The sequence below is a fragment of the Bradyrhizobium sp. CCGB20 genome, from assembly GCF_024199855.1.
GTDB lineage: Bacteria > Pseudomonadota > Alphaproteobacteria > Rhizobiales > Xanthobacteraceae > Bradyrhizobium.
Genome location: NZ_JANADN010000001.1, coordinates 6,228,324 through 6,284,662 on the forward strand (window position 1 = coordinate 6,228,324; position 56,339 = coordinate 6,284,662).

The 56,339-nt window shown below is 65.3% G+C and carries 50 protein-coding genes (1 of these 50 only partly in view); 15 read left to right on the forward strand and 35 right to left on the reverse strand.

Annotated elements, in window-relative coordinates; all coding sequences use genetic code 11:
• Positions 1-175: 175 nt before the first annotated feature.
• The 10 genes from NLM15_RS29315 to flgB all read right to left on the reverse strand — a co-directional run bounded on the left by NLM15_RS29315 (position 176) and on the right by flgB (position 9,346).
• A complete protein-coding gene (locus NLM15_RS29315; protein ID WP_254121227.1) occupies positions 176-883 on the reverse strand; it encodes a glutathione S-transferase in 708 nt (235 codons plus the stop codon).
• 192 nt (positions 884-1,075) lie between these two features.
• Entirely contained in the window at positions 1,076-1,771 is a 696-nt protein-coding gene (locus NLM15_RS29320) for a lectin (protein WP_254121229.1), read from the reverse strand.
• Between the two features lie 146 nt (positions 1,772-1,917).
• Positions 1,918-2,937 (reverse strand): Tim44 domain-containing protein, encoded by a 1,020-nt coding sequence (locus NLM15_RS29325; protein ID WP_254121231.1) that lies wholly within the window; start codon positions 2,935-2,937, stop codon positions 1,918-1,920.
• Between the two features lie 243 nt (positions 2,938-3,180).
• The gene (gene cckA / locus NLM15_RS29330; protein WP_254121234.1) at positions 3,181-5,763 is read right to left on the reverse strand and encodes a cell cycle histidine kinase CckA; all 2,583 of its coding nucleotides are present in this window, start codon (positions 5,761-5,763) and stop codon (positions 3,181-3,183) included.
• Between the two features lie 157 nt (positions 5,764-5,920).
• Positions 5,921-6,997, reverse strand: a complete 1,077-nt coding sequence (flhB, locus tag NLM15_RS29335) for a flagellar biosynthesis protein FlhB (RefSeq protein ID WP_254121240.1) — start codon at positions 6,995-6,997, stop codon at positions 5,921-5,923.
• A gap of 7 nt (positions 6,998-7,004) precedes the next feature.
• The gene (fliR, locus tag NLM15_RS29340) at positions 7,005-7,775 is read right to left on the reverse strand and encodes a flagellar biosynthetic protein FliR (protein WP_254121242.1); all 771 of its coding nucleotides are present in this window, start codon (positions 7,773-7,775) and stop codon (positions 7,005-7,007) included.
• Positions 7,776-7,792: 17 nt separating this feature from the next.
• Positions 7,793-8,056 (reverse strand): flagellar biosynthesis protein FliQ, encoded by a 264-nt coding sequence (gene fliQ / locus NLM15_RS29345; protein WP_063697870.1) that lies wholly within the window; start codon positions 8,054-8,056, stop codon positions 7,793-7,795.
• Positions 8,057-8,172: 116 nt separating this feature from the next.
• Positions 8,173-8,481, reverse strand: a complete 309-nt coding sequence (gene fliE / locus NLM15_RS29350; protein WP_254121244.1) for a flagellar hook-basal body complex protein FliE — start codon at positions 8,479-8,481, stop codon at positions 8,173-8,175.
• Positions 8,482-8,497: 16 nt separating this feature from the next.
• Entirely contained in the window at positions 8,498-8,923 is a 426-nt protein-coding gene (gene flgC, locus NLM15_RS29355; RefSeq protein ID WP_007602149.1) for a flagellar basal body rod protein FlgC, read from the reverse strand.
• Positions 8,924-8,941: 18 nt separating this feature from the next.
• Positions 8,942-9,346 carry a flagellar basal body rod protein FlgB gene (flgB, locus tag NLM15_RS29360; RefSeq protein WP_166342601.1) on the reverse strand — a complete coding sequence of 135 codons (405 nt, stop codon included), beginning with the start codon at positions 9,344-9,346 and terminating at the stop codon, positions 8,942-8,944.
• 350 nt (positions 9,347-9,696) lie between these two features.
• Here flgB and NLM15_RS29365 point away from each other — a divergent pair, with 350 nt between their 5' ends.
• Positions 9,697-10,683: a flagellar biosynthetic protein FliO gene (locus NLM15_RS29365; protein WP_254121246.1), complete on the forward strand. Its 987-nt coding sequence runs from the start codon at positions 9,697-9,699 to the stop codon at positions 10,681-10,683.
• A complete protein-coding gene (fliP, locus tag NLM15_RS29370; protein ID WP_254121248.1) occupies positions 10,680-11,441 on the forward strand; it encodes a flagellar type III secretion system pore protein FliP in 762 nt (253 codons plus the stop codon). Before NLM15_RS29365 ends, fliP begins: the two co-directional genes overlap by 4 nt.
• Positions 11,442-11,505: 64 nt before the next feature.
• Here fliP and NLM15_RS29375 read toward each other — a convergent pair whose 3' ends face one another.
• The 6 genes from NLM15_RS29375 to fliL form a co-directional block, all read right to left on the reverse strand.
• Positions 11,506-11,742, reverse strand: a complete 237-nt coding sequence (locus tag NLM15_RS29375) for a hypothetical protein (protein ID WP_254121250.1) — start codon at positions 11,740-11,742, stop codon at positions 11,506-11,508.
• An 82-nt stretch (positions 11,743-11,824) separates the two neighbouring features.
• On the reverse strand, positions 11,825-15,535 hold the full coding sequence (locus NLM15_RS29380; RefSeq protein WP_254121252.1) for a tetratricopeptide repeat protein: 3,711 nt from the start codon (positions 15,533-15,535) through the stop codon (positions 11,825-11,827).
• A gap of 102 nt (positions 15,536-15,637) precedes the next feature.
• Entirely contained in the window at positions 15,638-16,399 is a 762-nt protein-coding gene (locus NLM15_RS29385; protein WP_254121254.1) for a MotE family protein, read from the reverse strand.
• 9 nt (positions 16,400-16,408) lie between these two features.
• The gene (locus tag NLM15_RS29390) at positions 16,409-16,855 is read right to left on the reverse strand and encodes a DUF6468 domain-containing protein (protein ID WP_254121256.1); all 447 of its coding nucleotides are present in this window, start codon (positions 16,853-16,855) and stop codon (positions 16,409-16,411) included.
• Entirely contained in the window at positions 16,852-18,054 is a 1,203-nt protein-coding gene (gene fliM, locus NLM15_RS29395) for a flagellar motor switch protein FliM (protein WP_254121257.1), read from the reverse strand. Before fliM ends, NLM15_RS29390 begins: the two co-directional genes overlap by 4 nt.
• Positions 18,055-18,073: 19 nt before the next feature.
• Positions 18,074-18,574, reverse strand: a complete 501-nt coding sequence (gene fliL / locus NLM15_RS29400) for a flagellar basal body-associated protein FliL (protein WP_254121258.1) — start codon at positions 18,572-18,574, stop codon at positions 18,074-18,076.
• 381 nt (positions 18,575-18,955) lie between these two features.
• Here fliL and flgF point away from each other — a divergent pair, with 381 nt between their 5' ends.
• From flgF to flgH, 4 genes are read left to right on the forward strand one after another with little or no spacing between them, the layout of a single operon-like run.
• Positions 18,956-19,717, forward strand: a complete 762-nt coding sequence (gene flgF, locus NLM15_RS29405) for a flagellar basal-body rod protein FlgF (protein WP_254121259.1) — start codon at positions 18,956-18,958, stop codon at positions 19,715-19,717.
• Positions 19,718-19,733: 16 nt separating this feature from the next.
• Positions 19,734-20,522, forward strand: a complete 789-nt coding sequence (gene flgG, locus NLM15_RS29410) for a flagellar basal-body rod protein FlgG (protein ID WP_018642817.1) — start codon at positions 19,734-19,736, stop codon at positions 20,520-20,522.
• A gap of 10 nt (positions 20,523-20,532) precedes the next feature.
• On the forward strand, positions 20,533-21,702 hold the full coding sequence (gene flgA / locus NLM15_RS29415; RefSeq protein ID WP_254121260.1) for a flagellar basal body P-ring formation chaperone FlgA: 1,170 nt from the start codon (positions 20,533-20,535) through the stop codon (positions 21,700-21,702).
• 3 nt (positions 21,703-21,705) lie between these two features.
• A complete protein-coding gene (flgH, locus tag NLM15_RS29420; protein ID WP_254121267.1) occupies positions 21,706-22,470 on the forward strand; it encodes a flagellar basal body L-ring protein FlgH in 765 nt (254 codons plus the stop codon).
• A gap of 220 nt (positions 22,471-22,690) precedes the next feature.
• On the opposite strand, the gene NLM15_RS29425 is transcribed toward flgH, so the two are convergent.
• On the reverse strand, positions 22,691-23,470 hold the full coding sequence (locus NLM15_RS29425) for a 2-keto-4-pentenoate hydratase (RefSeq protein WP_254121271.1): 780 nt from the start codon (positions 23,468-23,470) through the stop codon (positions 22,691-22,693).
• A 94-nt stretch (positions 23,471-23,564) separates the two neighbouring features.
• Positions 23,565-24,593 (reverse strand): aldehyde reductase, encoded by a 1,029-nt coding sequence (locus NLM15_RS29430; protein WP_254121273.1) that lies wholly within the window; start codon positions 24,591-24,593, stop codon positions 23,565-23,567.
• A 93-nt stretch (positions 24,594-24,686) separates the two neighbouring features.
• Here NLM15_RS29430 and NLM15_RS29435 point away from each other — a divergent pair, with 93 nt between their 5' ends.
• Entirely contained in the window at positions 24,687-25,085 is a 399-nt protein-coding gene (locus NLM15_RS29435; RefSeq protein WP_254121275.1) for a helix-turn-helix domain-containing protein, read from the forward strand.
• Between the two features lie 281 nt (positions 25,086-25,366).
• Here NLM15_RS29435 and dksA read toward each other — a convergent pair whose 3' ends face one another.
• Together dksA and NLM15_RS29445 are read right to left on the reverse strand one after the other, a co-directional pair.
• A complete protein-coding gene (dksA, locus tag NLM15_RS29440) occupies positions 25,367-25,732 on the reverse strand; it encodes an RNA polymerase-binding protein DksA (protein ID WP_008554760.1) in 366 nt (121 codons plus the stop codon).
• Positions 25,733-25,947: 215 nt separating this feature from the next.
• On the reverse strand, positions 25,948-26,559 hold the full coding sequence (locus NLM15_RS29445; RefSeq protein ID WP_254121277.1) for an NAD(P)-dependent oxidoreductase: 612 nt from the start codon (positions 26,557-26,559) through the stop codon (positions 25,948-25,950).
• 163 nt (positions 26,560-26,722) lie between these two features.
• On the opposite strand from NLM15_RS29445, the gene NLM15_RS29450 reads away from it, so the two are divergent.
• Positions 26,723-27,094 carry a helix-turn-helix domain-containing protein gene (locus NLM15_RS29450; RefSeq protein WP_254121279.1) on the forward strand — a complete coding sequence of 124 codons (372 nt, stop codon included), beginning with the start codon at positions 26,723-26,725 and terminating at the stop codon, positions 27,092-27,094.
• Between the two features lie 3 nt (positions 27,095-27,097).
• Here the strand turns inward: NLM15_RS29450 and NLM15_RS29455 are convergent, their stop codons facing one another.
• Positions 27,098-27,511, reverse strand: coding sequence for a flagellar assembly protein FliX (locus NLM15_RS29455; protein ID WP_254124480.1), 414 nt, complete (start codon positions 27,509-27,511; stop codon positions 27,098-27,100).
• 270 nt (positions 27,512-27,781) lie between these two features.
• On the opposite strand from NLM15_RS29455, the gene NLM15_RS29460 reads away from it, so the two are divergent.
• The 4 genes from NLM15_RS29460 to NLM15_RS29475 all read left to right on the forward strand — a co-directional run bounded on the left by NLM15_RS29460 (position 27,782) and on the right by NLM15_RS29475 (position 30,302).
• Positions 27,782-28,906, forward strand: coding sequence for a flagellar basal body P-ring protein FlgI (locus tag NLM15_RS29460; protein ID WP_135214582.1), 1,125 nt, complete (start codon positions 27,782-27,784; stop codon positions 28,904-28,906).
• On the forward strand, positions 28,906-29,274 hold the full coding sequence (gene flgJ / locus NLM15_RS29465) for a flagellar assembly peptidoglycan hydrolase FlgJ (protein ID WP_254121281.1): 369 nt from the start codon (positions 28,906-28,908) through the stop codon (positions 29,272-29,274). Before NLM15_RS29460 ends, flgJ begins: the two co-directional genes overlap by 1 nt.
• Positions 29,275-29,285: 11 nt before the next feature.
• Positions 29,286-29,783, forward strand: a complete 498-nt coding sequence (locus tag NLM15_RS29470; RefSeq protein WP_254121283.1) for a hypothetical protein — start codon at positions 29,286-29,288, stop codon at positions 29,781-29,783.
• 159 nt (positions 29,784-29,942) lie between these two features.
• Positions 29,943-30,302, forward strand: coding sequence for a hypothetical protein (locus tag NLM15_RS29475; RefSeq protein ID WP_254121284.1), 360 nt, complete (start codon positions 29,943-29,945; stop codon positions 30,300-30,302).
• A 133-nt stretch (positions 30,303-30,435) separates the two neighbouring features.
• Here NLM15_RS29475 and flaF read toward each other — a convergent pair whose 3' ends face one another.
• The 5 genes from flaF to NLM15_RS29500 form a co-directional block, all read right to left on the reverse strand.
• The gene (flaF, locus tag NLM15_RS29480; RefSeq protein WP_254121285.1) at positions 30,436-30,804 is read right to left on the reverse strand and encodes a flagellar biosynthesis regulator FlaF; all 369 of its coding nucleotides are present in this window, start codon (positions 30,802-30,804) and stop codon (positions 30,436-30,438) included.
• 289 nt (positions 30,805-31,093) lie between these two features.
• A complete protein-coding gene (locus tag NLM15_RS29485; protein ID WP_254121286.1) occupies positions 31,094-33,376 on the reverse strand; it encodes a DUF1522 domain-containing protein in 2,283 nt (760 codons plus the stop codon).
• A gap of 231 nt (positions 33,377-33,607) precedes the next feature.
• Complete coding sequence (locus NLM15_RS29490) at positions 33,608-35,887, reverse strand: DUF1522 domain-containing protein (RefSeq protein ID WP_254121287.1); 2,280 nt, start codon at positions 35,885-35,887, stop codon at positions 33,608-33,610.
• A 323-nt stretch (positions 35,888-36,210) separates the two neighbouring features.
• Positions 36,211-38,490 (reverse strand): DUF1522 domain-containing protein, encoded by a 2,280-nt coding sequence (locus NLM15_RS29495; protein ID WP_254121288.1) that lies wholly within the window; start codon positions 38,488-38,490, stop codon positions 36,211-36,213.
• Between the two features lie 360 nt (positions 38,491-38,850).
• Complete coding sequence (locus tag NLM15_RS29500) at positions 38,851-41,130, reverse strand: DUF1522 domain-containing protein (protein WP_254121289.1); 2,280 nt, start codon at positions 41,128-41,130, stop codon at positions 38,851-38,853.
• A gap of 316 nt (positions 41,131-41,446) precedes the next feature.
• Between NLM15_RS29500 and flbT the strand changes: the two genes are divergently transcribed.
• Positions 41,447-41,884, forward strand: coding sequence for a flagellar biosynthesis repressor FlbT (gene flbT, locus NLM15_RS29505; RefSeq protein ID WP_254121290.1), 438 nt, complete (start codon positions 41,447-41,449; stop codon positions 41,882-41,884).
• A gap of 70 nt (positions 41,885-41,954) precedes the next feature.
• On the opposite strand, the gene NLM15_RS29510 is transcribed toward flbT, so the two are convergent.
• From NLM15_RS29510 to NLM15_RS29550, 9 genes are all read right to left on the reverse strand, one after another.
• The gene (locus NLM15_RS29510) at positions 41,955-43,454 is read right to left on the reverse strand and encodes an aspartate aminotransferase family protein (RefSeq protein WP_254121291.1); all 1,500 of its coding nucleotides are present in this window, start codon (positions 43,452-43,454) and stop codon (positions 41,955-41,957) included.
• On the reverse strand, positions 43,451-44,686 hold the full coding sequence (locus NLM15_RS29515; protein WP_254121292.1) for a RimK family alpha-L-glutamate ligase: 1,236 nt from the start codon (positions 44,684-44,686) through the stop codon (positions 43,451-43,453). Before NLM15_RS29515 ends, NLM15_RS29510 begins: the two co-directional genes overlap by 4 nt.
• Position 44,687: 1 nt before the next feature.
• The gene (locus tag NLM15_RS29520) at positions 44,688-46,331 is read right to left on the reverse strand and encodes a hypothetical protein (RefSeq protein WP_254121293.1); all 1,644 of its coding nucleotides are present in this window, start codon (positions 46,329-46,331) and stop codon (positions 44,688-44,690) included.
• Positions 46,321-47,103, reverse strand: a complete 783-nt coding sequence (locus NLM15_RS29525) for a hypothetical protein (protein ID WP_254121294.1) — start codon at positions 47,101-47,103, stop codon at positions 46,321-46,323. Before NLM15_RS29525 ends, NLM15_RS29520 begins: the two co-directional genes overlap by 11 nt.
• Before the next feature lie 73 nt (positions 47,104-47,176).
• A complete protein-coding gene (locus NLM15_RS29530) occupies positions 47,177-49,060 on the reverse strand; it encodes a flagellar protein (protein ID WP_254121295.1) in 1,884 nt (627 codons plus the stop codon).
• Positions 49,061-49,080: 20 nt separating this feature from the next.
• Positions 49,081-50,964 (reverse strand): flagellar hook-associated protein FlgK, encoded by a 1,884-nt coding sequence (gene flgK / locus NLM15_RS29535; RefSeq protein WP_254121296.1) that lies wholly within the window; start codon positions 50,962-50,964, stop codon positions 49,081-49,083.
• Between the two features lie 36 nt (positions 50,965-51,000).
• Positions 51,001-53,277 carry a flagellar hook-basal body complex protein gene (locus NLM15_RS29540; RefSeq protein ID WP_254121297.1) on the reverse strand — a complete coding sequence of 759 codons (2,277 nt, stop codon included), beginning with the start codon at positions 53,275-53,277 and terminating at the stop codon, positions 51,001-51,003.
• Between the two features lie 177 nt (positions 53,278-53,454).
• A complete protein-coding gene (msrB, locus tag NLM15_RS29545) occupies positions 53,455-53,967 on the reverse strand; it encodes a peptide-methionine (R)-S-oxide reductase MsrB (protein WP_254121298.1) in 513 nt (170 codons plus the stop codon).
• 87 nt (positions 53,968-54,054) lie between these two features.
• Positions 54,055-55,512, reverse strand: coding sequence for an FAD-binding oxidoreductase (locus NLM15_RS29550; protein ID WP_254121299.1), 1,458 nt, complete (start codon positions 55,510-55,512; stop codon positions 54,055-54,057).
• 195 nt (positions 55,513-55,707) lie between these two features.
• On the opposite strand from NLM15_RS29550, the gene NLM15_RS29555 reads away from it, so the two are divergent.
• Together NLM15_RS29555 and NLM15_RS29560 are read left to right on the forward strand one after the other, a co-directional pair.
• Positions 55,708-56,244 carry a histidine phosphatase family protein gene (locus NLM15_RS29555; protein ID WP_254121300.1) on the forward strand — a complete coding sequence of 179 codons (537 nt, stop codon included), beginning with the start codon at positions 55,708-55,710 and terminating at the stop codon, positions 56,242-56,244.
• Positions 56,245-56,319: 75 nt separating this feature from the next.
• Positions 56,320-56,339: the start of a universal stress protein gene (locus NLM15_RS29560; RefSeq protein ID WP_254121301.1), read on the forward strand. Its footprint extends 406 nt past the window's final position; only the first 20 of its 426 coding nucleotides appear in the window; its start codon is at positions 56,320-56,322; its stop codon lies beyond the right edge, outside the window.

Consider the following 56,339-nt stretch of genomic DNA (forward strand, 5'->3'; position numbering starts at 1 on the left):
CATGATCAGTCTCCCGTTCCCGATGCTTCAAACGAGCGACTGGCCCCAAAGCCTTCAAAAGCGTTCGCAAGCCATGACGACTTCGGGCGATTGATCGCGCCCGAAACGGCCGGTCCGGAACGGAGGCTGCCGCCAGCCTCCCTCCGGACCGGCTAGAGTCCTTCTTGAAAGCGCTTTAGCAATCGAGTTCCTTGTAGCAACGAAAGATGCCTTGCTCGTTGAAGGGAATTCGGCGTTCGCTCGCCAGATAAGCCTTGATATTCGGCCTCGCGGCGACGCGATCGTGCAGGCCGACGAGGCCCGGAATATCTCCCTCGAACGCCTTCATGCGCTTGGGGAAGGAGTAGCGCAGCCCATCGACGATCTGGAACAGCGAGAGATCGACGTAAGTCAGGCGACGACCGGTGACATAGGCCCCGCCATTGCCCGCGAGAAGCCCTTCGAAATAGCCGAGATATTTCGGGACGCGCTCGCTCCAGAAATCGGCGGTGCGCTTCTTCGCCGCCGACTTCTGGTCTTCATAGTACATCGAAGGCCCGAGCGGATGATGGGTGTCGTGGATCTCGACCACGAGGTCGGTGATGGTGAGCTGGAGCTCGTGCACCCAGAGTTTGCCGGCTTCCGTTTTCGGTGCGAGGCCGTGGCGGGCGCCGAGATAGAGCAGGATGTTGGCAGTCTGGCCGATGACGAGCTTGCCGGCTTTCAGGAACGGCGGCGCAAAGGGCGGCGTGCCCTTGTGCGAATCCATCATCGTCATCATCGCACTGGTGCCGCGCGGGCCGCGCGCGACGTCGACATAAGCGGCCCCCGCCTCCTCCAGCGCCAGCCGCACATATTCGCCGCGCCCCTGGATCTCGGGCCAGTAGTAGAGCTCGTACTTCATGGGTGGGTCCGTGAGCGTGGAAGCAACGGAGCCAATGTAACATGCAGCCTAAGGTTCCGTCAGTGCGAGACGGGCCGGCGGTTCTGCATACTCCGTCATTGCGAGCGCAGCGAAGCAATCCAGACTGCCGCCGCGGAGCGACTCTGGATTGCTTCGCTGCGCTCGCAACGACGGAGGCGAGAGCTCAGCGCCTCAATTCGACGCGAAGCAGTACATCAGGCCGTCGCCGCCGGTGCTCTTCAGATCGGCCTGCGAGCAGCCGCCGTCAGGACCGCGCGAGGGGTGAGAGCTGTTCCAGGACTTTGACGGCTCGTCGTCGCGCAGGCCCCGGCGATCGAGATGGCCGACCATCGCGGCGCCCTGCGTGCTCGACGTCCAGTTCTTGCAGGTGCGATCGTCCGGACCGGCAAACGCGGTGCCGTCCGGTTGCGATCCCGTGAGGATGTCATGCCGGTTCGGCTGGTCGCCAACGCCGTTGATCCCCTCGCCCTTCTCGCTGAGCGCGGTCTGCTTGGTGAGGTTGTTGGCCGCGCCGTGCAGGTCGGCCACGTCCTTGGCAATCACCGCCCCCTTGGCGTTCTGCCACGGTCCCTTGCCGATGCGGTCGCGGGCGTTGACGGCCGGCTTGCCGTCGGCGGCCTGCGTCGAGAGGTAAGCGCGCCAGGTCTTGGCGCCGGCACCGCCGGCCTGTGCAAGCTTCTGGCATTGCGCATCAGCACCCTCCAGGCCGCCGAGATCGGCGCCCTTGCCAGGGCCGTTCGAGGTCACGAAAAACGTCATGTCGGCCGACTGCGCTTGCGCCGACGGCGCCGCAAGCAACGCCATCAGAAGTACGGACTTGGCGAGCGCGAGGCTCGAAATCGTCACGGATCTCTCGATACGGATCATCTTGTCCTCCCAATTGTGTTTGTCGTTGGCCGTCTGAATTCAACCCGACGCGCGCCCGCTTATTCCGACGCCGCGATGCGAAACGTCCAAAAGAAAAAGGCGCCGTGCTGGAAGCACGACGCCTTGGGTTCTCATGTCGGACGCGATCAGTTGGTCTGCTGGATCGCCGACAGTTCCCAGCCGCTGCCGGGACGGCGGGCAAAGGTCCAGACCTCGGTGGCCTCGCCGGGCTGCTCGCTGCCGGCGACAACCGCGCCGGTGTTGCGGTCGAGCGTCTTGTCGGTAAGCGCGAAGCGCAGCGCCACCGTGGCGTATTCGGTCTCGCCTTCCCGCCAGGCTTCCGCGAGGTCGCCCTGCAGCAGCTTCACGTTGCTGGTCTTGTTGACGACGTTGCGCGCGCGGTTCTGGTTAAGGTCCTGCTCGAGATAGGAGACCATCTCCGGCGTCGCGAGCGTATGCAGCTTGGCCACGTCCTCGTTCGACCAAGCGGTCTGGACGTCGCCGAGCAGGCGTTCGAACGCCTCGTAGTCATCAGGCTTGATCTCGAGCGGCGCGTTGTTGGCGCCGAAGCCGAAGCCGCCGAGGCCGCCGCCAAGTCCGCCACCGAGGCCGCTGCGATAGTTCGAGTTCGGCTGCGGTCCCGGACCGGCGCCGGCGTCAGCATTGGCATAGGCCGTCTGCGGCGTGTGGCGGCGCTGCCACCACGACATCGCAAGGCGGACCACCAGCACCACGAGCGCGATCTGGATGATCAGGCCAATGATCGACGACAGGCCGCCGAGGCCACCGAACAGGCCGCCGCCGAACAGCATGCCGAGCAGGCCTGCGCCGAGGAAGCCGGCCGCAAGGCCGCCCATGAAGCCACCGGCGCGGCCGAACAGGCCGCCGCGCGCGGGCGCAGCTGCGGCTGAATTCATGCCTGCACCCGGCTGGGTGTAGGTGCGGTTGAACTGCGACGTCGAGCCCGGCGCGGTCGTGGTCGACGGCGGCGCCGAATAGGTGCGCGAGCCGCGCGAACCCGACGACATGCCGCCACCGACGCGCGCGTCAGCGGACGAGATCGCCAGCGCAGTCGGCAGCGCAAGCGCCAGCACGACGGCGATGGTCTTGAAGAGAGTGCGGGAGCGTTGCGAGAAAGTCATGTGCGTTTCCCAAATCCCCGGCATGGGGACGTGCCCCTAACATGGGCAGACTTCCCGAAAAGTGAAGCCGGTTTCGGAACCTATGGCTGCGGCCCTCAGTCGCGGGGATGTGGCAAAAGCCCATATTTGGCGGGGGTTTGGCCGGATGCGCGGGGGGAACTGCGGTCGCGGGGTACCGGCGGATTCGGGGCGGAAATTCCGCTTTTTCCTCGTCATTGTCGTTGAGGGTGCGGCTCTCTCCCCGTCATCGCGAGGAGCTCTTGCGCCTCACCCCGCCTTTGCCATCGTCTCCTTCACGGCCGCCACGAGCTGGCTCAGCGTGAACGGCTTTGGCAGGAAGTCGAACTGCTGCCCCTCGGGCAGGCTCTTCTCGAAGGCGTCCTCGGCGTAGCCGGAGACGAAGATGAACTTGATGTCGGGGTTCTTCTCGCGCATCGCCTTGAGCAAGGTCGGGCCGTCCATCTCCGGCATCACGACGTCGGAGACGACGAGATCGATGGCGCCGCTCTGCTCCTCCAGCACGTCCATGGCCTCGACGCCGTTCTCGGCCTCGACCACCGTGTAGCCGCGCGAGCGCAGGCCGCGTGCGTTCAGCGCGCGCAGGCCCTCTTCGTCCTCGACGAGAAGGATGGTGCCCTGCCCGGTGAGATCGGTGCGCGGCTTGGCCTCCGCCGCCGCAGGTGCGGTCTCCTTCGCGGCGCCATTGGTCGCGCTGACCACTGCTGCGGGCTGCTCCTGCACCTCCGGCTCGGCGTGATGGCGCGGCAGGAAGATATGGAACGAGGTGCCCTGCCCCGGCTCGGAGTCGACGTAAATGAAACCGCCGGTCTGCTTGACGATGCCATAGACCGTCGAAAGACCAAGGCCAGTGCCCTTGCCGACTTCCTTGGTCGAGAAGAACGGCTCAAAGATCTTGTCGCGGATGTCGGCGGGGATGCCGGTGCCGGTGTCGGCGACCTCGATCCGCACATACTCCGCCGCCGGCATCCCCTTGTAGGCGAGCTTGGCGGCTTCTTCCGCGGTGACGTTGGCGGTGCGGATGATAAGCTTGCCGCCGTCGGGCATGGCGTCGCGCGCGTTGACCGCGAGGTTGACGATCACCTGCTCGAACTGCGAGACGTCGACCTTCACCGGCCAGAGATCGCGGCCGTGGATGGTCTCGTGCTTGACCTTCTCGCCGATCAGCCGGCGCAGCAGCATGGCGAGATCGGACAGCGCGTCGCCGAGGTCGAGCACCTGCGGCCGCAGCGTCTGCCGCCGCGAGAACGCCAGCAACTGCCGCACCAGCGTCGCGGCGCGCGTCGCGTTCTGCTTGATCTGCATGATGTCCTGGAACGACGGATCGGTCGGCTTGTGCGCGTTCAGCAGGAAATCGTTCGCCATCATGATGGCGGAAAGCACGTTGTTGAAGTCGTGGGCGATGCCGCCGGCGAGCTGGCCGACCGTCTCCATCTTCTGCGACTGGTTGATCTGGTTCTCCAGCGCGCGCCGCTCGGTGGTCTCGAGCATGTGCACGATGGCGGCTTCCGCGTCGTTCTCGGCCGCGTCGACCGGCGTGACGAAGAACTGGCCCCAGCGGTCCTTGGTCCCCTCCAGCGCCACCTCGACCGGCGCGATGTCCGCCTGGCCTTCGGCGGCCTGGTTGATCGCCGCGATCAGCAGGTGCCGGTCGCGCGCATTGACCGCGCGGAAGATCGACTTGCTGGCGCTGTCGAGCCCGAGGCCCTGTACGAGCTTGGCGTAGCGCGCATTCGCCCGCACGACGTTGCCGCCGCGGTCGACGGTCGCGATCGTCATCGGCGTATGATCGAAGAAGCGCATGAAGCGCACTTCGGCGGCGCGGTCGGGATCGCTGCGCTCGTCGCGGGCGCGGCTGATGACGAGCGTGCGCGACGGCCCCGGCGCGCCATCGGCACCGAAGGCGAGCTTGTGATAGAGCCGCACCGGCATGGTCTTGCCGGTGCGCATGCGCAGGTCGATGTCGAAGACCTCGGTCTTCACCTCGCCCGGCACGGCCACGATCGAGCTGAGCAGCGAGGCGCCGTCGCCGGACACGATGTCGGCCAGCTTCAGGCCGCCGGAGCCGATCTCGGCGAGGTCGTAGTCGAGCCAGTTCGCCAGCGTCGCGTTGACATAGGCGAGTTCGCCCGCCGGATTGACCGAGAAGAACCCGCAGGGCGCGTGGTCGAGATATTCGATCGCGTGCTGGAGCTCCTGGAACACGTCCTCCTGGCGCTCGCGGTCGCGGGTGATGTCGGCAATCGACCACACCGCATATTTCGCCTCGCGCTTTCCGCTGCCGAGAGGGCGCACGCGCATGCGCAGCCAGCGGCCCTGGCTGCCGTCCTGACCGGAAATGCGCACCTCTTCCTGCTGCCGCTTGCCTTCGCGCGCCGCTTTCAGCAGGCGGAACACGGCTTCGGAGACATCGGGGTTGCCGATGAAGACGCGCTCGACGGGGCGCACCTCCTGCGGGCCGGTAGCGCCGGTCAGCGTCAGGTAGGCCGCATTGGAATAGACCACATGGCCGCGCGGATCGGTCACCGCCAGGCCATCGAAGGAGTGATCGGAGATGCGGCCGATGATGGGATCATCGAGATTGCGGTCGGCGAAGCGGATGATGCCGGCGGCGAAGGCAAACAGGTTGAACAGGCCGACCATCGCCAGCACGGCGAGGATGCCGAGGATATAGGGCTGCGCCTGCGCACGCCCGAGCGTCATCAGCCCGATGGCGACGGCGATGAGGCCGGCGGCCACCAGCAGCACCAGCGCAATGCTGCCCGAGCGCGGCGACGGCTCGTGCGTCGCAACGGGCTCGCGTGTGAGGTCGTGGTCGGTCTCAGCAGTCATCTCAAGCTGGCGCAGCCTGTTGGCACAGAATCAACGCGCTGCGGCGCGCGCGGGGCCTTCCCTGCCTCATCAGGACCCGCAGGCGCAAGGGCAGCACGGTTGAAAGGTACTCTGATTCCCAGATTACGGCCATTTCCGGTGATTTTCGGGTGTTTTATCACCGCCCGGCGCCGAATCCGCGCTTCAGCCGCATGACGTAGCCGATGACTTCGGCGACCGCATGGTAATGCTCGGTCGGGATTTCCTGGTCGATTTCGACGGTGGCATAGAGCGCCCGGGCCAGCGGCACGTTCTCGACGATCGGGATGTCGTGCTCGCGCGCGATCTCCCTGATCTTGAAGGCGAGATTGTCGACGCCCTTGGCGACGCAGATCGGCGCCGACATGCCGCGCTCGTAGGACAGCGCCACCGAATAGTGGGTCGGGTTGGTGATGATCACGGAGGCCTTGGGAACCGCCGCCATCATGCGCTTCTTGGAGCGCTGCTGGCGTAATTGCCTGAGTTTGCCCTTGATGTGCGGGTCGCCTTCGGACTGCTTGAACTCTTCCTTGATCTCCTGGAGCGACATCTTCTGCCGCTGGAACCAGCTGCGATACTGGAAGAAATAGTCGCCGATGGCGATGATCGCGAGCGCCGCGACCACCGCGCCGAGCAGATGGATGGTCATGCTGGTGGTGGCGCCCAGCATGGCGATCGGATCCAGCTTGACCATCGCCTCCATGCGATGCCGCTCCGGCCACAGGACCATGGTCATGACCGCGCCGAGCACGACCAGCTTGCCCAGCCCCTTGAGGAAGTTCGCGGCCGCCTGCTTGCCGAAGATGCGCTTGAGGCCCTCGGCCGGCGACAGCTTGCTGAATTTGGGTTTCAGGGATTCGGCCGACCAGACCAGGCGATGCTGGAGCATGTTGCCGGCGATCGCCGCCAGCACCAGCATCAGCAGGGGCACGCCGACCGCCGCGAGCACGGCGACTTCGATCTGCTGCATCAGCGCGAGCAGAGCCCTGCCGTCGGTCTTGATCATCCAGGAATTGGCAAGCAGGTTGCGCATCGGCGCCATCAGCCCGGTGCCGACCGAGCCCGAGAAGGTCGAGACCACAAGCGTTCCGCCCGCGATCATGAACCAGGTGTTGATCTCCTGGCTCTTGGCGACGTCGCCGCGTTCGAGCGCCTCTTCGAGACGTTTTTGCGTCGGGTCTTCTGTTTGACTCTCGGGATCGTTGTCTTCCGCCATCGATCACCTATTTCAACGGCATCATCTGGTGCATGACACCGATGAAGTAATCGAGGTAGGTGCCCATCATCGCCGTGAGCACCACGGCGAGCACCAGGAAGCCCGCGAAGATCGACAGCGGCACGCCGACGAAATAGACCTGCATCTGCGGCATCAGCCGCGCCAGCACGCCGAGACCGATGTTGAAGACGAGGCCAAACACCAGGAACGGCCCGGAAAGCTGCAGGCCGAGCAGGAATGCAGCCGAAAAGGCGCGCGTGGCGAGCGAGGCGACGTCGCCGCTCGATACGGTCTCGCCGGGCGCGAAGATCGTGTAGCTGTCGTTCAGCGCCGCGATCACCAGATGATGGCTGTCGGTGGCAAACAGCAGCGTCACTCCGAGCATGGTCAGGAAATTGCCGACCAGCACGCCCTGCTGTCCCTGAGTCGGATCGACCGAAGTGACGAAGCCGAGCCCCATCTGCTGCGCAATCACGGCGCCCGCGACCTGAAGCGCCGACAACGTCACGCGCGCGGTCGCCCCCAGCACGATGCCGATCACGATCTCATGGAGCATCAGGACCAGGAGCGGCGCGATCGAGCCCATGTCGACGTGGTAGGCGTTGCGATGCAGCGGCAGGATGATCATCGTGAGCATCAGCGCGATCGCCAGCTTCACCCGCGTCGGGATATTCGTCTCGCCCAGCCCCGGCAGCAGCATCACCATCGCGCCGACCCGGGCGAAGGCGAGCATAAAGGAAGCGGCAAGCGCCGGCAGCAGCGAGACGTCGATGCGCATGACGGGCGCATTGTGCCTCAGCCGCCGATGATTCGCGACGAGATCCGCAGCATGTGGGCATGGAGTGCGTCGGCCATGAACGGCAGTGCCAGCAGCATGGTGGCGAAGATGGCCAAGATCTTCGGCACGTAGATCAGCGTCTGCTCCTGGATCTGCGTCAGGGCCTGGAACAGCGACACCACGACGCCGACCACGAGGCCGACCACCATCAGCGGCGACGACACGATCACGATGGTCCAGATCGCATCACGCGCGACGTCGAGGGTTTCAGGGCCGGTCATTGTCGATTTCTCACTTTCAGTAACTTTCGTCATTCCGGGGCTCGCGAAGCGAGAACCCGGAATCTCGAGATTCCGGGTTCGGTGCTTCGCACCGCCCCGGAATGACGTGCCTAAAATCAGATCGGCATCTTCATGATGTCTTCGTAGGCCGCGATCACGCGGTCGCGGACCGAGACCAGCGTGGACACCGCGACGTCGGTGTCGGCGACCGCCGTCACCACGTCCATCACGTTGGCCTTGCCGGCGGCCATCGCCACCGTCTGGGCGTCGGACTTGCGGCCGGACTCCATGACGCTGCCGACAGCGTCTTTCAGCAGCGAAGCGAAGGATTGCCCGCTTGCCTCGCTGCCCTTGCCGGCACCGCTGTTCTCCAGCACGCGGGCGAGGCTGGCATAAGCATTGGCGGCGATTGTCGGTGATGCCATGGCTTAATTGTCCTGTTCAGCTCTTGAGGATGTCGAGCGTGCGCTGGATCATCCGGCGCGTCGCACTGATGATGTTGAGATTGGCCTCGTAGGACCGCTGCGCATCGCGCATGTCGGTCATCTCGACCACCGAGTTCACGTTGGGATATTTCACGTTGCCGGTCGCATCCGCCGCCGGATTGTTCGGCTCGTATTTGGTGCGGAAGTTGGACTGGTCGGGCTTGATCCGGCCGAGGGTGACGACCTGTGCGTCCAGTGTGCGATCGAGCGCGGAGGAGAAAGTCGGCACCTTGCGCCGGTAAGGATCGCCGCCTGCGGTCTGCGAGGTCGAATCCGCGTTCGCGATGTTCTCCGAGATCACCCGCATGCGCCCGGCCTGCGCGCGCAGGCCGGAGGTCGCGATCGCCATAGAGCGGGCAAAGTCGCTGCTGTCATTCGCCATGATGCGCTTCCTTCAGCTCTAGCCCTTGCCGATCGCGGTCTTGAGCAGATGCAGGCTCTTCGAATAGAGCGAGGTGGCCGCCGCGTAGTCCATCTGGTTGCTGGCGGCCTTCATCATCTCCTCTTCGAGATTGACGGCGTTGCCCGCGGGGCGGGTCTCGAAACCTGCATTCCTGTTCTGGTCGAAGCTCGAGGCAGCGCCCGACGGTGTCATGTGGGAGCCGCTGGTGCGGGTGAGCGCCAGGGGGCCCATCGAGCCCGTGACGGCGCCTGATTTGTCGAGCTTAGGCTCGACCAGGTCGCGCGGCCGGAATTTGGGTGTGTCGGAATTGGAGACGTTCTCGGACAGGACGCGCTGGCGTTCCTGGTGCCACTGCATCTTGGTGCGCAGCGCCGACAGCACCGGGAGGTCGTTGATGGACATCGTTGCGGCTCCTTCCGCCTCTCGGACCAAAGGCCCGAAGCTAGGCAGAATTTGCCGCGTGTATGGTTAACAGGTGGTTAAAGATGGCATCAGGGGATGTCTCTTGGCGGGACACGACTTTGCCACCCCGTGATTCTACGCATCCAAAAGTGGCATTAACCCAACCGTTTGGCGGGCCATCTACAGGCCAAGAAGTCGTTTTGGATCGGGCGATTCATGGGTTATTAAGAGTTGGGGACGGCAAAACTTGCCGTGGGACGTTAAGAAATCGCAGTTTTGGGGCATCCCACGCCGATGGTTGGCGCATCTGACCATGGGCTCGAGAAAAGCGCCATTTGTCGGGGACAAGTATGCAAGGCAGCCCTATCACCTTCATCGTCGCGTTCATCGTCGTTCTGGCGTTGATCGGCGTTGCTGCATGGCTGGTTCGCCGATTCGCCACCAGCCGGCTCGGTGCCAACACCCAGCGCGGCAGGATGCCCCGGCTCGCCGTGATCGATGCCGCTGCGGTCGATGGCCGGCGTCGCCTGGTGCTGGTCCGGCGTGACAATGTCGAGCATCTCCTGATGATCGGCGGCCCCACCGACATCGTCGTCGAGCCGAACATCGTGCGCGCCGCGTCCGGCCGCGACCAGCTTCCGCAGCGTCCCAATGCCGCCGAGCCGCCGCGCCTTGCGCCGATGCCGGATACCAGCGGCTGGGCCGACGAAGCGCCGCCGCGGCCCGAATTGCTCGATCATCCCGAGCCGCAAATGCCCGAGCCGCCGCCGCGGCCCGCACGTCCCTCTTTCGCCGACGAAGTGCGCCGGCCCGCTCCCGCGCTGGCCGAGCGCCGCAACGAGCCGCCACTGGCCGGCTTCAACCCGGAGCCGCTCGTGCCGCCGCGCCCCGAGCGCGAGCCACGCCCCGAACCGATGCCGCCGCGCGTTGCCCGCAACGAGCCGCCGCTGATGCCGCGTCCGCCGCGCCAGAGCGAGCCGGTGAAGGTTCCGCCGGTGCGCACCGAGCGCGCGGCCGCGCCGCCGCCTCCGCCGCCCGTGCCGCAGGCTCCGCCTGTCCCGCCGCCGGCCCCCGCTCCTGCCGCGCCCTCGAACGCCGAGCAAAATCTCGCCGAGATGGCGCAGCGGCTCGAAGCCGCGCTTCGCCGCCCGGCCGGCGAGACCGTCGCACCTCCGGTTGCGCCGGAGCCGCCCGCTCCGCCGCCGCCGCGCGCCGCACGGAGCGAACCGCCGGCACCACCGGCGCCGCCGGCAAAGCCGGCCGCGGAGAAGACCAGCTTTGAAAATCTCGAAGACGAGATGGCCTCATTGCTCGGCCGTCCGAAGCCGTCTTCGTGAGACTGCCGGCCCTCCCGCGTAGAGTTGTTTTTCTTTCTGTCCTGATCGCCGCGGCTTCGCTCGCGATGCCTGCGCATGCGCAGGACATCAGCATCAATCTCGGCGGCGGCGGTGCTGGCGGTGGCGGCGTCACCGAGCGCGCGATCCAGCTCATCGCGCTGCTCACGGTGCTGTCGATCGCGCCGTCGATCCTGATCATGATGACGTCGTTCACGCGCATCGTGGTCGTGTTGTCTCTGCTGCGCACCGCGATGGGCACGGCGACCGCGCCGCCGAATTCGGTGATCATCGCACTCGCGATGTTCCTCACCTTCTTCGTGATGGGCCCCGTCCTGCAAAAATCCTACGACGAGGGCATCCGCCCGCTGGTCGCCAACCAGCTTGGCGTCGAGGACGGACTCCAGCGCGCCTCCGTCCCCTTGCGCGGCTTCATGCAGAAGAACGTGCGCGAGAAGGACCTCAAGCTGTTCCTGGATCTCTCCGGCGAGCCGCCGCCGGCAACCCCCGACGACCTCGCGCTGCGCATTCTCGTCCCCGCCTTCATGATCTCCGAACTGAAGCGCGCCTTCGAGATCGGCTTCCTGCTGTTCCTCCCGTTCCTGATCATCGACCTCGTCGTCGCCTCCGTGCTGATGTCGATGGGCATGATGATGCTGCCGCCCGCAACGATCTCGCTGCCGTTCAAGCTGATCTTCTTCGTGCTGGTCGACGGCTGGTCGCTGGTGGCAGGGAGCTTGGTGCAGAGTTACGGGGGGTAGCTGCGGCTCCACACCGAAAGCGTGGCAACGGTCGGGCCGCGCTGCGCGCGGTTACGCCCGCCCCCTACCCCGTCACGTCATACTGCTTGCTGAGGTGATCGCCGATCTGCACCAGCATGGCGACGCTCTCCGGGAAGCCTGCCCGGTCCCGCGTGGCCTGGTCGGCATCCGCGCGGAACTCCCAGCTGTCGCCGTCGCGGACGATCGAGATGGCGAGGTCGTCCGGGCCATCGACATGAGCCTTCAATTCGGCTCGCGCCATGGCGATGAGTTCGGCTTCGGTCTTGGCAGGCTTGCTCATTTCAACGCTCTCCCGGCATGAAAGATGCTCAGGTTGCCGCCTCGCGCGGCACCTGTCGAGAGGCCCAGAGGTAGCAGGGTTCCTACCGCGTCATCTTGATCTGCCGCACGACGGGGATCGTGGGCAGCGAGCCGGTGTGGTCGGCCTCGTCCTTGGCCTGCGGCGAGGCCGGTGCGCGGGCGGTGGCGTCGGGGAAGCGCTGCTTCATCTCGCGCAGGAAGCCGTCGAGCGTGTCGACGCTCGCGGCGAGCTTGGCGATCTCGGCGAATTCGGCGCTGGAGGACGCGGCCGGCTTGCTCGCGATGTCGAAGGCGACGCGGTCCGCGCTCTCGCTCATCAGCGGCGCATATTTCTCGCGGAAGCGCGACAGGCCGATCGAGTCGTCGGCGAGCGCATAACCGACGGCGGCGCGGATGATGTCACTCTTCTCCACCGCGTTGAGCGGCTTGAAGTCGCGGAAACGGTCGCCGTAGTAAAGCTCGATCTGCTCGGCGGATTCACGCCAGCGCCGCGCCGCCCAGAAGATGTCGGAGCGCAGGCGGAGCACCTCGCGACCGGAAACGTTGGAGACGATGTCGAGCGCGAGATCGTGGCGGCCGACGTCGCTTTGCGCGCGCGCCTCCAGCAGCAGCCGCTGCTGCCGCAGCTCGCCGGAGAGATCGCTGATGCGGCTCGCGCGCAGCGCCGAGATCGCCATGTCGGGCTTGCGATTGGCGAGGTAGATCATGGACAGGCGCGCGGCGACCTGGGCGCGGGCGGCGCCTTCGAGGCGGTGATCGACCTGGTATTGCAGCAGCTCGGCTGCCTGGTCGAGCAGGTCGATCGAGGCGAGACGGTCGGCCAGGCGGCGGATCAGCTCGTCGCCGCGGCGGCCGATCGGCGTCAGCTCGCGGAACTCGTAGAACATCCCGAGCGCCTCGACCGGCGGCAGCTCGTCGCCCTTGGGCCCCAGGAAGATCTGCGTGAACAGGTCGGAGGCAAGGTCCTGCGCCTGACGCGAGGCCTCGGCGTTCGGCTGGAGCTTTGTCGCGGTGCGCGCCGCCCTGAGCGCGTCCCGGTAGCGCCCGTTCTCGGCATAGATCTGCGACAGCATCTGCAGCGTCTTGACCTCGATCGAGTCGCCCCGCCAGGTCATCGACAGCGTCTCGAGCTCGCGCAGCGCGTCTTCCTTGGTGATCTCGTCGCGTTTCTGCCGCAGCGCCACTTCGAGCTGCTTGGCCTCGGCCGCCGCCTGACGATCGTTCGAGGCGACCGCGAACTTGTAGTCGTCGAGCGCGTCCTTGTCGTGCCCGAGCGCCTCGGCAAGCCGGCCGCGCAGCACGGCAAAACCGGGCGCCGCCTCAGGCGAAATGCCGACCACCTCGATCTCGCTGCGGCGCTTGGAGGCGCCGGCGTAGTCCTTCACCTCGAGCGAGGCGCGCATCGCCTCCATCGTCACGATGCGCTGGATGTCGATCGGCAGCGAGGCGATGGCGAATTCGACGTTCTTGAACTTTTCGCGGGCATCCGCCCATTTGCCCTGGCGCGCATAGGCGAGCGCCTTCCAGAGCTGGGAATCGTGGCTGTTGCCGATCACGGGATTGGCGAGATCCTTCAGCCCCTGCGCGGGACGGCCGATCAGGATGCTCGCGATCGCATGCATGATCAGCGCGCCGCTCTCCTCCTTGTTGAGGGGATCGCTCAGCATCAAGTCGGTCACCGACTTGGCTTCGTGGTACATGGCGCGCGACATGTAGAACTGCGCGAGATCGAGCCGCGGCAGCGAGCGCTGCGCCGGCTCGACGGCCGAGATCGCCGTGATCAGGCTGCCCTGGCGCGTCCAGAAATCCTCCGACTGGCCCTTGCGCCAGCCTTCCGGACTGAAGACCGGCCGCACCGCGGTCGGCGCACGTTCGGCCGAGATGTCGACCGGCGACAGCGTCAGTCCGCCCTTCTTGCCGAGAATGACCTTGTCGGATCCGACCTCGATGCCGACCTCGTCGGAGTTCGGCCGGATCGCGATGCCGTGCGCGGATTCGAGCAGCGAGAGATCGACGAGGTCCTGCCGCTTGATGAAGCCGCGCACCGGCCGCTGCCCGGTGACGACATAGAGCGTGTCGCCGGCGTCGGGATCGGTCAGCTTGTGCAACTGGCCCGGATTGCCGAAGGGGATCGCGATATTGGCGAGCGCGGGGTCGGTGATGTTGCGCGACATCATCAGCGGCAGCGGCGTCGCCTGGATCTTGTCGGCGAGGGTCAGCAGCCAGTTGGTCTCCTTGCCGACCTCCTCGCTCGTCAGCGAGTAGACCAGCGGCCGGGTGAGACGGATGCGCACCGCCTGCCCCTTGTCGAGCGGCATGCGGCTGACCTCGCCGATCATCGCGCCGCCCCTGCTGCGGATCGCCTCGACGTCGATCGGCTTCGGCGTATCGAACACCAGCCACACCGTATCGCCACGGCGGAACGCCGCCGCAGGCGTTGCGACCTGAAGCGGAAAGATCACGCGCAAGCCGTCGCTGTCGCGGCGCACGTCGACGCCGGCGACAGCGGGCTGCGGCGCGGCCGGAGCCTCCGCAGGCGCAGCCTTGACGCTTTCCTTGACCGGCTCCTTTACGACCTCCTTGGGCGCTTCGGCCGCCGCGGGCTTGACGGGCGCGACCGCAGCTTCCGTTGCTGAAGGTGCAGGCTTCGACACTTCCTTGGGCGCCTCCGCAGCTTCGGCCGCAGGAGCCGGCGCCGGCTTCGGCGCTTCAACGGTCGGCATCGCCGCCGGAGCTTCCGGCTTCACCTCGGGTTTGACATCGATCTTGGCTTCGCGCGCGATCGTCTCCGACGTCGGCGGCGTAACCTCGCGATGAGCGTCCTTCGGCTTCTCGGCCGCCGGCTTTTCAGGCGCGGGTCCATGACCGGCGGCAGGCTTGGCCTGCGCGATAATGGACTCGGCCGTTGCGGCGGTCTTGCCCTTGTCGGGCTGGAACGAGATATCGACGACGTAGTTCTTGTCGTCGCGGAAGGAATGCACGTCGGAATCGCCGATCAGGGCGATCTCGACACTGGTCTGGTCGATGTCGGCCTTCTGCTTGATCGAGGCGACGTTCGGCGGCGCGGCGACGACGGCGTCCGCCAGATCGAAATTGAGATTGGCGTTGAACGCGAGCGTGAGCTTCTGCTCGTTGAGCACGGAGGACACGCCGACACCGTCGGGCATCTCGAACACGAAGCGGACGAAGGTCGGCTGCACCGAGGCACGGACGCGGATCTGCGGACGCTTCTTGGTCTCGGCCGCGGCGCGCTGGGCGCGCAAGGCACGTTCGGCGACACGCGCACGCTCGGCCAGTTCCTTGACCACGTCCATGGGCAGGCTTGGCGGCGGCCCTTTCCAGCCTTCCGGCAAGAGGTCGATGAAGGTGCGCTCGCCAGCGTTCATGGTGTTGACGGTGACGCGCCGCGCCAGCGACAGGCGGATGGCGCCGCCGTCGGGATCGCGGCGGGCAGAATTGACGTAATCGGGCGCACCTTCCGGAACGCGGTCGACGGGAACGTCGACCGCCCGGTCGAAGCGAATGATGAGGATGGAGCCGGCCGTGGTCACCTCGGAGGGAACGTCCTCGCCGAGCTTGATCACGAGGCGGGCAAAGCCACCGCCGGCCGAGAAAGTCGCCTCGCCCCGGATCGCATCGGCGGAACGGGCGGGTGCACTGAAGCCGATCAGAAGGCAGGCCGCCAGCACCCGCGCCTTGCGGACATGACGCGACAGCCCCCGCACCAAAGCGCTGGCTCGCGACCACAATCCATCGGCAGCCTTCTGCGCCATTGGCGGCATGTCTTCCGGTTCGACGGCTCGCACCGGCACTGGTGCCGGCCCCTGCCCTCGAATGTAGGTTTTGCCAATTAAGGACTTCTTAAGTATGAGCCCTCAATTCGGCTTTTGCGTCGGCTTGCCGTCGATCTTGGGGAGGTCGCCGGCCGAGGCCGATTGATCGCCGCCGCCATTGGCCCGGCGGGCCATCTCGACCGTCAGCCGCTCGGCGGCCTCCGGCGACATCACTCCCATGATGTCCGACATCTTTCGCGGCGCGATCTGGGAGGCGATCTCGATCAGCACGCTCATCTCGAGCCGGTCGAACACCCGCGCAGCGTCCTTGGGCTTCATGCCCTCATACATGGTCACGAGGCCCTTCATGCGCTGGGCTTCGGCGGCCTTCTGCTCGGCCTGGGTCGCGGAGATGCGGGATTCCACCGCCTTCATCTCCTCGACCTTGTTCTCGATGCGCTTCTCGGCCGACTTGAGCAGGCTCTCGCGGATGTCGATCTCGCGCTGGCGGGCCTCGATCTCCTGGCGGCGCGACTGCAAGCGTTCCAGGATCGCGCGCTCGGAGGCCGAGACCTGCGGCTGGGCCTCGTCCATCTTGACCACGGTGCCCTCGGGCTTGGTCTCGGGTGCGGCGGGCTTCGGCGCCTCCTTCGGCGCGCCATGGGTCGATCCCGTGATGTCGGGGTCCTCGCGGCCGGTTGGGAAGTTCAGATTCTCCTGCGCCCAGGACTTTTTCACCTGGCTCGGCTGGTAGTCGAACACATAGCCGCCATTGATCACGAGGCCCACGACCTTGAGCGTGGCAAGCCCTGCGACGGCGACCAGAACGACCGGAATGACGCGGATGTTACGGAAGGACTTCATACCCTGACTTTATGCGGCAAGACCGTTGGATCGTCGGCGCTCGGAGAAGGCTTCGGCCGCAGCCGCCACCGCCTTCGCCGACGAGGGCTTGGCGGTCGGCGTCGCAACCGTTTCCGGGCTCGTCACGGGGCGCGCGGCGATCGCGATCTTGGACAGGCGCCGCACCACGTTGTCGGCTTCGCCGAGCTGCTTGTAGAGCTGGTCCGACATCTGCGTCGCCGCCGCAAGCTGGCTGCCGAGGTTCTCGTTGACGTCGCGGACGGCGAGTTTCAGCCCGCCGATCGCGCGTTCGGCGATCTCGGTGGCGGTGATCAGCTCGCCGATGACCGCCTTCAGCGAATGCTCGTCCGCCTTCAGCCGCGTCAGCCGCTTGTTGAGCATGACGCAGTAGACGATCGTCAGCATCAGCAGGATAGCCACCAACGTCTCGATCGCCATTCCCAGGGAGTGGTTCATGGGGCCTCCATCATCTTGTTCTGCTCGTCGACCTTCTCGAACATCGCAAGTGTCGTACTTGGCTTGCGCAAGGGTTTCGTCACGCGGATGGCGACGCGGTCGCCGACCCGGCCCATCCGCCCCTCGGTCAGGGTGACGTCGCCGCAGCGCACGGTCACGGCGGCATCCGCGCGCATCTCGAGCGGCAGCGTGTCGCCGACCTTGAGCCGCATCAGCTGCTTGAGCGGGATGTCGGCCTCGTAGAGCACGGCATCGACGGCGATCTCGGCCTGCACGATCTCGGTGGCGAAATGGCCTTCCCAGATCTGGTCGCGGCCGAACTTCTCGCCCATGAACATCTGGAGCAGCACGCCCCGGATCGGTTCGATGGTCGCATAGGGCAGCAGCAGCTCGATGTTGCCGCCGCGGTCTTCCATGTCGATGCGCAGGCGCACCAGGATCGCCGCATTGGCGGGCCGGCTGATCGCGGCGAAACGCGGGTTGGTCTCGAGCCGGTCGATCGTGAAGGTCACCGGCGACAGCGGCCGGAACGCCTGCTCGGCATCGGCCAGCACCACCTCGACCAGCCGCTTGACCAGCTCGGTCTCGATCGTGGTGTAGGGCCGGCCCTCGATGCGGAGCTGGCTCGAGCCGCGGCGGCCGCCGAGCAGCACGTCGATCATCGAGTAGATCAGGCTGGAATCGACCGTCGCCATGCCGAAGTTTTCCCACTCCTCGGCCTTGAACACCGAGAGCACGGCCGGCAGCGGGATCGAGTTCATGTAGTCGCCGAAGCGCACCGAGGTGATGCGGTCGAGCGAGACTTCGACGTTGTCGGAGGTAAAATTGCGCAAGGAGGTCGTCAGCAACCGCACCAGGCGGTCGAAGACGATTTCGAGCATCGGTAGACGCTCGTAGGAGACCATCGCCGAATCGATGATGGCGCGAATGCCGGAATGGTCGTCGAGGGTGACGTCGCCGACGGTGAAGCCGAGGAGGTTGTCGATCTCCTCCTGCGACAGCACCCGCTCGCCGGAATTCTTGCCGGTGCCGAGATCGCGGCTGCCGTCCTCGACCATGGCCGCCCATTGCAGGGCCATGGTCTCGGATAGCTCGTTTTCGGCAGCAGCCTTCGCGGCCTCCGCGGGATCCTCGGAATCGAGCGAGGCCTCCCATTGGGCGGCAATTGCATCCTGGTCGACTTGTTCGTTGCCCGCCATGATCCCTAGACCATCATGCTCACTGGATCACGACTTCCTTGAACAGCACCGCGCTGACCTGGATCGGGGAAACCGCCGCGTTGACGCGCTTGGTCAGCTCTTCCCTGAGGCGGAAGACGCCGGCGGACCCGTTGAGGTCAGAGGAGCGCAGCTCGCGCACATAGGTCTGGAAGATGTCGGTGATGCGCGGCATGGTCGGCTTGATCGCCTCGATCTGCTTCTCTTCCTTCAGCTCCAGCACGATCTTGAGCTTCAGATATTGCACGCGCTCACCGGGCGCGCCGGCGAGGTTGACCATGATGTCGGGCACGTCGACGAAGGCCGGCGGCTTCGGCGGCGGCGCCGCCTCGGCGTGATGCTCGTCGTCGCCATGACGGAAAAAGAAGAACCAGGTCGCGGCACCACCGCCGAGGACGGCAAGCAGGCCGACAGCCATGATGATGAGCTTGAGCTTGTTCTTCGGCGGAGCGGCTTCCGCGCCTTCGGCGGCTGCGCCGCCTTCCGCTTCATTGTCTGCCATGGTCGATCGGCTCGCTCATCTCATAAGGAATCGAAAGAGCGAAGCCTCCTGGCAGACAGTGACGCGATACAAATGCCCCAGCGCAGTGCGCTCCTCTTACACGCAAACGCTACGGTAATAATGGTTAACGGAATCTTTCGATTGGGCCTCCACTAGGAAAAATCTGCCGGGCAAACATGGCTAACAGAACCTTTCTGCCGCCTCGCCCAGCCCCTCGAAAATCAACAAGGCATTGAAATTACGTAATTTTCTGAGTTGGCACGGCTTTCGCTGAGAGAGGACCGAGACCGGAGGGTTTGGGAGAATCTGACGGCCTCATTCACGGGTCCGCCAAGGCGCTTGGGAGAGCGAGGTGGCAGGCTCACTCAGGGGAGATTTCCGATGCAGAACGCGCTTCTGATCGGCTTGTCACGGCAGATGACGTTGGAACGGCAGATGGATGTCATCGCCAACAACGTCGCCAATGCCAACACCAACGGCTTCAAGGCCGACCATTCGCTGTTCGAGGAGTTCCTCAACTCGAACGCGCGTGAGGACAATTTCATCGCGTCCGACCGCCGGGTCTCCTATGTGCAGGACCGCGGCACCTTCCGCGACGTCGGCCAGGGGCCGATGGAGATGACCAAGAACCCGCTCGACATGGCGATCACCGGCGACGCCTATTTCGCGGTGCAGGCCAATGGCGGCGAGCGCTACACCCGCGACGGCAAATTCTCGCTCAACAGCACCGGCCAGCTCGTCACCTCCGACGGCAACCTCGTGCTCGGCACCGGCGGCCCGATCACCTTCCAGCCGACCGACCACGACATCAACGTCGCCCCGGACGGCACCATCACGGTGCTCGAGGGCACGGCCAGGACCGATTCGATCCGCGGCAAGATCCGCATGGTGTCGTTCGACGATCCGACCAGGCTGACCAAGCTCGGCGCCAATCTCTATGACACCGGCTCCGCCAACCAGCAGGCCGCCACCAAGTCGACCGTGCAGCAGGGCTATATCGAGAAGTCGAACGTGAACTCGGTCGGCGAGATGAGCCGCATGGTCGAAGTCATGCGCAGCTACACCGCCATCGCCAATCTGCTCCAGCAGCAGAGCGACCTCCACAAATCGGCGATCGAGAAGCTCGCCGACGTTCCGGCCTGATTAGGGGATCACTGACATGCAAGCGCTCCACACCGCTGCGACCGGAATGGCGGCCCAGGAACTCAACGTCCAGGTCATCTCCAACAACATCGCCAACCTGCGCACCACCGGTTTCAAGAAGCAGACCGCGGCGTTCCAGGACCTGATCTACGAGCACGTCCGCCGCGTCGGCGCGCAGGCCTCGGACCAGGGCACCATCCTGCCTGTCGGCGTCGACATCGGCGGCGGCGTCAAGACCGTCGGCACGCCGCGCAGCATGACGCAGGGCACGCTGTCGCAGACCGGCAACGATCTCGACCTCGCCATGTCGGGCGAAGGCTTCTTCAAGATCCTGATGCCCGACGGGACCTATCAATACACGCGCGACGGCACCTTCCAGATGGACAATCAGGGCCGCGTCGTCACGGCGCAGGGCAACCCGGTGCAGCCGACCATCACCATCCCGAATAACGCGTCCGGCATCTCCGTGAGCGAGCAGGGCCAGGTCTCGGTGACGCTGCCGGGCTCGTCGACTTCCTCGATCATCGGCCAGATCGGCGTGACCCGGTTCATCAACAAGGCGGGTTTGCAGCCCGTCGGCAGCAACCAGTTCACCGAAACGCCCTCCTCCGGCCCGCCGCAGGACGGCACCGCGAACGCCGAAGGCTACGGCAAGATCACGCAGGGCAGCCTGGAGCAGGCCAATGTCGACGTCGTGTCGGAGATGAGCGACCTGATCGCCGCCCAGCGCGCCTACGAGATGAACGCCAAGGTGATCAGCGCCGCCGACCAGATGATGCAATCGACCACGGCGCTGTTCCGCTGAGGTGATGACGATGATCCGCACCACCCTTGCCACCATCTCCGCCCTGCTCGCGCTGGCGCTGCCGGCCGAGGCCGCCGACGATGTCATCGCAACGCCGACGCTGCGCGCCAGCGTCACCGTCACCTCGGACGTGGTGCGGGTCGGCGATCTCATCGACAACGCCGGATCGGCCGCACTCGTCCCGGTCTACCGCTCGCCCGATCTCGGCACCACCGGCGCGCTGCCGGTCGCGCAAGTGCTGTCGGTGCTGCGCGCCAAACAGGTGATCGGCGTGATGACCGGCGACATCAAGGAAGTCCAGGTCACCCGCCTCGCCCGCACGCTCGCCAACAAGGACCTCGAAACCGCGGTGGCCTCGGCGCTCGAGCGCCGCTTCGGCCTTGGGGACGCCGCCAACATCGCCGTCACGTTCGACCGCGGCGTCGCCGACATGCGGCTCGACGCCTCCAACACCGGTGCGCTCCAGCCGGCCGCAACCCGCTATGACGCCCGCAGCGGCCGTTTCGACATCGCCTTCGAGATCAGCAACGACACCAATCCGACGCCGACCAAGCTGCGCTTCACCGGCACCGCGATCGAGACGGTGGAAGTGGCCGTGCTGACGCGCGACATCGACCGCGCCGATCTCCTGAAGTCCTCCGACATCACGCTGGAGCGCCGGCCGAAGGCCGAGGTCACCGGCGAGCCCGCCTCGCGCGACCGCAGCATCGGCATGCAGCTCCGCCGGCCGATGCGCTCGGGCACGCCGATCCGCGTCGCCGATATCGTCAAGCCCGACTTCGTATCGCGCGACCAGAGCGTCACCGTCATCTACCAGGTTCCCGGGATCTACCTCACCACCCGCGGCAAGGCGATCGAGAGCGGCGCGGAGGGCGACACGGTGAGCGTCCTCAACCTCCAGACCAAGCGCACGTTGACCGGTGTCGTCACCGGCCGCGGCCAGGTAACGGTCCAGGGCGCCAGCCAGTCCGCGCCGATGGCGGCTGCGGTCGAGCAGACCTCCTCGCTCAAGCGCGACGAAGCGCCGGCTCCCACCGCCGCCGCGGCCCTCGCCCGGAGCCTGACCCAGGCCCCAGCGTCTCAGGCCCAGGCCGCTCAGGCGCAAGCCGCTCAAGCTCAAATCGCCCAAGCCCAGATCCCGCAAGTTCGCGTCTCGCAAGCTCCAGCCAAGTCAGAGTAAGTCATGTCCACGTTCAGTTCGGCTTCCCGTCTTCGTCGCGTCGCGATCTCTGCCCTGCTGCTGGCGGTTTGCGCGCTGGCGAGCGGCTGCTCCTCGATCGACCGCCTGTCGCAGATCGGCGAGCAACCGAAATTGTCGGCGATCGACAATCCGACGACGCAGCCCGGCTACAAGCCGGTACAGATGCCGATGCCGAAGCCGGAAGTCGCCTCCTACAACCCGAACTCATTGTGGCGCAACGGCAGCCGCGCCTTCTTCAAGGACCAGCGCGCCCGCCAGATCGGCGACCTCCTGACCGTGACCGTGAACATCACCGACAAGGCCAACATCGCCAACGAGACCCAGCGCAGCCGCACCAATTCGGAAAATTCGGGTATCACCGACTTCATCGGCGCCCAGACGATCACTCAGGCCAACAAGATCCTGCCCGGCCGCATCCTCACCGCCGATTCCACCGCCTCCAGCGACGGCAAGGGCTCGGTCAACCGCACGGAAGCGTTGCAGACCAACGTCGCCGCGGTCGTCACCCAGGTGCTGCCGAACGGCAACCTCGTGGTCGAGGGCAAGCAGGAGATCCGCGTCAACTACGAGATCCGCGAGCTCATCGTCGCCGGCATCGTCCGCCCCGAAGACATCCAGAGCGACAACACCATCGATTCCACCAAGATCGCGCAGGCCCGTATCGCCTACGGCGGCCGCGGCCAGATCATGGACGTGCAGCAGCCGCGCTACGGCCAGCAAGTCATGGACGTGCTGCTGCCCTTCTAAGCTTCTCCCGAGCTCCCACATCGTGTTCGCGAACCTAGGCGCGAACGACGATGTACTACGCGGCCCTCGCTAGCTCCCCTGGCGAGGGCCGCATGTATTTTGCGGCGGCGACGCTCCAGATGTCGTCATTGCGAGCGCAGCGAAGCAATCCGGACTGTCTCCGCGGAGGTAGCCTGGATTGCTTCGTCGCTTCGCTCCTCGCAATGACGGCGTGGAGAGATCAGGTAAACTCCGCCTCCACAGTTCCCAGCCCGTCCAACTCCATCCGCACCTTGTCGCCGGCCTTCAGCCACAGCGTCTTGACCAGGCTCCCGGTGAGAACGAGCTGCCCGGCATGCAAGCCCTTGCCCTCGGCGGCGAGATGGTTGGCGAGCCAGGCGAGTGCGTTGTGGGGATGGCCGAGCACGTCGGCGCCGGTGCCGTGGCTGACCTCTTCGCCATTGACGATGGCGCGGCCCTTGACCGCTTTCAGATCCGGGACGGACGAGCGCGGCACCACCTCACCCAGCACGCAGCCGGCGGCGAAGAAATCGTCGGCGATCAACGTCGGTGCGCCCAGCGATTCCCACTTCACATAGCGGTCGTCGACGATCTCGATCGCGGGATGATAGGCCTCGACGGCCTCGCCGACCCATTCGGCCGTGAACGGCGCCTCGCCGGCGGCGAGGTCACGCTGCAATCGCACCGCGATCTCGCACTCGACGCCGACACGGACATAATCGGCGGCCGCGAGCTTGGCCCCGCTCTCGTACACGCCCTTCTGGAACACGCCGCCGCCGCAGGGATGCGGGATGCCGATATAGTCCTGCATCACCTGACTGGTGCAGCCGATCTTGTAACCAACGAGCGGCCCGACATGCGGCAGCAGGAGATCGTGCAGCGCACGCTGGACTTGGTAGCCCTCGGCTTCGTCGGCGGGCGGGCGGTCCAGCGCCGCGAGCGGCGCATGGTTGCGGCGCGCCAGCGCGATCGCCTTTGCGGCTTTGAGCATATTGTCCATCGGCGCCGCCTCCCACGCTACGCAATCGAGGTCGGCACTTCAGCATCCCCGCGGGGGCGTGACAAGCGCGGGCCGAAGGAGGCCCAGGGCGCCCTCAGCCCTTGACGAGGCCGAGCCGGATCAGACTCTCGGCCGTCGAGAGGATCGCCTCATCGTTGGAACGGGCCTGCCAGCCGAGCAGCGACCTCGCCTTGGCGCTGGTGGAATGCCGCACCCTTCCAAGCATCGGCACGACCGCGCGCAGCAGCGGAATCCGGTTCGCGGCCAGCCGCACCAGCCAGTCCGGGGCCTGGAGCCGCGGAACCCGTCGCGCCCTGGGCCCCAGTTCCCGCCGCAGCACCTTGCCGATATCGAGGATCGACATCGTCTCGCCGGAGACCGCGATGAAACGCTCGCCCTTCCCCTCGGGCGCCGTCATCGCCCGCAGATGCAGATCGGCCACGTCGCGCACGTCGACCACGCCGAAATAGACCCGCGGCACCGCCGGCATGGCGCCGTCGAGCAGCGATTTGACGATTTCGATCGAGCCGGAGAAGTCCGGCCCCAGCACGGGACCAAAGATGCCGGCGGGATTGACGACCGACAATTCGAGCCCGCCGCCCTCGCGTGCGACGAAATCCCAGGCCGCGCGCTCGGCGAGCGTCTTGGATTTGATGTAGGGCTGCACGTCGGCGCCGTCGAGATTGGTCCAGTCGGTCTCGTCGAACGGCTTTTCGCGCGATGGATGGCCGTAGCCGATCGCGCCCAGCGACGAGGTGACGACGACCCGCTTGACGCCGGCCTCGCGCGCAGCACGCAGCACCCGCAGCGTGCCGTCGCGGGCCGGGATGATCATGTCGTTCTCGTCCCTGGGAACACTGGTCGACAATGGCGAGGCCACATGGAGCACGTAGTCGCAGCCCTCAACCGCCTCGCGCCAGCCCTCGTCCGCCGTGAGGTCCGCGGTGAAGAAGGACAGGCTTTCCGGCGAAGCCGCCCCGCCCTCGCGCAGCATCGCCAGCACTTCGTCCCGCCGGTCCGGCCGGCGCACCGTCGTTCGCACCTTGTAGCCGGCCGCCATCAGTTGCAGGACCACATGGATGCCGACGAAGCCGGACCCGCCGGTGACCAGAACAGTGCTCATTGCCGAATTCCCTCGTTGCGCGAGCCGGCGAATTGGTTCCGCCACCCTGCCCAGGGCCGCATCTGGTCACTATCTGCCAGGGGAACAAGTAGAATGGATTTCGAGACCGGTATGGAAAACCTGACCAGCGTTTGCGACGGCGACTGCGATTGCAGCCCCGACCCTGCCCTGCTCGCCGACTTCAAGCGGGCGATCCATGCGCTCGGCGGCAAGTGGAAACTCGAGATCCTGTTCGCGCTGATGAACGGCGCAGTCCGGTTCGGCGCATTGCGGCGATCGATCGGCGGCATCACCCAGCACATGCTGACCACGCAACTGCGCGAGCTCGAGCAGGACGGACTGGTGTCGCGAACCGCCTTCGCGGAGAAGCCATTGCGGGTGGAGTACGAGCTGACGGATGCGGCTTACGGGCTGTTGCCGGCGTTTAAGGAAATATTGAGCTGGTCCAGGCTCTATGGCGATGCACGCCTTGCGGCGTCGCATGAGGCCTGATTGCAGCGATGCTTGATGCTGCCGGATCCGCGTCTCAACGTTCGGGTCGATCTCGTTGATGCGACTCGCAAAATCCCCCGCACCTGAAGTGAAGGCTGTTTCTCATCCGAACTTGCGTGAGCTCGGAGGAATGGAGTCTAGCCCATTGATCGCGATTCACTTTTCGCGATTGCGCTCACGCGCTGGGCGCGCGGCGGTAGCAGACAGGCAAAATGCCGATCACGGCGCGAAACGGCGCCCTGCGTCCACAAACAAAGAGCCGCATCTCTGCGGCTCGGACTCTATTCGTCGCGGTAGACCTTCTCGCGTTTCTCGTGGCGCTCCTGCGCTTCCACCGAGAGCGTCGCGATGGGCCGGGCTTCGAGCCGCTTCAACGAGATCGGCTCGCCGGTGTCCTCGCAATAGCCGTAGGTGTTGTCCTCGATCCGCTGGAGCGCGGCGTCGATCTTGGCGATCAACTTACGCTGGCGGTCGCGGGCGCGGAGTTCGATAGCGCGGTCGGTTTCGGACGATGCCCGATCGGCGAGATCGGGGTGGTTCACGTTCTCCTCCTGCAGGGCTTGCAGGGTGAGCTTGGACTCTTTGAGGATCTCATCCTTCCAGGCGAGGAGCTTCAAACGGAAGTACTCCTTCTGCCGGTCGTTCATGAAAGGCTCTTTTTCGGTCGGTCGGTAGTTTTTCAACTTTTCCAAGGGCGGCCTATCTGTCTAATCAACGACTCGCTAACGGAACGAGGTCCGTTGAGCGGGGCCTTATATAGCGGCCTCCTGTGACAGACAATATTTCCTTAATCCCTCGGTTACCGCCCCCAAACCCTTGCACAGGAAGGTTTATCCGGAAAAGCCCGGGGGCGGCCGAGAACTCAGTAGCCGACCGTGAAACGCTGCCTCAAATGGGCGGGCCGTTCGATCTCGTCGGCGAGCGCAATGGCGTAGTCGGCGAAGGTGATCCAGCTTTTCCCGTTCGCATCTGCGAGAAGCTGATCGGTGCCGAGCCGGAACTTGGCCGTCCGTTCCCCCTCGATGAACAGCGCCGATGGCGAGATGAAGGTCCAGTTCAGGTCCTTTTCCTGCCGCAACAGGTCGAGGAAGTCCCCGCCTTTTTCGGCCTCGGCCTTGTATTGAGCCGGAAAACCAGGGGTTGTGACCAGTTTGACGCCGGGAGCGACTTCCAGGCTGCCGGCTCCGCCGACAACGAGGTAGCGACCCACCTTCGAGTCCTTTGCCGCGCCGATGAGCTTGAGCGGATCGCTGGCCAGGAAGTGCACGGAACTCACGGCGACATCGTGCCCGGCCCACAGCTTGGCGAGGCCGGCCTGGTCGAGCACGTCGCCCTTGGTCGGCGTGACGTTCGACAGGGTCGCGATCTTCTCCGGGTTCCGGGCGATGGCCGTGACCGCGTGGCCGCGGCGCGACAGTTCCTTGGTGATCTCCGACCCGGCCCGGCCCGAGGCGCCGGCGACTGCGATTTTCATGGAAGGCTCCTTTGCTTCTCTAGTAACTAATGGTGACTAGATATCTCAAAGAATGCTGGTGTTAAGAGAGCACTTTGTGCTTACCTGATTACGCTCGAGTAACCGGTACGCGTCACCACCGCGCCAGCCGGCAAGCAACTCAACGGATCCAGAGGACCCGACGATGAAGCCAGACGTCTATGCAGCGAACTGCCCCACGCGCCAGATCCTCGATCGCGTCGGCGACAAATGGGCGGTGCTGATCCTGCTGCTGTTGCGCGAGGAGCCGATGCGCTTCAATCAGTTGCGCCGCACGATTGAAGGCATTTCTCAGAAGATGTTGAGCCAGGTTCTCAAGTCGCTCGAGCGCGACGGCCTGATCAAGCGTCACGCCATCGCAACCGTGCCGGTGACGGTGGAATATTCGATCACGCAGCTCGGCGTAACGCTCGCCGGCGCCGTCGATCCCCTGCGCGATTGGGCGGAACAGAATCTGAAAGATGTGCTCGCGGCCCAACGCCGCTACGACGCGCAGCAGAAGGATGAAGCGGCGTAAGCGCTAAGCCTGCCCGGCCTTGGCGAGCTCGACCTCGACGCGCAGCTCGATCTCGGACAGCACGGAATCAAGACCGGGATCGCCCGAGGACGATTTGAGGTTCGCCGCGGCATCGCGCAGCCGCATCACGGTCGACGCGTCGAGATTGCCGGACAGAAGTCCCATCTTGAGATCGTCGAGCACGTCGAGCGCGGTCTTGCCACGGGCGACCGAGCGCTTGCGGCGTTCGACCGGATCTTCCTCGATGCCTTGCAGTGCGAGCAGCCCGTCGATGTTCGCGGCGGCCTTCGGTGCGGCAGCACCCCTCGTCTCCTGAGCCGACGAGGTATCGGGCAGTACGAAGGTGCCGGAGCTCGTCCGCCTGGCCTGGCTGGCCGGCGCTCCAAGCGTGGTGCCGTTCGGTCCGTAGATGCGCATCGCAGCAATCCGGGTGATCGATGCCGTCACCTTCGCCGTCTTATGGTTAACGGCGCGTAAACAGCCCGGCAAAATCTGCCGACAGGCGGCAGTTTCGCTCCTCACGGAGAACGCTCGCTGACACCGGTCGAAACAGATTTATTCAACCTATTCAATCGCGTAACCCCTCTGCCCCGCGTTGGCACAGCGCTCGCAAGGAAAGCGTCGGACCAGCTCGTCATGGGAGTGTCGGGATTGGTCCGGGATTTGAGGAGCCTCGGGGAGCAGAGGATGCCAGGCGTTCGTTGGGTGAGGATTGTTGGGGTGGCCTGCGCCGCGCTGTCAGCGCTGGCGCTCTCGGTCACGTCTGCAAGCGCGACTTCGCGCATCAAGGACCTCGCCAACATCGAGGGCGTGCGGCAGAACCAGCTCATCGGCTACGGCCTCGTCGTCGGCCTCAACGGCACCGGCGACACGCTCAACAACATTCCCTTCACCAAGCAGTCGCTGCAGGCGATGCTCGAGCGCATGGGCGTCAACATCCGCGGCGCCACCATCCGCACCGGCAACGTCGCCGCCGTGATGGTCACGGGCAATCTGCCGGCCTTCGCCACCCAGGGCACGCGCATGGACGTCACCGTCTCCGCGCTGGGCGACGCCAAGGACCTGCGCGGCGGCACCCTGCTGGTCACGCCGCTGCTCGGCGCCGACGGCAACGTCTACGCGGTCGGACAGGGCTCGCTCGCGATCTCCGGTTTCCAGGCCGAGGGCGAAGCGGCGAAGATCGTGCGCGGCGTTCCGACCGTCGGCCGCATCGCCAACGGCGCCATCATCGAACGCGAGATCGAGTTTGCGCTCAATCGGCTGCCGAACGTGCGGCTCGCGCTGCGCAACGCCGACTTCACCACGGCCAAGCGGATCGCGGCCGCGATCAACGACTATCTCGGCGTCAAGACCGCCGAACCGATCGATCCCTCGACTGTGCAGCTTTCGATCCCGCCGGAGTTCAAGGGCAACGTCGTCGCCTTCCTCACCGAGATCGAGCAGCTCCAGGTCGATCCCGACCTTGCCGCCAAGATCGTCATCGACGAACGAAGCGGCATCATCGTGATGGGCCGCGACGTCCGTGTCGCCACCGTCGCAGTGGCGCAAGGCAACCTCACCGTCACCATCTCCGAGAGCCCGCAGGTCAGCCAGCCCAACCCGCTGTCGCGGGGGCGCACCGTGGTCACGCCGCGGACCGGCGTCAGCGTCACCGAGGACGGCAAGAAGTTCGCCGTCGTCAAGGACGGCGTCTCGCTTCAGCAGCTCGTCGACGGCCTCAACGGCCTCGGCATCGGCCCGCGCGACCTCATCAGCATCCTCCAGGCGATCAAGGCCGCCGGCGCGATCGAAGCCGACATCGAGGTGATGTGATGCAGACCAGCATGATCAACACCCCGCGCGCCGCCGCCTCCTCGGCCTTCTCCGTGGAGAGCCGCAACGGCCGCCCCGACTTCGAGCTCGCGAGCGCCCTGCAAAAGGTCTCGCCGCAGCAGCAAGCCAAGGCGCAGAAGACCGCCACCGATTTCGAGGCGATGTTCCTCAACAGCATGTTCTCGCAGATGACTTCGGGCCTGAAGGGCGAAGGTCCGTTCGGCGACACGCCCGGCACCGGCGTGTGGCGCTCGATGCTGACCGAGCAATATTCCAAGAACTTCGCCAAGGCCGGCGGCGTCGGCGTCGCCACCGAAGTCTACCGCACCCTCATCATGCAGCAGGCGAAAACGATCCGCACGGCATAAGGTCAACCGAGATGAACCACTTCAACGCCTCACGTCAGCCGGTGCAAGCGCAGCGCCCGAACACCGCACCCGGCAACGCCGAGGCGCGCAAGGTCGCCGAGCAGCTGATGGATGCAATGAGCGCCCTGCTCGGACTGATCGAGCGCGAGACCGAGCTGGTTCGTGCCGGCAAGGTCCGCGAGGCGATGACTCTCGAGAGCAAGAAGCAGGAGCTGTCGCGAAACTACGTCGGCGCCGTCAGCGAGCTGAAGGCGAACCAGGCCCAGCTCGCGAAATCCGCGCCCGAGCTGCTCTCGACGCTGCATCGGCACCACGATGCGTTCCGCGCGATGCTCCAGGTCAATCTCACCGTGCTCGCGACCGCACACGCGGTCTCCGAAAGCGTGGTGCGCGGCGTCAACGCCGAGATCCAGAAGCGCAACGTGCCGAACACCTATACGGCGGCGGGCCGCCGCGCCACTCCGGGCCCGCGCCACATCACCCCGCTCGCGGTCAGCCGCTCGCTCTGAGCGCACGCCATAACAAGCGATAATTTTACGAAAAACCGCGCGACGATATCGTCGCGCGGTTAGGCACGTTTGCTTACCGGGTGTTCAATCCTGGTGTTCCATGGTTGCGCATTGAGAGGGGTTGGGATTTGACTCACGTGAGGCAACCAGGAGGCTGCCATGAGTACAGATTTCAGCATCAGGCCGGTGGGGATACCGGCCCCCGCGCAGATCATAACGACGTCGAATTCGGCGGCGAACGAAGCCGTGCAAACCGATTTGCCGGTAAGCCAGGCGGTCGCTGCAAGCGATAGCAGTGCGCCCGTACGCGCGGATCCCCACACCAACGAGAATATCTCGCGCCAGGTCGTATTCGACCAGGCGGCTGCATCCTTCGTGTTTCAGGTGGTCAACGACAAGACCGACGCGGTGGTCAACCAGTTCCCCGATGAAGCGATGCTGCGCCGGCGGGCCTATTTCCATGCAGAGGATCTGAAGTCGCAGCCCTCGCGTCCGCTCAATACGGACCTCAGCGCCTGACATTCAGGTGTCGCGCGTGGTAACGGCGGTGTCGAGATAGGTCGAACCGGTCGCGAGATCGGTCACGACGTTCTTGGCCTGGGCCTTGCCGATAGTGGTCAGCGCGAGCTTCGTGCGCAGACAGCCCGTCCCTTCACGGACGGCCGGACAGACCGGCGGCGATATTCCGGTTGATCTCGATCAGCGGGCGGAAGTGATCGAACTGCGGGCTCATCTGGAGCGCCGCGGTCTGGCTCAGCACGAACACGCTGATGTTGGCGATCTGCTGCCGCACGTCGAGCGGTTGCGGATTGTTGTCGCGCATCGCCTCGCTCAGAAAGATCGTCCAGAGCTTGCGGTTGAACATCAGCGCCTGCGTGGTCTGCTCGCTGAACGGGTCGGCGTTGTTGATCGCGTCCTGGAGCTTGTTGGCGGCCTTGAGCAGGGTTTGCGCCTCAACGTCGCGAGGAGATGCGGTGGTCGTTGCAACGCGCGCGTAGGCCGAGGCAGCAGAATTCGACATCAATCACACCCTGGAGGTTACCTAGCCCGTTGAACGCGCTTAAGGATTTCTTTCCCAACCCTAGGCAGCACCGCTTAAGATTTGCTTACGTGTGTGCTTGGAAGCACTCCGGATTATTACGGGTCGCAGAGTACTTCCTCGCAAAGCTAGATGCGCACATGCACGCTGTAAACCGCCTCGCATGATGCGCATCAATCTCAGCTAATCCGGCCTTAGCGATCTCCGTAAAAAGAGCGGCGGAGCATTAGCCCCGCCGCGATATCTCGTATTGCGATCCTGCGCGGCGAGCTTAGCGGAGCAGCTGCAGCACGCTCTGCTGCGACTGGTTGGCGAGCGACAGCGCGGACACCGCGATCGACTGGCGGGTCGACAGCGCCTGGCTGTTGGCCGCTTCCTCGTTGGTGTCGGCGAGCGTCAGGTTGGACGAGCCGGTCTGCAGCACGTTGATCAGGTTCTTCGAGAAGTCCTGACGCACCTGCACGATCGAGAGGTTCGAACCGAGCGCGGAGCCTTCCGAGCGCAGCGTGCTCGAGGCCGCATTCAGGCTCGCCAGCACCTTGTTGGTGGCGCCGTTGTCGATGAAGTCGACACCGTTGACGAGGTTGGACAGACCGAGGCCGGCTGCGTTGAACACCACGCCGTTGATGCTGAGCGTCGAGCTGCCGGTTTCGTTGAAGACGAGCTTCAGCGTATCGCCGTTGAGCAGGTTGACGCCATTGAACGAGGAGTCCTGCGAGGTCGTGTCGATCTGCGCGAGGATGTTGTTGAACTGGTTGACCAGGTTCGAGCGCGCGGTCTGCGCGACGGGATCCTGCACCGGCGGCTGGGCCGTGGTGAACGCCAGGATGCCAGTGAGCGTGCCGCCGACCGCGCCGCCAGCGACCGTCGAGCCGAGCGTCGAGGACGCGTACTCGTTGACGGTGGTCACCGTGAGCACGCCGTTGGCGTCGATGGTCGCCGTCAGATGGTTGGCCTGGAGCTGCGCATTGAGCTGGTCCAGCGTCTTGACCGTGCCGTTGGTGCCGTCGCCGAAGGTGACGTTGACGGGCGTACCGCCATTGAAGGAGGTGAAGGTCAGCGTCTTGCCGCTGACGCCGCCGACGCCTGAGGTGCGCGCCGCGCTGAACGCGGTCGCCGTTCCCGTATTGCCGCTGAGACCGAACGCGTTGAGCGCGTTGCCGGTGCCGGTGATCGAAAGATCGGCGTTGATGCCGGTCGAGAGCGCCAGCTGACCGCTGGAATTCACCGACGACGGGATCTGGCCGGCGGTCGTCGAGAGCGTCGCTGCGCCATTGAAGATGCTCGCGGTCTTCACGCCGGTGGCGAGGTCGATCGAGTTGAGCAGGTCGGTCAGCGTCGCGCTCTGGAGATAGACGGTCGAGTTGCCGTTGCCGTCGGTGACGACGTTGCCGTTGACACCGCCCGAGGTCACGCTTGCTGCCGACTGGGGCGTCTGCGCGTTCTTGAACGTGATCGTGTGGCCGTCGATGTTGAGCGTCGAGCCGTCCTGGACCAGCGACCCCAGCGAGCCCGTGGTCGTCGAACGGTTCGCGCTGACGCTGGCATTGCCCGCACCGGTGGCCGCGGTCAGCCCAAGCGCCTTGAGGAAGTCGGCTTTGCCCGTCACGTTCAGATCCGCGCCGGTCGAGCTCTTCAGCGTGACGACACCCGCCGCGATGGACGATGGCGTCTGAACCGTACCAACGGTCGCACCGCTCGTCGCAATCGTCGCAGCGCCGGCGCTGATGGTTGCGCTCTTGACGCCGCTCGCCAGATCGATCGCGGTCAGGAGGTCGCTGACCGTACCGGTCGGTGTGCCGGTCGTGCCCATATAGACGATCGAGTTGCCATTGCCGTCGGTGGCGATATGGCCGCTGGCATCGAGACCCCAGCCGGTGGGCTGCGCGGAAGGCGCAGCGCCGGTGCGGAACGTCACGGTCTTGCCGTTGACGGCAATCGAGTCGCCGTCTGCCGGAGACGCACCGAAGGTGGTCGCAGCCGTCGCACCGATCAGCGTGTTGGTGCCGGCCAGCGCCGTCGTACCGTCGGCGGCCGTGGCGGCGGAGCCAGCCAGCGTGCCGGCGTTGGCGCCGAGCGCAGCGCCGAGTGCGGCGCTGGCCGTCACCGGGGTCACGCCACCGGGCGCACCGGTATAGAGCACGTTGCTGTTGGCGGTCGCGCTCGCATAGGAGGTCGTGCCGCGCAAATCGGCCGGCGTCGCGCCGGGAATCGTGGTCGAGACGTTGGACTTGGTGGAGTAGCCGACCGTGGTCTGCAGCGCCTGGTTGGCGATCGATTTCGCGCTGTCGATCAGCTTCTGCAGCGAGGTGATGCCGGTGTTGGCCGCCTGCAGCACCTGGACACCGTTGTTGATGCCGTCGAGCAGGTTGCTGATGTCGCTCGCCCGGTTATCCAACCCCTGCGCCGTGAAGAAGTTGGTGGGATTGTCGAGGGCCGTGTTGACCTTCTTGCCGGTCGACAGCCGCTCCTGCGTCGTGGCCAGGAGATCGGCCGTCGACTGCAGCGACAACAGGTTCTGGCGAACTGACGCCGAGAGAACGATGTTGGACATTGGCAGGTCTTCCTCTTGAACCGGATACGAATCGGCCGCTCGGGTCTGGAAGCGGGCGTTTGTCCAGTTTTAGGACCTGTCCTTTAAAGTATGGTTAACGGCCACTTAAGGGATACGGTTAATGGGCGGTTAGCGCCCCCTCCTCCGGTTTCGCACGGGCTCTTCGGCAACAAAAAAGCGGCGGGGCCGAAGCCCCGCCGCCGGATTTTATCTCGTAATTTCAGCTGGTTATTAGCGGAGCAGCTGAAGCACGCTCTGCTGCGACGTATTGGCCAGCGACAGTGCCGAGACCGCGATCGACTGGCGGGTCGACAGCGCCTGGCTGTTGGCCGCTTCGACGTTGGTGTCGGCCAGGGTCAGGTTCGACGAGCCGGTCTGCAGCACGTTGATCAGGTTCTTGTTGAAGTCCTGACGGATCTGCACGACCGAGAGATTCGAACCGAGCGCCGAGGCTTCCGACCGCAGCGTGCTCGAGGCGGCGTTCAGGTTGGTGAGCACCCGGTTGGCCGCGGCGTTGTCGATGAAGTCGACACCGACGGTCAGCGCCGCAAGGCCCAGACCCTTGGAGTTGTAGGTCACGCCGGTGATGCTGAGGCTCGACTTGGCAGTCTCGTCGAACACCAGCTTGAGCTGGTCGCCGTTCAAGAGGTTCACACCGTTGAACGAGGAGTCCTGCGCAGTCGTGTCGATCTGGTTCAGGATGTTGTTGTACTGAGACACCAGATTGGCGCGCGCCGTCTGCGCAACTGCATCCTGGACCGGCGTCGATGCCGTCGAGAACGTCAGCGCCGTGGTCAGCGTACCGCCGATCGAGCCACCCGCCGTGGTCGAACCCAGCGTCGAGGAGGCATAGTCGTTGGACGCAGTGATCGTCAGCGTGCCGTTCGCATCGATCGTGGCGGACAGATTGTTCGCCTGGAGCTTCGAGTTGAGCTGATCGAGCGTCTTGACCGTACCGTTGGTGCCGTCGCCGAAGGTGACGTCGACCGCCGTTCCACCGTTGAAGGAGGAGAAGGTCAAGGTCTTGCCGGCGATGCCGCCCAGGCCCGAAGTCCGGGCCGCGGCGAAGGCGTTCGCATTGCCGGTGTTGCCGGCGAGTCCGAACACGTTCAGCGCGTTGCCGGTGCCGGTGATCGACAGGTCGGCGTTGATGCCGGTCGCGATCTTGAGCTGGCCGGAGGTGTTGATCGACGATTTCGACTGGCCGGTGGCGGGCGCAAACGTCGCGGTGCCGTTGGCTGCGATCGTCGCGGTCTGGACGCCGGTGGCAAGGTCGATCGCGTTCAGCACGTCGGCAACAGTGCCGGCCTGCAGATACACGGTCGAGTTGCCATCGCCGTCAGTGACGACCGCACCGCTCGCACCGTAGCCGCTGGCAACGACCGGAGCACCGGTCGAGCCCGGTGTCGGCGCGTTCTTGAAGGTGATGACCTTGCCGTTGACGTTCAGCGTCGAACCGTCGGTGAGCGTCGCGCCGAGCGAAGTCGCGCTGGTGGCGCGGTTGACGTTGACGGTGGCATTGCCGCCGCCGACCGCCGAGGACAGACCGAGAGCCTTGAGCAGGTCGGCCCGGCCGGTGACGGCGAGGTCAGCACCCGTCGAGCTCTTCAGCGTGACGGCGCCCGCAGCAACGCTCGAGGCGGTCTGGCTGACGCTGGTGGCAATCGTCGCAGCGCCCGCCGAGATCGCGACGGTCTTCACACCGCTGGCGAGGTCGACCGCGGTCAACAGGTCATTGACCGTCGCAGCCGGCGTCGTCGTGGTGCCGAGATAGACGGTGGTGTTGCCGTTACCATCGGTGACGAGGTTGCCGCTGACGCCCGAGCCGGACGGAACAGCAGTGCTCGCCGGGGCAGAACCCGCGCGGAAGGTAATGGTCTTGCCGTTGACGGTCAGCGTGTCGCCATCAGCGGGCTGGGCATTGCCGACCAGGCCGGTCGCCGTTGCCGCACCGTTCGCGATCAGGGTGATCGCACCGGTCAGCGCGGTGGTGCCGTCGCCGGCCGTTGCCGCCGCACCGGTCACGGTGCCGATGGTCGCGCCGAGCGTGGTGGTGCCGCTTGCCGCATGCGTGCCGCCGGCGGTGCCGTCATAGAGCACGTTGCTGCTCGCGGTCGCGCTGGCGAAGCTCGTGGTGCCGCGCAGGTCGGCCGCGGTCGCACCGGAGATCGTGGTGGAGACGTTCGACTTGGTGGAGTAGCCGACGGTGGTCTGCAGCGCCTGGTTGGCGATCGACTTGGCGCTGTCGATCAGCTTCTGCAGCGAGGTCAGGCCGGTGTTGGCAGCCTGCAGCACCTGGACGCCGTTGGCGATACCATCGAGCAGATTGTTGATGTCGCTGGCGCGGTTGTCGAGCGACTGTGCCGTGAAGAAGTTGGTCGGATTGTCCAGGGCCGAGTTGACGCTCCTGCCCGTCGACAGACGGTTCTGGGTGGTGGCGAGGAGGTCGGCGGTGGACTGGAGAGAGAGGAGGTTCTGGCGAACCGACGCAGAGAGAACAATACCGGACATAACTCTTACCCTTCTGGTTTACGCGTCTTCGTTCGATCGCTTCGGATCGAGTGACGGGGACAGCGTGCCGCGACATGGCTAACAAAGGGTGAAACGAACCTCGCCTGCATAAGCACCGGTTCACCATAACGCGGCGAACGACGTTGGCATGGCGGGCAATCAAGCTGAAATTGCTGGCGTTTCTCCGCGCTTACGCTCCATTAACCATAACCGCTGGTTACTTTTCCGAACGACGGGTAAGCCTCCCGCTCCTCTCTCCGGACAAACAAAAACGGCGGGGCCGAAGCCCCGCCGCTCTATCTTGTTGCGATGTCGTCCGCTGATTAGCGGAGCAGCTGCAGCACGCTCTGCTGCGACTGGTTGGCCAGCGAGAGCGCGGAGACCGCGATCGACTGACGGGTCGACAGCGCCTGGCTGTTGGCCGCTTCGACGTTGGTGTCGGCCAGGGTCAGGTTCGACGAGCCGGTCTGCAGCACGTTGATCAGGTTCTTGTTGAAGTCCTGACGCACCTGCACGATCGTGAGGTTCGAACCCAGAGCCGACGCTTCCGAACGCAGCGTGCTCGACGCAGTGTTCAGGTTGGTCAGCACCTTGTTGGTGGCAGCGTTGTCGATGAAGTCGACACCGCTGGTCAGCGCGGCGAGGCCCAGACCCTTCGAGTTGTAGGTCACGCCGGTGATGCTGAGGCTCGACTTGGCAGTTTCGTCGAACACCAGCTTGAGCTGGTCGCCGTTCAGCAGGTTGACGCCGTTGAACGAAGAGTCCTGCGCAGTCGAGTCGATCTGCTGCAGGATGTTGTTGTACTGGTTGACCAGGTTGGCACGGGACGTCTGCGCAACAGTATCCTGGACGGGGCTGGAAGCCGTCGAGAACGTCAGCGCCGTGGTCAGCGTTCCGCCGATCGAGCCACCCGCGGTGCTCGAACCGATGGTCGAGGACGCGTAGTCGTTGGTGGTCGAGATCGTCAGCAGGCCATTGGCGTCGATCGTGGCGGACAGGTTGTTCGCCTGCAGCTTCGAGTTGAGCTGATCGAGCGTCTTGACCGTGCCGTTGGTGCCGTCGCCGAAGGTGACGTCGACCGCCGTTCCAGCGTTGAACGCGGAGAAGGTCAAGGTCTTGCCGGCGATGCCGCCCAGGCCCGAAGTCCGGGCCGCGTTGAACGCGGTCGAGGTGCCGGTGTTGCCGGCGAAGCCGAGTGCGTTCAGCGCATTGCCGGTGCCAGTGATCGACAGGTCGGCGTTGATGCCGGTCGAGACCTTGAGCTGACCCGAGGCGTTGACCGACGATTTGGTCTGGCCGGTGGCGGCCGCAAGCGTCGCGGTGCCGTTGGCGGCGACCGTCGCGGTCTGGACGCCGGTGGCGAGGTCGATCGCGTTCAGCACGTCGGCAACCGTGCCGGCCTGCAGATACACGGTCGAGTTGCCACTGCCGTCGGTGACGAGCGCACCGCTCGCGCCGGAGCCGCTGGCAACGGCCGGAGCACCGGTCGAGCCCGGGGTCGGCGCGTTCTTGAAGGTGATGACCTTACCGTTGACGTTCAGCGTCGAGCCGTCGGCGATCGTCGCACCGAGCGAAGTCGCGCTGGTGGTGCGGTTGACGTTGACGGTGGCATTGCCGCCGCCGACCGCCGAGGACAGACCGAGAGCCTTGAGCAGGTCGGCCTTGCCGGTGACGGCGAGATCAGCGCCCGTCGAGCTCTTCAGCGTGACGGCGCCCGCAGCAACGCTCGAGGCGGTCTGGCTGACGCTGGTCGCGATCGTCGCAGCACCCGAGGTGATCGAGGCCGTCTTGACGCCGCTGGCCAGATCGACCGCGGTCAAGAGATCGTTGACCGTCGCGGTCGGCGTGGTCGTGGTGCCGAGATAGACGGTGGTGTTGCCGCTGCCGTCGGTGACGAGGTTACCGCTGACGCCCGAGCCGGACGGAACAGCAGTGCTCGCCGGGGCAGAACCCGCGCGGAAGGTAATGGTCTTGCCGTTGACGGTCAGCGTGTCGCCGTCGGCGGGCTGGGCGTTGCCGACCAGGCCGGTCGCCGTTGCCGCACCGTTCGCGATCAGGGTGATCGCACCGGTCAACGCGGTGGTGCCGTCGCCGGCCGTTGCCGCCGCACCGGTCACGGTGCCGATGGTCGCGCCGAGCGTGGTAGTGCCGCTTGCCGCATGCGTGCCGCCGGCGGTGCCGTCATAGAGCACGTTGCTGCTCGCGGTCGCGCTCGCATAGGACGTGGTGCCACGCAGGTCCGAAGCGGTCGCACCGGAGATCGTGGTGGAGACGTTGGACTTGGTGGAGTAGCCGACGGTGGTCTGCAGCGCCTGGTTGGCGATCGACTTGGCGCTGTCGATCAGCTTCTGCAGCGAGGTGATGCCGGTGTTGGCAGCCTGCAGCACCTGCACGCCGTTGGCGATACCATCGAGCAGGTTGTTGATGTCGCTGGCGCGGTTGTCGAGCGACTGTGCGGTGAAGAAGTTGGTCGGATTGTCCAGGGCCGAGTTGACGCTCTTACCGGTCGAAAGGCGGCTCTGGGTGGTGGCGAGAAGATCAGCAGTGGACTGGAGGGAGAGAAGGTTCTGGCGAACCGACGAGGAGAGAACGATACCGGACATAAGCTGTTACCCTTCTGGTACGCAACGCAACAAACTTCGATTAGGATTAATCGATGTGCGGGACGGTGAACGTTTGGGGCTAACAAAGCATGAAGCGTGTCGCGTCAGTCCTTGCCAGGATTCACCATAGCGGCGATCGGCGCCGGATCACGCCCTCGTGTATCGCCATGATAGGATGATGTTTTTTCGGGCAGCCGAGACGCGTTTGCCACTTGTCAACCATAACTCAGAGTGAGCAATTGGCTGCATTCGAATGCATCATCTTCGTCTCGAAGGCACGACGTCTTCACACACCGCACAAATGAAAAGCGGCGGGGCCGAAGCCCCGCCGCTCTATCTTGTTGCGATGTCGTCCGCTGATTAGCGGAGCAGCTGCAGCACGCTCTGCTGCGACTGGTTGGCCAGCGAGAGCGCGGAGACCGCGATCGACTGACGGGTCGACAGTGCCTGGCTGTTGGCCGCTTCGGTATTGGTGTCGGCCAGGGTCAGGTTCGACGAGCCGGTCTGCAGCACGTTGATCAGGCTCTTGTTGAAGTCCTGACGAACCTGCACCACCGAGAGGTTCGAACCGAGGCTCGACGCTTCCGAACGCAGCGTGCTCGAGGCGGCGTTCAGGTTCGACAACACTTTGTTGGTCGCGGAGTTGTCGATGAAGTCGACACCGTTCGTCAGCGCGGCGAGGCCCAGACCCTTGGAGTTGTAGGTCACGCCGGTGATGCTCAGGTTCGACTTGCCGGTTTCGTCGAACACGAGCTTGAGCTGGTCGCCGTTCAGGAGGTTCACACCGTTGAACGAGGAGTCCTGCGCAGTCGTGTCGATCTGGTTCAGGATGTTGTTGTACTGAGAGACCAGATTGGCACGCGCCGTCTGAGCGACGGTGTCGGCGACCGGAGCGGAGGCCGTCGAGAACGTCAGCGACGTCGTCAGCGTGCCGCCGATCGAGCCACCCGCGGCGCTCGAACCGATGGTCGAGGACGCGTAGTCGTTGGTGGTCGAGATCGTCAGCAAGCCGTTGGCGTCGATCGTGGCGGACAGGTTGTTCGCCTGCAGCTTGGTATTGAGCTGATCGAGCGTCTTGACCGTGCCGTTGGTGCCGTCGCCGAAGGTGACGTCGACCGCCGTTCCACCGTTGAAGGAGGAGAAGGTCAAGGTCTTGCCGCTGATGCCGCCGATGCCGGAGGTGCGAGCTGCGGTGAAGGCGGACGACGTGCCGGTGTTGCCGGCGAAGCCGAGCGCGTTCAGCGCGTTGCCGGTGCCGGTGATCGACAGATCGGCGTTAACGCCGGTCGAGATCTTGAGCTGGCCGGAGGTGTTGATCGACGACTTCGACTGGCCGGAGGCAGCCGCAAACGTCGCGGTGCCGTTGGCTGCGATGGTCGCGGTCTGGACGCCGGTGGCGAGGTCGATCGCGTTCATCACGTCGGCAACAGTGCCGGCCTGCAGATACACGGTCGAGTTGCCACTGCCGTCGGTGACGACCGCACCGCTCGCGCCGGAGCCGCTGGCAACGGCCGGAGCACCGGTCGAGCCCGGGGTCGGCGCGTTCTTGAAGGTAATGACCTTGCCGTTGACGTTCAGCGTCGAGCCGTCGGTGATCGTCGCACCGAGCGAAGTCGCGCTGGTGGTGCGGTTGACGTTGACGGTGGCATTGCCGCCGCCGACCGCCGAGGACAGACCGAGAGCCTTGAGCAGGTCGGCCCGGCCGGTGACGGCGAGGTCAGCACCCGTCGAGCTCTTCAGCGTGACGGCGCCCGCAGCAACGCTCGAGGCGGTCTGGCTGACGCTGGTCGCGATCGTCGCAGCACCCGAGGTGATCGAGGCCGTCTTGACGCCGCTGGCCAGATCGACCGCGGTCAAGAGATCGTTGACCGTCGCGGTCGGCGTGGTCGTGGTGCCGAGATAGACGGTGGTGTTGCCGCTGCCGTCGGTGACGAGGTTACCGCTGACGCCCGAGCCGGACGGAACAGCAGTGCTCGCCGGGGCAGAACCCGCGCGGAAGGTAATGGTCTTGCCGTTGACGGTCAGCGTGTCGCCGTCGGCGGGCTGGGCGTTGCCGACCAGGCCGGTCGCCGTTGCCGCACCGTTCGCGATCAGGGTGATCGCACCGGTCAACGCGGTGGTGCCGTCGCCGGCCGTTGCCGCCGCACCGGTCACGGTGCCGATGGTCGCGCCGAGCGTGGTAGTGCCGCTTGCCGCATGCGTGCCGCCGGCGGTGCCGTCATAGAGCACGTTGCTGCTCGCGGTCGCGCTCGCATAGGACGTGGTGCCACGCAGGTCCGAAGCGGTCGCACCGGAGATCGTGGTGGAGACGTTGGACTTGGTGGAGTAGCCGACGGTGGTCTGCAGCGCCTGGTTGGCGATCGACTTGGCGCTGTCGATCAGCTTCTGCAGCGAGGTGATGCCGGTGTTGGCAGCCTGCAGCACCTGCACGCCGTTGGCGATGCCATCGAGCAGGTTGTTGATGTCGCTGGCGCGGTTGTCGAGCGACTGGGCCGTGAAGAAGTTGGTGGGATTGTCCAGGGCCGAGTTGACGCTCTTGCCGGTCGACAGACGGTTCTGTGTGGTGGCGAGAAGATCAGCGGTGGACTGGAGGGAGAGAAGGTTCTGACGAACCGATGCGGAGAGAACGATACCGGACATACGCTGTTACCTTTCTGGTAAACGCTACTGTGACGCGTCTGCTCGGGTCCCGATTGACCCGGCGACCGGCGGACCGTGGCTCCGAGAATCTAACGAAGCATGAAATGAAAACGGCGCTTTGTCTGAGTCGCGGCGCGATTCGGGGCACTGCGGCGCGATCGTCGCTGCACCGCCGTGGAATTTTATCGTTGAAAAGATTGAGCTTTTCCGCGCGACTGCCCGAGATTCACAACTCGTTAACTAGTCTTGATGGAGTATTGCGCCCTGATCCGCCGCAACACACGCTCGGTTACGAAAGCGTTGATGGAGAACAGGCATGGCCCTCAAGGTCGAGCTCAGACCGCACGAACGCATCATCGTCGGTAACTGCGTGATAACCAACACCGACCAGCGCGCCCGCCTTCTGATCGACGGCGACAACGTGCCGATCCTGCGCGAGCGCGACATCCTCACGCCGGAGACCGCCGATACGCCGGCCAAGCTCGTCTATCTGGCGGTCCAGCTGATGTACATCTCGCCGGATCCGCAGAGCCAGCACGGCACCTACTTCAACCTGGTGCGCGACATCGTCACCGCGGTGCCGAGTGCCTGGCCGATCATCGAGAGCATCAACAACCACATCATGAGCGGCGACCTCTACCGGGCTCTGAAGGATGCCCGCAAGCTGATCGCCTATGAGGACAAGCTGCGTGAGCAGTTCGAGGCCACCCATCCCAAGGCGGACGTCAAGGAAGACGTCAGCTCGGCCGCCTGAGCGCTTCGCACATCTCAAACGAAAACGCCCCGGACCTGGTCCGGGGCGTTTTCGTTTGCGGTTTTGGATATCACTGCGTCGCGAGCGGCGGTGCCTCGACTTCGATCACGCCGTTGCCGCCCCGCCGTGCGCCGAACTCGAGCACCGCAGCCACGAGCGCGTCGATATCAGTTTCATCGGTACGGTGATTGACGATGGCTGCGCGGATCGCGAACTTGCCGTCCAGCGTCGTGCTCGACGGCGCCGCGAGGCCGGACTCCTGGACATCGGCGACGATTTCGCGATTGACCGCATCGTCAGCACGGTAGCGGAAGCAGACGATATTGAGATTGACCGGCGCCAGCAATTCCAGCCGCGGCTCGGCCAGCACGCGCGCCTCCAGATATTTGGCGAGCGCGCAGCTTCGCACGATCACCGCGCCCAGCCGGTCGGTGCCGAACGTCTTCAACGTGAACCAGGTCTTCAGCGCGCGGAAGCCGCGCGACAGATCGGGACCGAGATCGCACGGCCAGACCGCGCCGGCCGCAAGCCCCCTCGCCTCGCGGCTCAGATAGGCTGCCGGCTGCGCAAAGGCCTGCCGGTGCTGCTCGCCGTCACGCACCAGCAGGAAGCCGGCGTCGTAGGGCACCTGTCCCCATTTGTGGAAGTCGAGCGCGATGGAATCTGCAAGCTCGATGCCGCCGAGTATTGGCGCGAGCTCGGGCGAGAGGATCGCGAGCGCACCAAAGGCGCCGTCGACGTGAAACCAGATTCCCTCCTCGCGGCACAGCTGCGCGATCGCCTTGAGATCGTCGACCGCGCCGATGTCGACCGTGCCGGCAGATGCCACCACCAGGAACGGCTTGAAGCCGACCTCGCGATCGACCGCGATTTGCGCGCGCAGCGCCGCAACGTCGATGCGATGATCGGCATCGACACCGATCTTGCGCAGCGCATCGGTGCCGAGCCCGGCAATGTCCATCGCCCGCGAGACGCAGCCATGCGCGGCCTTCGACGTGTAGGCCGTCAGCAGCGCGCCGTCATTGCCGATGCCGTGCTGCCGCGCCGGCGTGCCGAGCGCAGCGGTGCGCGCCACCAGCACGGCCATCAGGTTGGCCATCGACGTTCCCGTGACGAAGATCCCGCTTGCACTCTCGGGGAAAGCGAACAGGTCGCGCATCCATGCAACGATCTGGTGCTCGACCTCGATCGGCATGTGATCGCGTCCGCCGAGATTGGCATTGAGAGCCGCCGCAAGCATCTCCGCGAGCATGCCGACCGCGGTGCCGCCGCCATGCACCCAGCCCATGAAGCCGGGATGAACGTTGCCGGTCGCATAGGGCGCGACATGTTCTGCGAACTCGCGATAGATATCGGCAAGATCGCTCGCCTCGCGCGGCACGTCGGCTTTCATTGTCGAACGGGCACTGTCGGGGATCGGCTGCCACACCGGACGCGCACGAACGTTGGCGATGCTGTCGATCGACTCATCCAGCATGCGATGGGCAAGCGCGCGAAACTCGCTCCAGTCCTGCGGATCGAGCGAGGTCTGCGTGACGGAGCTTTGCGTGTTGCGGATGATCTCGTTCATGCTGCACTCCCCTCGCCCGCTCTTGCGTGTCGCGACAGCATCGCGGTGAACGCGGCAAAGATCTTGCGCATCTGCGGCGGTTTGTAGGGAAACACGGCAGGCGGATCCATGTTGTGGACGACGGCGGTGTTGTCGGCCTCGAACACCAGCAGTTCGCCGTCCCGGTTCTCGGCGCAGTCGACGATGAAATAGTCGAGGCCGACGCGCTTGCTCATCTCGTCGAGCGCGTTGCGATGACGCGCAGCGAAAGCGTTGTCGAAGTCGACCATGAAGGTGGCTTCTTCAGCCCGCTTCTCTTCGCTGAACGCCATATAGGCGTTGAGATACCAGATGTCCCAGCGATCGGCGATCGCCATATGGCAGGCGTAAGGCTTGCCGTCGACCATGGTGAGACGATATTTGCGGTAAAGTCCGTCGGGGTTCGCATAGTCGACGAAGCGCGCGACGAAGAAGTCCTGCTCTTGCCGCTCGGTGAGATAGGCTTCGAGCGCAGGCGCATCGTCGATCTTCGCAAGCCCGACGCCGGCATGCGTGCCGCGCGGCCGCACGATCATCGGAAAACGCAATTCGCCCGTGATGTCGGCGCAGGCCATCCGCCCCTGCACGAGATCCGACAATTGCGTCCGCGTCGCGTGGGCAGTCACGGGAATGTCGAGACCGGGAATGTCTGCCAGCAACCGATACAGCTTGTCGCGATCGAGATTGCCGATCAACTCGGGGCGATTGAGCAGCGGCCGCGGCCAGTTCGGCGCGGCCCGCTCGATCAGCGCAAGCGCTTCGCGGCACTCCTCGGAATCGGAGGCGACCACGATGGCAACGTCGTGATCGGGCAGCGTTTCCGGCAGGCCCGTCCGCTTGGTCACATAGAGTGTCAGGAGCTCGATGTCGGAGCCTTCGAGCAGGAACTCGATCGGGGTATTGCCGCCCATGTCGATATCGGCCGCGAGCGCGAGTACGCGCAGGCGGGGTTTCGGGAGCGCGCAAGGCGTACGAAACAATTGGTGAAAGGACAGCACCTCGGTCTGGATCACGAGCCCAGCCTCCTTCTCGCCGAGGAGCTGGGCAATCAGCGACAGATCGAGACCCTCGCCGGCCTCCGCCGTCCCCTCCGCGATCCGCGCCAGGAGGCGCTCGCGCAACGGATGGAGATCGCCGCCCTCGAAGGCCCGGCGCGTCAATTGAGCAAAGCCGATGCGGTCGGAATAGTTCGGCGTGGAAACAGGATGCAGCATCTTAGACCTCGAGCACAAACTTCCCCGGCGCAGCCGCGCCGCGGTCAAGCAGCAGCTCGATCTTCACCACGACATGGGCGATGCGATCGAGGATGTGCTGCACATTGCGTTGGGCCTGCGCCATATCCGGCGACCAGGCCTCGGTCACGAGCCGGGCGCCGACGCAGAGCCGCAGCGCGGCCTGCGGCGCTTCGTTCGGCCGCTCCAGCCGGACCGGCTGACCGATCAGGCAGCGCTGCGCGGCGACCTGCCGGTCCGCCGCGCTGCCGCCGATCTCCTCGTTCATGTCACGTGCCAACGCCCGATGAACGGCGCCTGTCTCTGCGATCGAGACCGGCTTGCCATCGCGCAGCAGCGTGAACGGAAAGATGGTCCGTTGCGCGAACTCCTCGTCGTCAGCCGCGCTCTCCTCGATTGCCCCCGGAACGGCGCGAAGCGACGGCGACAGCGCGATCATGCTGGCGATACCGGCGGAAAGCTCGGCAAGCACCTTGCTGCGAAAAGCCCCGGGCACGGCATAGTAGGTGCCGATCTCCGCGAGCGCCGCCTCCCAGCGCAGCCATTGTCCGAAATTCGGCCGGCGCTCGAAGCGCGAGCGCAGCGCGGTCCAGGCCATCGGCCAATCGCAGCGGCCGGCATAGTCGAACAAGCCCGGCGCAATCCCCTCGATTCGGTCGAGCGACCGCGACAGCCCTTTCGGCACCAGCAGCGCGCCGCTGAAGGCGGGGCCGCCGAAGAATTTGGAGCCGGTCATCAGCACCATGTAGCCGCGGTCGAGATAGGAACGCAGCCCGCGGCGGCCGAGCCGCGCCTGACAGGCATCGACGACGACCTGAACCTTGCGCGGCCAGCGCCGCGCGATCTCATCGAGGCAGGCAGCACTCGGCGCGCGCCAGCCGAGTTTTGACGAATCCATGATGTGCAACAGAACGCGTCGGCCTTGCGCGAGGCTGTCCTCGACTGCGCGCATGACCGCGGCATCCGCATCGGCGCGCATCCCGATGCCGGATGCGGCATCGAGCAGCGGCACCGCGATGCTGTCGCCGGTAAGGCCCGTGACCGCGCCGTCCTTACGGACCGTAAAGCCGCTCGCCGTCATCGAGCTGAAATGGTGTCCGCGCGCGGTATGGACTGTCCCGCTTCCGGTCTGGTCGGCGCCGACCACGATCGTCACCGGCGAGGCGCCGAGCACCGCGCGCGCCAGGAACAGGGCGTGGAGCTGGGAGTCCGTGCCCGAAGGCGAGAACACGACGTCGACGCGCGGCGAGAGCTGGAGATGGCTGCGCAACTCCTCGCGCATGCCCTCGCAGCGCGCATCGAAGGCGATCTCGACCTCGTCGAACAGGCATTTGTGCACCAGTTCCTCGCGCGCCAGTGCGGCGCGGTCATAGGCCAATTGCGAGATCGTGGACGCGGTCGAGGAGCCGAAATTCCAGATTTCCGGCTCCGGCGAAGCCGCACAGCCATAGGAGTTGACGCCATCCCTGGCGTCGAGCGCCAGCCGCGGATCTCCGCCGGAGACGAGCAGCGTGTCCAGTGGCGTGAAGAGATCGCGCAGGCGGTAGCGCGAGCCGCCTTCAGACATGCGCTCGGGGTCTGACAGTCGGGATGCGCCGGCGCTCATCCCGGCAAGCTCACGCCGCATCGGCCGCCGCCGCGGGCGCGGCGGCGAATTGCGAAGCGATGTCGCCGTGGAACACCGACGGCCCGACGTGATCCAGCGAACTCTGGATGTCGGCCCAGATCTCGCCGCCGATATCGGTCCAGCGCTTGCAGAAGGCGAAGTCCTCGGAGAGATAGGTGCCGGTCGCGGGATCGATCATGCATTCGAACAGCGCGAAGCGGTTCTGGCTGGCCGCCAGCGTGTCGTGCGAATGCTCGCGGAAGAACTGCAGATTGGCATAGTCCGGGTGACGGCACATCGCCTCCAGCACGTGGCGGCGGATCATCAGGAAGCCGGTGCCGGCGTAGCGCACGCGGGTAAAGCCGTTGACCACCACGATGCGGTCGGGGTCCTCGATCTCGAGCACGTAGTCGAGCGAGGCCGCCGGCACGTCGGCACGGCCGGTCTCAATGGCCCGCTTCGCCTTGTCCCAATTGACCCGCTTGATCGGATAGCAGCCCGCAACGACGTCCGCGCCGCACTCGATCAGGCGAAACACCTGCTCGGGCTTGAAGCCGATGTCGGCGTCGATGAACAGGAAATGGGTCGCCTTGGGATCGTCCAGGAACATCGCGGCCAGATTGGCCCGCGCGCGCGTGATCAGCGCGTCCCCGTCGCGCAGGAGCACCTTGAGCTCGAGATTGGACATGCCGTGCACGGCGCGCTGGAGCGCGAAGATCGAGCTGGCGTAGATGCTCGAGACCTGCCCGCCGAAACACGGCGTGGCCACCACCAGCTGCATCTTGTCCGACATTGACGGCCCCCGCCCCCGCTTAAATCCTCACCAAGAGGTAAAGAGGCATGGTTAACGGCGCCTTAATGCGCACCTACAGGAACTTGACGAGCGAGAGCTGCGCGAGGTTCGAGGTAGTCTGGTAGGACGCCTGAAGCGCGTTCTGGAGTGCGAGGATCTCGCTGGCGACCTGGTCCGGCGAGGCCGACTCGGCCTGGTCGATGATGGACTGGAGCTGCGCCTTGGCCTGGGTCTGGCGCGTGCTTGCGCCCTTCATCGTGTTTTGGGCCATCGCGAGGTCGGTCTGGATATCCTCGATGCGCTGCTCGCCTGGCTGCTTCGTCAGCGCCTGGGTCGTGCGCAGGCTCAGCGCGGCGACCTGCCCGCCCGCATACTGCCCGGTCGGCGAGGTCGAGAACGTCCCGAACACCGCGATCGCCTGCAACTGCTGGCGGATCGCGTCCTCGTCGGCCTGCGCGCCATATTGCACCGTGACCGAATCGTCGACCCGCGCCACCGCAGTCGAGCGCGCCGAGCCGGGCCCGTCATTGCCGGTGTACCATTTCACGGTAGTGGCCGAGCCGTTGACCAGCGTCGTCGCCGAACTCGCCGGCGAAGAGCCGACGCGCAGCGGCGGCTGCGTGGCGGTGACCGGCGTCGAGCCGAAACCGAGCGCGTTCATTGCGCCCGTGTTCGAGGTCGTGATGTTGAGGCTCGCCGCATCGTCCGTGTTGATCGTGATCGAACCGCCATGCACGGTCGAAGGCTTTGACGTTCCCGTGATCTGGTCGATCTTGCTCATCAGCGTCTGGATGCTGTCGCCGACGTTGAGCTGGTTGCCGGTCGCGCCCGAACTGACGAAGGTCAGCGTGGTGCCGTTGACGGTGATGGTGTCACCGGCGACGAAGCCCGGCGAGATCGAATCCGAGGGGTTCGTGCCGGACAGCGCCGTCGCGCCGGTCACGGGCACAGGCGGCGCCGCCTGGTTGCTGACGGGGGTGCCGATCGCAGAGCTCGCGGTGTTGAAGAAATTGTCGCCGGCCGTGACCGCGGAGGCCGCCACCAGCGAGGTGTTGGCGAGCTTCGTGATCGCGGTGTTCAGCGCGGTGTTGAGATTGGTCTGGGTGTTGGCCGGGTTGACCGGGACGCTTGCATCGATCGCAAAGCTCCCGACCGGCGTCGGCGTCGCCGTCGACGCGGTCAGGTCGATCTGCTCGGTCGAACCGTCCGGCAGCGTGAACTGGACGCTGAGCTTGTCGCCGTTGTTCGGATTGGTGCCGTTGAGATTCACCGAGAATGATACCGGCGAGCCGCTCGGGCCGGTGACCGTCGCGCCGGTCAGCGTCGAGGAGACCGCCGCGATCTTGAGCCCGAATGGCGATCCGGCAACGTCCTCGGACACCTGCACCGCGCCCGACGGCAATGACGTCTGCACCAGACGCCCCATGCCGTTGGCGCCGAGATCGGCGGCCTGGCGCTCCGCCATGACGGTCTTGAAGCCCGCCTGCGTGGTCGTCCCGTTGATGATGTCGCCGGCATTGGCGACCGACTGCGTGTTGAACGCCGTCCCCGAGAACAGATAGCGGTTGCCCGACTGCGTGTTGAGGACACCGACCATCGAGCCGAACTGTGCGGCGGCGGTGTTCTGCGCGACGGTCTGGCCGTTGACGTTGAGATCCTGCGCAGTGCTTGCGGAGCCGGTCTGCACCGTGTTGCGGATCGTCGTGAGCGACTGGAGCGCGGTGTTGGCGAGGTTGATGCTGACGTTCACGTTCGTGATCGTGTCGGTATAGGCGGCGATGTTGGAGAGTTGCGCGCGCCCGGCGATCGCGAAGCCCTCGTTGGCGCCCATCCCGGAATAGTTCTGCGACAGCTTCCCGGTCGAGAGCTGCGTCGACAGGTCGGTGAGCTGCTGGTTGATGTTGCGGATCTGCGCGCCGAGAATCGACGAAGAATAGTTGATGCTGCTGATCGACATGTTTCAGAGCCCTGTACTGGTTACACTTGAGCCTGGATCAACGTGTTCATCATGCTCTGCACCACCGACATGACGTGGGCGTTGGCGGCGTAGGCATTCTGAAGCTGGATCAGGTTCGACATCTCCGAGTCCAGATTGACGCTGGAGGTCGAGTTGAACTTGGCCTGAAGCGTCGAGACCACCACGCTCTGGCCCTGCTGAAGCTGGGTCGCCTGCGTCGCGGCATTGCTCTGGACGCTCAGGAACTGCTGAAGGTAGTTCGAGACGCTGCCGGTGAAGGGCTGGCTGGCGGAGCCGAGGCCGCTCTGCGGCGTATAGGAGAACACCGCCGTGGTGAGCTGCGAGTAGAGAAAGTCCGAACGCGTGGTGTCGCCCGCGGGCGTCACCGGCGAGGTGTTGTAGACCGACATCCTGGTCGGATCGCTGGCCAGCTGCGTATTCACCGCGATGCGCCCGGCAAGGCCCGTCATCTGCGAGCCCGATGCCGTGATCGCGCCGGTGTAGAGCGCCTGCCCGCCGTCGGTGAACAGCGGCAGCTGCGGATTGCCCGAGGTCAGCGACGAGATCGTCTTCGTGCTCGATGACGAATTGACCTTGGCAAGGCCGGAGTTGTCGTCGGTGACCCGCAGCGTCGTCGCCGTCGCCGGCGACGGGGCGGCGGAGAACGACAGGTGCGCGCCTGACAGCGCGGTGTTGAGGGCCGACGCGATCGCGCCCATGCCCCCCGAGAAGTTCACGCCGATCTTCATCGGGTTGGCGTTGGTGGCGTTCTGCAGCGGCAGCGCGGCCGGATCCGTCACGTTGACGAGCGTGATCTGGCGCTGGGTGTTGGTGGCCGTGTCGGTGTAGGTGATGTTGACCGTGTTGCCCGGCTGCGCGCCGGCAAGGTCGACGTCGAAACCGGCCGGCGGGCCGGAGACCGTGCTGCCGGCCGTGGTCTTGTCCGAGAGCGCGCTCGACATCGCGGCGGCGAGCTGGTCGATCTGGGTCTGCGCCTGCACCAGCGTCTGGTCGCGCAGCTTCAAATCGGCCGCGATCTGGCCGGAAGAAACGACGTTGTTGGCGACGACATCGAGCTTCGAGCCGTTCGGCAGAACGATGTTGAACGCGCCGACGCCGGACTTGGCCGGATCGACGTTGTACTGCGAGGTCGCCGACAGCGCGCCGGCCGACGAGAAGGAGAACTGCGAGGCAAGGCCGGCGCCGACCAGCTGGATGCCGGTGGTGGTGTAGATGTTGGCCTGGTTCGAACCGTCCGTGGTGACACGGACGTCGACATATTTCGACAGCGTGTTGATCGCCTGGTCGCGCTGGTCCATCAGCGTCGCGGCCGAGGGGTCGTTAGCCGACAGTCCCTGAAGCTTGGTGTTGATGTCGGCGACCTGCTTCATCGCCGCGTTGGCCGCTTGCGCCGAGGTGCCGAGATCCTGCTCGACGTTGGAGCGCAACGACTGGATGCCCTTGGTGGTGACGTTGAGCTGCTGCGCCAGCGCCTGCGCCGCACCGAGGGCGACCGTCTGCGCCGACGACGAGCCTGCGCTGGTCGACAGTGCCTGGAGCGCGGAGGTGAAATTGTTCAGCGCGGTTTCGAGCGTGCCGTCGTTGCCGGGCGTGCCATAGACATTCTGAAGCTGCTTCAGGATGTTGGCCATCTGGTCGGCGTAGCCGCTGCCGCCGGTCTCGGTGCGCAGCTGGTTCAGCACATAGGTGTCGAGCTCCCGGCTGACGCCGGTCGTCATCGCCGTCGAGCCGAAGTCGCCGGTGGTGACCTCGATCTGGTTCGCCGTCTGGACGACGTAACCCGGCGTCTGCGAATTCGCGACGTTCGAGGAGACGATCGAGAGCGCGGCCTGGTTGGCACGCAGACCGCTCATCGCGCTGGCAAGGGCTGAACTCAAACCCATGTGTACTTACCCGCCTTTGGTTACGTCACGCGCCGATCAGCGCAACACGTTCAGGAGGTCCTGCACCATCGAATTCGCCGTCGTGATCACCTTGGTGTTGGCCGAATAGGCCTGCTGGGTCACGATCAGCTTGGTGAACTCGTCGGCGATGTCGGTGTTCGAGCCTTCCAGCGACGAGCCACTGATGCTGCCGGAAGCGCCGTCGATCGCAGTGCCCGACTGTTCGGTCGCGGCGTAGGCACCGCCGTCCATCGCCTTCAAATAGTTGGTCCCGTTGAAGTGCGACAGCGTCACCTGGGCGAGGTTGAGATTCTGGCCATTGGAGAAGGTGCCGACCACGAGGCCGCTGTTGTTGACGGACACCGAGCGGAGCTGACCGGCAGCGTAGCCATTCTGCGTGATGGTGTTGATGGTCACCGCGCCGCTGGTGCTGGCATATTGCGTCAGCCCGCCCGAGGAGATGTTGAAGGCGACCGAGCCGAGCGACTGGCCGCTGACGCTGACATTGTTGATGGTGATGCCCGAGCCGCTCGGCGAGGTCAGCGAGCCGTCGGCCGCGAAAGTGAAGGCCTGGCCGGTATTGACCCAGCCGACCGTCGTGCCCGTCGCATTCGGATCGGTCTGGTAGAACAGGTTCCAGGTGTCGGAATGGCCGGTACCCAGCGAGGCGCTGTCGGTCTTGGCCCAACGCAGCTGCAGGTTCACCGGCGTGCCCGCGGCGTTGTAGGCGGTGACCGCGCCGCCGCTGATCGATTCCTTGGTGAACGTGGCGATGTCGTTGCCGATCACGCCGCCGGTGCCGGCAGTGCCGCCACCGCCGCGGTCCTTGGAGATGGACGACGTGAAGCCGAGCGCCGCGAAGGCGCTGCTGTTGTTGCTGGTCACCGTCAAGGTGGGATTGGCGATGCCGGTATTCAGGCTGATCACGCCGTTGCTGATCGAAGAACCGCTCGCGCCGCTGAGTTGGTCGATCTGGTTGAGCAGAGTCGCGATGGAGTCGGTGATGTTGATCTGGTTCGGAGGGGTCGCACCGGAGGCCACGAAGGTGATCGTATTTGCGGGTCCCGTGCCGTTGACCTGGATCGTGTTGCCGACCACGAAGGGCGTCGAGAGGACTTCCGGCCCGCCAGGCGTCGCGGTGCCGCCGAGCTGCGTACCACTCGTAATCGCGGGGGTGGACAGCACGTTACCGCCGCGCGTCACGCTGCTGATGCCGAGGAAGCTTGCCGCAGTGCCGCCGATCGTCACGTCGGCTGTGGTGCTGGTTGTGATCTGGATGTTACCGCTGGCGGTCAGAGTCACGCTGGAGGCGGGAACGCCGGCTCCAGTCGCGATCGCGTTGAGGACGTCCGACATCTTTGCGCTGGTGGGCGACTGCAGACCAATCGTGGTGACCACCGGAGGGCCCGCAGCCGTCGAAACGCCCGAGACTGTGTTGTCGAAGTTGATTGTTTGGCCGTTGACGGTCAACGACTTGCCGGCGAGGTTGGTGAGCAGGCTGGTATTGAGATGCGGGGACACGGCGGCATCGAGAGACGTGCTGCCAGTCGCCACCGCCGAAGCGCTGTCCATCAGCGCCACCGAACCAGTCGCGGTCGTTGCCGTATAGGCCGAGCGCAGATTGCCGGTAGCGGCTGCGCCGGAGATCGTCGCATTCGTATAGGGCGGCGGCGGCGTGCCGACGATCAGCGGGTTGGCGGCGAAATCGGACGGGTTCAGGCCGCCGGCCGCCAGCAGCGAGCCGCTCACCGCAGTCGAGCTCGCCGCCGTGTTCGGCTGGGACGGCAGGTTCGCGGCGTACTGGATCGAGGTGGTCGCCTGTGCCGGGATGAAGTTGTTCTGGAATTTCAGGACGGTGGAGACGTTGCCGGTCGGGTTGCCAGTCTTGGGGTCGACCGTGGTGCCCATCAGATAATAGCCGGCGCCGTTGACCAGATTGCCGTTGGCATTGAGCTGGAAGTCGCCGCGGCGGGTGTAGTAGGTGACGCCGCTGAACACCGGAACGTTGTCGACGACGCCCGTCGCCTTCTGGATCGAGAAGAAGCCATCGCCGGTGATCGCCATGTTGGTGGCGACGGTGGAGCCCGAGATCGTGCCCTGCGTCGTGATCGTGGCCTTGGCGTTGGCCGTCACGCCGCCGGCGACCTGCTTGCTCGGCACCGAGGAGTCGGGAATGAGATCGACGAAGCTGGTGCCGATGCCCTTGTAACCGGTGGTGGATGAGTTCGCGATGTTGCCGGAAATGTTCTGCAGCGCGTAGGACTGCGCCTGCAGGCCACCCACCGAGGTGTTCATTGCATCGAAGATACCCATAACTTTGTCTCCAGATCCGATCTCGGCGGCGCCAACGCATGGCCGCAGTCGGGGAGACAGTCGCAAGGGCTATGCCAATGCGGGTATTCTTATGGAATCAATGACTTAATGAAAAAGCCCCGGTCCGATGACCGGGGCACAATTGCCGGGACCGGCAACAATTGCCGGGACCAAACCTCAAGTTGCCGATGCAGCTGCGGGGTGGAAGACCAGCCCGAAACCGTCGATGCAGTAGCGCAATCCGGTCGGCTTCGGGCCGTCGTCAAAGACATGGCCGAGATGGCCGCCGCAACGCCGGCAATGCACTTCGGTGCGCAGCATGCCGTAGGTGCGATCTTCGGTCTTGCCGACATTGCCCTCGATCGGCTGGTAGAAGCTCGGCCAACCCGTGCCGCTCTCGAACTTGGTGTCGGACGCAAACAGCGGCAGGTCGCAGCCGGCGCAGGCGAAAGTGCCCTTGCGATGCTCCTTGAGCAGCGGGCTGGAGCCCGGTCGCTCGGTGCCGTGATTGCGCAAGATCTCATACTGCTGCGGCGTGAGCTGGGCGCGCCACTCGGCCTCCGTCTTCTGGATCTCGAACTTTTCCGCGGCCTTCTCTCCAGCCTCGGCCGGCGTTCCTCTCAGCCAGCGGAAGGCCGAAAGGCCGAACAGGCCGGCGACAGTCGTCAACAGGATGCGGCGGTCAAACATCTCATTCTCCGTGCGCGGGGAGTCCACGCCCTGAGATACGGGCTCTAACGGCCGACGTTACACTTCCGGGCGGAATTTTTCTCGGGCTTATTGCGAGACAGGGTCGCCCTGCGAGGCCGGTTCCAGCTCCTCAGCCGCAGGTTTCGGCGGAGGGGCCGGCCGTGGCCGGACGCCGGGCGGCGGACGGCGAGGACCGGTGCCGGCGGCCCGGTTGGCTTCGGCCAGCCGCGCCTCGCGTTCCCGGTCCTTGATCCGGGCACGCTCGCGATAGCGGGCGAGCGAGCCTGCGGCGGCGGAACTTGCCCTGCCCCAAACCCCCACCAATTGACCCGCGACACGTCCCGTGGCGCCCCCCGCCCAGACCAGTTCGAACGGCGAGAACAGTTTCCAGCGCTCGTCGCCCCATAGGATGCTGCGCGCGATCAACTGTCCGGCCATGGCCGAGGTGTTCATGCCCTGGCGGCCGAACCCGCTCGCCACCCACAGGCCTTTGCGCAACTGGCCGATCTGCGGCATGCCGTGCACGGTCTGGCCGGTGGCGCCGCCGAACATGTCGGTGAACTCGACATTGCCGAGCTCAGGGAAGATCGATCTGATCCGCCGCCTGACCGCACCCGCAAAGCGCTGCGGACGCGCGGCCCAGGTGGTCTCGGGGCTTTCCCACATCAGGCGGTCGCCATCCACGACACGGAAATGGTCGACCCCGTCGGAATCCATCACCGATCCCTTGAAGGCGATGATCTCGTGCACGCGCTCGCCGAGCGGCGCGGTGATGCCGGCATAGCGCCAGACCGGCAGCAGCGTCTCCGACAGGCGCCTCAACGGCGCGCCGAGATGGATGTTGCCGGCGAGCACGATGTGGGTGGCGCGCAGCCGCGCCGAGGGCGTGACGATGCGCTTGCGGATGCCGGAATGATCGATGCTGACGACCGGCGTATCCTCGAAGATGCGCGCTCCCGCCCGCCGCGCCAGCGCCGCAAGGCCGTGCACATATTTGCGGCCGTCGACCTGGAACGCCCGGGGATAGTAGACGCCGTGGAAGTAACGGTCGGTCTTGAGCACCTCGCGGACGCGATCGGCCTGCCAGCCCTCGACCTCCGTGTCGAAATCCTCGTTCAGCATCTGCAGGCGGCTGATCAGCCGGTCGCCGCCATCGACGTTGGAGACCTCCAGCACGCCATCGCTCGGAGCAATCCCCGGCATGTTCGCCTCGGTGGCGTTGGCCCGGACAAACTCGGCGCCCTGCTTCGACAGCGTCCACAATTCGCGCGCGTCCTCGAAGCCGATGCGCTCGATCAGCGCGGTGAGCGGCAGCGCAAAGCCCGGCATCACGGTGCCGAGCTGGTTGCCGGAGGCGTTCCAGCCGACATGGCGGCCCTCGAGCACTGCGACGCTGGCCCCTAACCGGGCTGCCTCCAGCGCGATGGAGAGCCCGGCCAGCCCGGCCCCGATGACGCAGATGTCGGCGTCGAGGTCGAACGACAGCCGCGTGCGGTCGCGAAAGCCGGCTTCTTCCTGGGACACGCTTGTGAAAGTCTCGCTCATGTCGTTTTCTTAGAGCATGATCCGGAAACGTGTGCAGCGGTTTTCCGAACAGATCATGCTCAAACTCACAACCTAAAGCGCGATGACGATTTGCTCTGAATTCATCGCGCTTTAAAGGACCGATCGGGCGCTTGTCACCTTGTCCTCAGCCGCCGCCTGTAGATTATTCTGGACATATAACGATTCGGGAATGCCATGCGCCGTTTGATGCTGCTGCGTCACGCCAAGACCGAGACGGACGCGCCGAGCGGCCGTGACCAGGATCGCCGCCTCGACGACCGCGGCCACAAGGATGCCGCGCAGATCGGGGACTGGATCGCCGCCCATCCCCCCTTCCCCGAAACCGTGCTGGTGTCGCATGCCGTCCGGACCCGGCAGACCTGGGACATCGCCTGGGCGACGATGAAGGACCGCGTCCCGGCGCCGCAGGTCGAGGTCCTGCCGGAACTCTACGGCGCCGATCCCGCACAGATCCTGGAATCCATTCGCACCGCAACCGCCCCGTCCGACCCGAAGCAGTTGCTGCTGGTTGCCCATAATCCCGGCATGCACGAGGCCGCCCTGATGCTGATGGGCGGCGGCGATCCGGCCGGCGCCAAGGCGCTCGCCCACAACCTGCCCACGTCGGGGCTTGCGATCTTCGACTTTGACGTCAAGGATTGGGATGACGTGGCCTACCGCCGCGGCAAACTGGTGCTGTTCGTCAGCCCCAAGCTGCTTCGATCGGGTTGAGACGCGCGGGCGCCGTCTCGACCGGTTGATCCAGCCTGGTCACAAGACTTCCTGACTGGAAGACTGGAGGCGCAGATGTTCAAGTCCATCCTCGT

Bases quoted from the DNA above. Each gene is read 5' to 3' on its own strand.
- NLM15_RS29315 (WP_254121227.1), bottom strand. From the start codon at position 883: ATGAAGTACGAGCTCTACTACTGGCCCGAGATCCAGGGGCGCGGCGAA.
- NLM15_RS29320 (WP_254121229.1), bottom strand. From the start codon at position 1,771: ATGATCCGTATCGAGAGATCCGTGACGATTTCGAGCCTCGCGCTCGCC.
- NLM15_RS29325 (WP_254121231.1), bottom strand. From the start codon at position 2,937: ATGCCGGGGATTTGGGAAACGCACATGACTTTCTCGCAACGCTCCCGC.
- cckA (WP_254121234.1), bottom strand. From the start codon at position 5,763: ATGACTGCTGAGACCGACCACGACCTCACACGCGAGCCCGTTGCGACG.
- flhB (WP_254121240.1), bottom strand. From the start codon at position 6,997: ATGGCGGAAGACAACGATCCCGAGAGTCAAACAGAAGACCCGACGCAA.
- fliR (WP_254121242.1), bottom strand. From the start codon at position 7,775: ATGCGCATCGACGTCTCGCTGCTGCCGGCGCTTGCCGCTTCCTTTATG.
- fliQ (WP_063697870.1), bottom strand. From the start codon at position 8,056: ATGACCGGCCCTGAAACCCTCGACGTCGCGCGTGATGCGATCTGGACC.
- fliE (WP_254121244.1), bottom strand. From the start codon at position 8,481: ATGGCATCACCGACAATCGCCGCCAATGCTTATGCCAGCCTCGCCCGC.
- flgC (WP_007602149.1), bottom strand. From the start codon at position 8,923: ATGGCGAATGACAGCAGCGACTTTGCCCGCTCTATGGCGATCGCGACC.
- flgB (WP_166342601.1), bottom strand. From the start codon at position 9,346: ATGTCCATCAACGACCTCCCGGTGCTGTCGGCGCTGCGCACCAAGATG.
- NLM15_RS29365 (WP_254121246.1), top strand. From the start codon at position 9,697: ATGCAAGGCAGCCCTATCACCTTCATCGTCGCGTTCATCGTCGTTCTG.
- NLM15_RS29375 (WP_254121250.1), bottom strand. From the start codon at position 11,742: ATGAGCAAGCCTGCCAAGACCGAAGCCGAACTCATCGCCATGGCGCGA.
- NLM15_RS29380 (WP_254121252.1), bottom strand. From the start codon at position 15,535: ATGGCGCAGAAGGCTGCCGATGGATTGTGGTCGCGAGCCAGCGCTTTG.
- NLM15_RS29385 (WP_254121254.1), bottom strand. From the start codon at position 16,399: ATGAAGTCCTTCCGTAACATCCGCGTCATTCCGGTCGTTCTGGTCGCC.
- NLM15_RS29390 (WP_254121256.1), bottom strand. From the start codon at position 16,855: ATGAACCACTCCCTGGGAATGGCGATCGAGACGTTGGTGGCTATCCTG.
- fliM (WP_254121257.1), bottom strand. From the start codon at position 18,054: ATGGCGGGCAACGAACAAGTCGACCAGGATGCAATTGCCGCCCAATGG.
- fliL (WP_254121258.1), bottom strand. From the start codon at position 18,574: ATGGCAGACAATGAAGCGGAAGGCGGCGCAGCCGCCGAAGGCGCGGAA.
- flgF (WP_254121259.1), top strand. From the start codon at position 18,956: ATGCAGAACGCGCTTCTGATCGGCTTGTCACGGCAGATGACGTTGGAA.
- flgG (WP_018642817.1), top strand. From the start codon at position 19,734: ATGCAAGCGCTCCACACCGCTGCGACCGGAATGGCGGCCCAGGAACTC.
- flgA (WP_254121260.1), top strand. From the start codon at position 20,533: ATGATCCGCACCACCCTTGCCACCATCTCCGCCCTGCTCGCGCTGGCG.
- flgH (WP_254121267.1), top strand. From the start codon at position 21,706: ATGTCCACGTTCAGTTCGGCTTCCCGTCTTCGTCGCGTCGCGATCTCT.
- NLM15_RS29425 (WP_254121271.1), bottom strand. From the start codon at position 23,470: ATGGACAATATGCTCAAAGCCGCAAAGGCGATCGCGCTGGCGCGCCGC.
- NLM15_RS29430 (WP_254121273.1), bottom strand. From the start codon at position 24,593: ATGAGCACTGTTCTGGTCACCGGCGGGTCCGGCTTCGTCGGCATCCAT.
- NLM15_RS29435 (WP_254121275.1), top strand. From the start codon at position 24,687: ATGGATTTCGAGACCGGTATGGAAAACCTGACCAGCGTTTGCGACGGC.
- dksA (WP_008554760.1), bottom strand. From the start codon at position 25,732: ATGAACGACCGGCAGAAGGAGTACTTCCGTTTGAAGCTCCTCGCCTGG.
- NLM15_RS29445 (WP_254121277.1), bottom strand. From the start codon at position 26,559: ATGAAAATCGCAGTCGCCGGCGCCTCGGGCCGGGCCGGGTCGGAGATC.
- NLM15_RS29450 (WP_254121279.1), top strand. From the start codon at position 26,723: ATGAAGCCAGACGTCTATGCAGCGAACTGCCCCACGCGCCAGATCCTC.
- NLM15_RS29455 (WP_254124480.1), bottom strand. From the start codon at position 27,511: ATGCGCATCTACGGACCGAACGGCACCACGCTTGGAGCGCCGGCCAGC.
- NLM15_RS29460 (WP_135214582.1), top strand. From the start codon at position 27,782: ATGCCAGGCGTTCGTTGGGTGAGGATTGTTGGGGTGGCCTGCGCCGCG.
- flgJ (WP_254121281.1), top strand. From the start codon at position 28,906: ATGCAGACCAGCATGATCAACACCCCGCGCGCCGCCGCCTCCTCGGCC.
- NLM15_RS29470 (WP_254121283.1), top strand. From the start codon at position 29,286: ATGAACCACTTCAACGCCTCACGTCAGCCGGTGCAAGCGCAGCGCCCG.
- NLM15_RS29475 (WP_254121284.1), top strand. From the start codon at position 29,943: ATGAGTACAGATTTCAGCATCAGGCCGGTGGGGATACCGGCCCCCGCG.
- flaF (WP_254121285.1), bottom strand. From the start codon at position 30,804: ATGTCGAATTCTGCTGCCTCGGCCTACGCGCGCGTTGCAACGACCACC.
- NLM15_RS29485 (WP_254121286.1), bottom strand. From the start codon at position 33,376: ATGTCCAACATCGTTCTCTCGGCGTCAGTTCGCCAGAACCTGTTGTCG.
- NLM15_RS29490 (WP_254121287.1), bottom strand. From the start codon at position 35,887: ATGTCCGGTATTGTTCTCTCTGCGTCGGTTCGCCAGAACCTCCTCTCT.
- NLM15_RS29495 (WP_254121288.1), bottom strand. From the start codon at position 38,490: ATGTCCGGTATCGTTCTCTCCTCGTCGGTTCGCCAGAACCTTCTCTCC.
- NLM15_RS29500 (WP_254121289.1), bottom strand. From the start codon at position 41,130: ATGTCCGGTATCGTTCTCTCCGCATCGGTTCGTCAGAACCTTCTCTCC.
- flbT (WP_254121290.1), top strand. From the start codon at position 41,447: ATGGCCCTCAAGGTCGAGCTCAGACCGCACGAACGCATCATCGTCGGT.
- NLM15_RS29510 (WP_254121291.1), bottom strand. From the start codon at position 43,454: ATGAACGAGATCATCCGCAACACGCAAAGCTCCGTCACGCAGACCTCG.
- NLM15_RS29515 (WP_254121292.1), bottom strand. From the start codon at position 44,686: ATGCTGCATCCTGTTTCCACGCCGAACTATTCCGACCGCATCGGCTTT.
- NLM15_RS29520 (WP_254121293.1), bottom strand. From the start codon at position 46,331: ATGCGGCGTGAGCTTGCCGGGATGAGCGCCGGCGCATCCCGACTGTCA.
- NLM15_RS29525 (WP_254121294.1), bottom strand. From the start codon at position 47,103: ATGTCGGACAAGATGCAGCTGGTGGTGGCCACGCCGTGTTTCGGCGGG.
- NLM15_RS29530 (WP_254121295.1), bottom strand. From the start codon at position 49,060: ATGTCGATCAGCAGCATCAACTATTCTTCGTCGATTCTCGGCGCGCAG.
- flgK (WP_254121296.1), bottom strand. From the start codon at position 50,964: ATGGGTTTGAGTTCAGCCCTTGCCAGCGCGATGAGCGGTCTGCGTGCC.
- NLM15_RS29540 (WP_254121297.1), bottom strand. From the start codon at position 53,277: ATGGGTATCTTCGATGCAATGAACACCTCGGTGGGTGGCCTGCAGGCG.
- msrB (WP_254121298.1), bottom strand. From the start codon at position 53,967: ATGTTTGACCGCCGCATCCTGTTGACGACTGTCGCCGGCCTGTTCGGC.
- NLM15_RS29550 (WP_254121299.1), bottom strand. From the start codon at position 55,512: ATGAGCGAGACTTTCACAAGCGTGTCCCAGGAAGAAGCCGGCTTTCGC.
- NLM15_RS29555 (WP_254121300.1), top strand. From the start codon at position 55,708: ATGCGCCGTTTGATGCTGCTGCGTCACGCCAAGACCGAGACGGACGCG.